Source organism: Acinetobacter sp. SA01 (genome assembly GCF_011319235.1).
Taxonomy (GTDB): domain Bacteria; phylum Pseudomonadota; class Gammaproteobacteria; order Pseudomonadales; family Moraxellaceae; genus Acinetobacter.
On sequence record NZ_WXXM01000003.1, the window covers coordinates 173,014 to 224,614 of the forward strand.

Annotated in this window: 62 protein-coding genes, 4 tRNA genes and 1 pseudogene (1 of these 67 cut by a window edge); 50 read left to right on the plus strand and 17 right to left on the minus strand. The window is 42.6% G+C overall.

Going from position 1 to position 51,601, the window contains the following annotated elements; genetic code table 11:
- From rplB to GTU69_RS05140, 25 genes and pseudogenes are all read left to right on the plus strand, one after another.
- Positions 1–570 carry the 3' portion of a 50S ribosomal protein L2 gene (rplB, locus tag GTU69_RS05020; RefSeq protein ID WP_086195772.1) on the plus strand. The gene continues 255 nt to the left of window position 1, outside the view, so 570 of the gene's 825 nt are visible here — the last part of the coding sequence; its start codon lies beyond the left edge, outside the window; it ends in the stop codon at positions 568–570.
- Between the two features lie 19 nt (positions 571–589).
- Positions 590–865 (plus strand): 30S ribosomal protein S19, encoded by a 276-nt coding sequence (gene rpsS, locus GTU69_RS05025; RefSeq protein WP_004869548.1) that lies wholly within the window; start codon positions 590–592, stop codon positions 863–865.
- 9 nt (positions 866–874) lie between these two features.
- The gene (rplV, locus tag GTU69_RS05030) at positions 875–1,204 is read left to right on the plus strand and encodes a 50S ribosomal protein L22 (protein ID WP_086195771.1); all 330 of its coding nucleotides are present in this window, start codon (positions 875–877) and stop codon (positions 1,202–1,204) included.
- A gap of 1 nt (position 1,205) precedes the next feature.
- Positions 1,206–2,022: pseudogene (gene rpsC, locus GTU69_RS05035) on the plus strand (30S ribosomal protein S3).
- On the plus strand, positions 1,962–2,375 hold the full coding sequence (gene rplP, locus GTU69_RS05040) for a 50S ribosomal protein L16 (protein ID WP_067669331.1): 414 nt from the start codon (positions 1,962–1,964) through the stop codon (positions 2,373–2,375). Before rpsC ends, rplP begins: the two are co-directional and overlap by 61 nt.
- A complete protein-coding gene (rpmC, locus tag GTU69_RS05045) occupies positions 2,375–2,572 on the plus strand; it encodes a 50S ribosomal protein L29 (RefSeq protein WP_004650482.1) in 198 nt (65 codons plus the stop codon). The genes rplP and rpmC overlap by 1 nt, the downstream gene beginning before the upstream one ends.
- Positions 2,569–2,826 carry a 30S ribosomal protein S17 gene (gene rpsQ, locus GTU69_RS05050; protein WP_086195769.1) on the plus strand — a complete coding sequence of 86 codons (258 nt, stop codon included), beginning with the start codon at positions 2,569–2,571 and terminating at the stop codon, positions 2,824–2,826. Before rpmC ends, rpsQ begins: the two co-directional genes overlap by 4 nt.
- A gap of 91 nt (positions 2,827–2,917) precedes the next feature.
- On the plus strand, positions 2,918–3,286 hold the full coding sequence (rplN, locus tag GTU69_RS05055; RefSeq protein ID WP_004657680.1) for a 50S ribosomal protein L14: 369 nt from the start codon (positions 2,918–2,920) through the stop codon (positions 3,284–3,286).
- A gap of 9 nt (positions 3,287–3,295) precedes the next feature.
- Positions 3,296–3,613, plus strand: a complete 318-nt coding sequence (gene rplX, locus GTU69_RS05060; protein ID WP_086195768.1) for a 50S ribosomal protein L24 — start codon at positions 3,296–3,298, stop codon at positions 3,611–3,613.
- A gap of 16 nt (positions 3,614–3,629) precedes the next feature.
- Entirely contained in the window at positions 3,630–4,166 is a 537-nt protein-coding gene (gene rplE, locus GTU69_RS05065; protein ID WP_086195767.1) for a 50S ribosomal protein L5, read from the plus strand.
- Between the two features lie 9 nt (positions 4,167–4,175).
- Positions 4,176–4,481 carry a 30S ribosomal protein S14 gene (gene rpsN / locus GTU69_RS05070; RefSeq protein WP_086174452.1) on the plus strand — a complete coding sequence of 102 codons (306 nt, stop codon included), beginning with the start codon at positions 4,176–4,178 and terminating at the stop codon, positions 4,479–4,481.
- A gap of 12 nt (positions 4,482–4,493) precedes the next feature.
- Complete coding sequence (gene rpsH, locus GTU69_RS05075; RefSeq protein ID WP_086195766.1) at positions 4,494–4,889, plus strand: 30S ribosomal protein S8; 396 nt, start codon at positions 4,494–4,496, stop codon at positions 4,887–4,889.
- 13 nt (positions 4,890–4,902) lie between these two features.
- Positions 4,903–5,436 carry a 50S ribosomal protein L6 gene (gene rplF, locus GTU69_RS05080; RefSeq protein ID WP_086195765.1) on the plus strand — a complete coding sequence of 178 codons (534 nt, stop codon included), beginning with the start codon at positions 4,903–4,905 and terminating at the stop codon, positions 5,434–5,436.
- A gap of 14 nt (positions 5,437–5,450) precedes the next feature.
- Positions 5,451–5,801, plus strand: a complete 351-nt coding sequence (gene rplR, locus GTU69_RS05085; protein WP_086195764.1) for a 50S ribosomal protein L18 — start codon at positions 5,451–5,453, stop codon at positions 5,799–5,801.
- A 2-nt stretch (positions 5,802–5,803) separates the two neighbouring features.
- Entirely contained in the window at positions 5,804–6,301 is a 498-nt protein-coding gene (rpsE, locus tag GTU69_RS05090) for a 30S ribosomal protein S5 (RefSeq protein WP_086195763.1), read from the plus strand.
- A 6-nt stretch (positions 6,302–6,307) separates the two neighbouring features.
- Entirely contained in the window at positions 6,308–6,484 is a 177-nt protein-coding gene (gene rpmD, locus GTU69_RS05095) for a 50S ribosomal protein L30 (protein ID WP_067762901.1), read from the plus strand.
- 3 nt (positions 6,485–6,487) lie between these two features.
- Complete coding sequence (gene rplO, locus GTU69_RS05100; RefSeq protein WP_086195762.1) at positions 6,488–6,928, plus strand: 50S ribosomal protein L15; 441 nt, start codon at positions 6,488–6,490, stop codon at positions 6,926–6,928.
- 45 nt (positions 6,929–6,973) lie between these two features.
- Positions 6,974–8,293, plus strand: a complete 1,320-nt coding sequence (gene secY, locus GTU69_RS05105; protein ID WP_171263179.1) for a preprotein translocase subunit SecY — start codon at positions 6,974–6,976, stop codon at positions 8,291–8,293.
- 19 nt (positions 8,294–8,312) lie between these two features.
- Positions 8,313–8,429 (plus strand): 50S ribosomal protein L36, encoded by a 117-nt coding sequence (gene rpmJ, locus GTU69_RS05110; protein WP_000867907.1) that lies wholly within the window; start codon positions 8,313–8,315, stop codon positions 8,427–8,429.
- Positions 8,430–8,535: 106 nt separating this feature from the next.
- Entirely contained in the window at positions 8,536–8,892 is a 357-nt protein-coding gene (gene rpsM, locus GTU69_RS05115) for a 30S ribosomal protein S13 (RefSeq protein WP_086174447.1), read from the plus strand.
- 19 nt (positions 8,893–8,911) lie between these two features.
- Positions 8,912–9,298, plus strand: a complete 387-nt coding sequence (gene rpsK / locus GTU69_RS05120) for a 30S ribosomal protein S11 (protein WP_001040166.1) — start codon at positions 8,912–8,914, stop codon at positions 9,296–9,298.
- Positions 9,299–9,310: 12 nt separating this feature from the next.
- A complete protein-coding gene (rpsD, locus tag GTU69_RS05125; protein WP_086195760.1) occupies positions 9,311–9,937 on the plus strand; it encodes a 30S ribosomal protein S4 in 627 nt (208 codons plus the stop codon).
- Positions 9,938–9,954: 17 nt separating this feature from the next.
- On the plus strand, positions 9,955–10,962 hold the full coding sequence (gene rpoA / locus GTU69_RS05130; RefSeq protein WP_166168721.1) for a DNA-directed RNA polymerase subunit alpha: 1,008 nt from the start codon (positions 9,955–9,957) through the stop codon (positions 10,960–10,962).
- A gap of 18 nt (positions 10,963–10,980) precedes the next feature.
- A complete protein-coding gene (gene rplQ / locus GTU69_RS05135) occupies positions 10,981–11,346 on the plus strand; it encodes a 50S ribosomal protein L17 (RefSeq protein ID WP_004281488.1) in 366 nt (121 codons plus the stop codon).
- Positions 11,347–11,549: 203 nt separating this feature from the next.
- The gene (locus GTU69_RS05140) at positions 11,550–13,046 is read left to right on the plus strand and encodes an NAD(P)/FAD-dependent oxidoreductase (protein ID WP_166168723.1); all 1,497 of its coding nucleotides are present in this window, start codon (positions 11,550–11,552) and stop codon (positions 13,044–13,046) included.
- 149 nt (positions 13,047–13,195) lie between these two features.
- Here GTU69_RS05140 and GTU69_RS05145 read toward each other — a convergent pair whose 3' ends face one another.
- Complete coding sequence (locus tag GTU69_RS05145) at positions 13,196–14,368, minus strand: acyl-CoA dehydrogenase family protein (RefSeq protein ID WP_166168725.1); 1,173 nt, start codon at positions 14,366–14,368, stop codon at positions 13,196–13,198.
- A 189-nt stretch (positions 14,369–14,557) separates the two neighbouring features.
- On the opposite strand from GTU69_RS05145, the gene GTU69_RS05150 reads away from it, so the two are divergent.
- The 5 genes from GTU69_RS05150 (at position 14,558) to GTU69_RS05170 (ending at position 19,809) form a co-directional block, all read left to right on the plus strand.
- Positions 14,558–14,815: a succinate dehydrogenase assembly factor 2 gene (locus tag GTU69_RS05150; RefSeq protein ID WP_166168727.1), complete on the plus strand. Its 258-nt coding sequence runs from the start codon at positions 14,558–14,560 to the stop codon at positions 14,813–14,815.
- The gene (locus tag GTU69_RS05155) at positions 14,808–15,194 is read left to right on the plus strand and encodes a hypothetical protein (protein ID WP_166168729.1); all 387 of its coding nucleotides are present in this window, start codon (positions 14,808–14,810) and stop codon (positions 15,192–15,194) included. Before GTU69_RS05150 ends, GTU69_RS05155 begins: the two co-directional genes overlap by 8 nt.
- Positions 15,195–15,710: 516 nt before the next feature.
- On the plus strand, positions 15,711–16,766 hold the full coding sequence (locus tag GTU69_RS05160; protein ID WP_166168730.1) for a hypothetical protein: 1,056 nt from the start codon (positions 15,711–15,713) through the stop codon (positions 16,764–16,766).
- A 90-nt stretch (positions 16,767–16,856) separates the two neighbouring features.
- Positions 16,857–17,426: a rhombosortase gene (gene rrtA / locus GTU69_RS05165; protein WP_086195754.1), complete on the plus strand. Its 570-nt coding sequence runs from the start codon at positions 16,857–16,859 to the stop codon at positions 17,424–17,426.
- Positions 17,427–17,610: 184 nt separating this feature from the next.
- Positions 17,611–19,809, plus strand: a complete 2,199-nt coding sequence (locus GTU69_RS05170) for a TRAP transporter large permease subunit (protein ID WP_166168731.1) — start codon at positions 17,611–17,613, stop codon at positions 19,807–19,809.
- A gap of 64 nt (positions 19,810–19,873) precedes the next feature.
- On the opposite strand, the gene GTU69_RS05175 is transcribed toward GTU69_RS05170, so the two are convergent.
- The 5 genes from GTU69_RS05175 to rnr all read right to left on the minus strand — a co-directional run bounded on the left by GTU69_RS05175 (position 19,874) and on the right by rnr (position 26,104).
- Positions 19,874–20,746 carry a DMT family transporter gene (locus tag GTU69_RS05175; RefSeq protein WP_166168733.1) on the minus strand — a complete coding sequence of 291 codons (873 nt, stop codon included), beginning with the start codon at positions 20,744–20,746 and terminating at the stop codon, positions 19,874–19,876.
- 56 nt (positions 20,747–20,802) lie between these two features.
- Positions 20,803–21,231, minus strand: a complete 429-nt coding sequence (locus tag GTU69_RS05180) for a hypothetical protein (RefSeq protein WP_166168734.1) — start codon at positions 21,229–21,231, stop codon at positions 20,803–20,805.
- Between the two features lie 13 nt (positions 21,232–21,244).
- On the minus strand, positions 21,245–21,454 hold the full coding sequence (locus GTU69_RS05185) for a YheV family putative zinc ribbon protein (RefSeq protein WP_171522002.1): 210 nt from the start codon (positions 21,452–21,454) through the stop codon (positions 21,245–21,247).
- Positions 21,455–21,495: 41 nt separating this feature from the next.
- A complete protein-coding gene (locus GTU69_RS05190; protein ID WP_166168737.1) occupies positions 21,496–23,535 on the minus strand; it encodes a M3 family metallopeptidase in 2,040 nt (679 codons plus the stop codon).
- 148 nt (positions 23,536–23,683) lie between these two features.
- On the minus strand, positions 23,684–26,104 hold the full coding sequence (gene rnr, locus GTU69_RS05195) for a ribonuclease R (RefSeq protein WP_346764448.1): 2,421 nt from the start codon (positions 26,102–26,104) through the stop codon (positions 23,684–23,686).
- 264 nt (positions 26,105–26,368) lie between these two features.
- Here rnr and GTU69_RS05200 point away from each other — a divergent pair.
- The 6 genes from GTU69_RS05200 (at position 26,369) to GTU69_RS05225 (ending at position 28,688) form a co-directional block, all read left to right on the plus strand.
- Positions 26,369–26,460: transfer RNA gene (locus GTU69_RS05200), tRNA-Ser, on the plus strand.
- 15 nt (positions 26,461–26,475) lie between these two features.
- A tRNA-Arg gene (locus tag GTU69_RS05205) sits at positions 26,476–26,552 on the plus strand.
- 57 nt (positions 26,553–26,609) lie between these two features.
- A tRNA-Arg gene (locus GTU69_RS05210) sits at positions 26,610–26,686 on the plus strand.
- Between the two features lie 360 nt (positions 26,687–27,046).
- Positions 27,047–27,123: transfer RNA gene (locus GTU69_RS05215), tRNA-Arg, on the plus strand.
- A 390-nt stretch (positions 27,124–27,513) separates the two neighbouring features.
- Positions 27,514–28,011 carry a YcxB family protein gene (locus tag GTU69_RS05220; protein ID WP_166168740.1) on the plus strand — a complete coding sequence of 166 codons (498 nt, stop codon included), beginning with the start codon at positions 27,514–27,516 and terminating at the stop codon, positions 28,009–28,011.
- 38 nt (positions 28,012–28,049) lie between these two features.
- Positions 28,050–28,688 carry a fumarylacetoacetate hydrolase family protein gene (locus tag GTU69_RS05225; protein WP_166168742.1) on the plus strand — a complete coding sequence of 213 codons (639 nt, stop codon included), beginning with the start codon at positions 28,050–28,052 and terminating at the stop codon, positions 28,686–28,688.
- Between the two features lie 179 nt (positions 28,689–28,867).
- On the opposite strand, the gene GTU69_RS05230 is transcribed toward GTU69_RS05225, so the two are convergent.
- A complete protein-coding gene (locus tag GTU69_RS05230) occupies positions 28,868–30,115 on the minus strand; it encodes a YhjD/YihY/BrkB family envelope integrity protein (protein ID WP_166168743.1) in 1,248 nt (415 codons plus the stop codon).
- 114 nt (positions 30,116–30,229) lie between these two features.
- On the opposite strand from GTU69_RS05230, the gene wrbA reads away from it, so the two are divergent.
- The gene (gene wrbA / locus GTU69_RS05235) at positions 30,230–30,826 is read left to right on the plus strand and encodes an NAD(P)H:quinone oxidoreductase (protein ID WP_166168745.1); all 597 of its coding nucleotides are present in this window, start codon (positions 30,230–30,232) and stop codon (positions 30,824–30,826) included.
- A gap of 109 nt (positions 30,827–30,935) precedes the next feature.
- On the opposite strand, the gene GTU69_RS05240 is transcribed toward wrbA, so the two are convergent.
- A complete protein-coding gene (locus GTU69_RS05240) occupies positions 30,936–31,295 on the minus strand; it encodes a hypothetical protein (RefSeq protein WP_166168746.1) in 360 nt (119 codons plus the stop codon).
- A 444-nt stretch (positions 31,296–31,739) separates the two neighbouring features.
- Here GTU69_RS05240 and GTU69_RS05245 point away from each other — a divergent pair, with 444 nt between their 5' ends.
- The 4 genes from GTU69_RS05245 (at position 31,740) to GTU69_RS05260 (ending at position 34,610) form a co-directional block, all read left to right on the plus strand.
- A complete protein-coding gene (locus GTU69_RS05245; protein WP_166168480.1) occupies positions 31,740–31,877 on the plus strand; it encodes a hypothetical protein in 138 nt (45 codons plus the stop codon).
- A 485-nt stretch (positions 31,878–32,362) separates the two neighbouring features.
- Positions 32,363–32,743 carry a hypothetical protein gene (locus GTU69_RS05250; protein ID WP_086195913.1) on the plus strand — a complete coding sequence of 127 codons (381 nt, stop codon included), beginning with the start codon at positions 32,363–32,365 and terminating at the stop codon, positions 32,741–32,743.
- A complete protein-coding gene (locus tag GTU69_RS05255; protein ID WP_166168748.1) occupies positions 32,737–33,912 on the plus strand; it encodes a CsgG/HfaB family protein in 1,176 nt (391 codons plus the stop codon). The genes GTU69_RS05250 and GTU69_RS05255 overlap by 7 nt, the downstream gene beginning before the upstream one ends.
- A gap of 86 nt (positions 33,913–33,998) precedes the next feature.
- The gene (locus tag GTU69_RS05260) at positions 33,999–34,610 is read left to right on the plus strand and encodes a hypothetical protein (RefSeq protein WP_166168749.1); all 612 of its coding nucleotides are present in this window, start codon (positions 33,999–34,001) and stop codon (positions 34,608–34,610) included.
- Between the two features lie 397 nt (positions 34,611–35,007).
- On the opposite strand, the gene GTU69_RS05265 is transcribed toward GTU69_RS05260, so the two are convergent.
- From GTU69_RS05265 to GTU69_RS05275, 3 genes are all read right to left on the minus strand, one after another.
- On the minus strand, positions 35,008–35,583 hold the full coding sequence (locus tag GTU69_RS05265) for a xanthine phosphoribosyltransferase (RefSeq protein WP_086195739.1): 576 nt from the start codon (positions 35,581–35,583) through the stop codon (positions 35,008–35,010).
- Positions 35,584–35,674: 91 nt separating this feature from the next.
- On the minus strand, positions 35,675–36,388 hold the full coding sequence (locus GTU69_RS05270; protein ID WP_166168751.1) for a DUF3108 domain-containing protein: 714 nt from the start codon (positions 36,386–36,388) through the stop codon (positions 35,675–35,677).
- 163 nt (positions 36,389–36,551) lie between these two features.
- Complete coding sequence (locus tag GTU69_RS05275; RefSeq protein ID WP_166168753.1) at positions 36,552–37,232, minus strand: hypothetical protein; 681 nt, start codon at positions 37,230–37,232, stop codon at positions 36,552–36,554.
- A gap of 239 nt (positions 37,233–37,471) precedes the next feature.
- Between GTU69_RS05275 and GTU69_RS05280 the strand changes: the two genes are divergently transcribed.
- A complete protein-coding gene (locus GTU69_RS05280) occupies positions 37,472–38,350 on the plus strand; it encodes a TonB family protein (RefSeq protein ID WP_166168754.1) in 879 nt (292 codons plus the stop codon).
- A gap of 57 nt (positions 38,351–38,407) precedes the next feature.
- Here the strand turns inward: GTU69_RS05280 and GTU69_RS05285 are convergent, their stop codons facing one another.
- The 4 genes from GTU69_RS05285 to miaB form a co-directional block, all read right to left on the minus strand.
- Complete coding sequence (locus tag GTU69_RS05285; protein WP_166168756.1) at positions 38,408–38,806, minus strand: hypothetical protein; 399 nt, start codon at positions 38,804–38,806, stop codon at positions 38,408–38,410.
- A gap of 114 nt (positions 38,807–38,920) precedes the next feature.
- On the minus strand, positions 38,921–39,403 hold the full coding sequence (ybeY, locus tag GTU69_RS05290) for an rRNA maturation RNase YbeY (RefSeq protein ID WP_166168757.1): 483 nt from the start codon (positions 39,401–39,403) through the stop codon (positions 38,921–38,923).
- A 19-nt stretch (positions 39,404–39,422) separates the two neighbouring features.
- Positions 39,423–40,499, minus strand: a complete 1,077-nt coding sequence (locus GTU69_RS05295) for a PhoH family protein (RefSeq protein WP_166168759.1) — start codon at positions 40,497–40,499, stop codon at positions 39,423–39,425.
- 39 nt (positions 40,500–40,538) lie between these two features.
- The gene (gene miaB / locus GTU69_RS05300) at positions 40,539–41,993 is read right to left on the minus strand and encodes a tRNA (N6-isopentenyl adenosine(37)-C2)-methylthiotransferase MiaB (protein ID WP_166168761.1); all 1,455 of its coding nucleotides are present in this window, start codon (positions 41,991–41,993) and stop codon (positions 40,539–40,541) included.
- A gap of 354 nt (positions 41,994–42,347) precedes the next feature.
- Between miaB and GTU69_RS05305 the strand changes: the two genes are divergently transcribed.
- The 5 genes from GTU69_RS05305 (at position 42,348) to GTU69_RS05325 (ending at position 46,961) form a co-directional block, all read left to right on the plus strand.
- Positions 42,348–44,321, plus strand: coding sequence for a lytic transglycosylase domain-containing protein (locus GTU69_RS05305; protein WP_171521997.1), 1,974 nt, complete (start codon positions 42,348–42,350; stop codon positions 44,319–44,321).
- Between the two features lie 32 nt (positions 44,322–44,353).
- On the plus strand, positions 44,354–45,010 hold the full coding sequence (locus GTU69_RS05310) for a ribonuclease I (RefSeq protein WP_166168763.1): 657 nt from the start codon (positions 44,354–44,356) through the stop codon (positions 45,008–45,010).
- 172 nt (positions 45,011–45,182) lie between these two features.
- The gene (locus tag GTU69_RS05315; protein WP_092821112.1) at positions 45,183–46,169 is read left to right on the plus strand and encodes a malate dehydrogenase; all 987 of its coding nucleotides are present in this window, start codon (positions 45,183–45,185) and stop codon (positions 46,167–46,169) included.
- Between the two features lie 165 nt (positions 46,170–46,334).
- On the plus strand, positions 46,335–46,595 hold the full coding sequence (locus GTU69_RS05320; protein WP_086195730.1) for a DUF2789 family protein: 261 nt from the start codon (positions 46,335–46,337) through the stop codon (positions 46,593–46,595).
- A 105-nt stretch (positions 46,596–46,700) separates the two neighbouring features.
- A complete protein-coding gene (locus tag GTU69_RS05325) occupies positions 46,701–46,961 on the plus strand; it encodes a DUF2789 family protein (RefSeq protein ID WP_166168765.1) in 261 nt (86 codons plus the stop codon).
- A gap of 112 nt (positions 46,962–47,073) precedes the next feature.
- Here the strand turns inward: GTU69_RS05325 and GTU69_RS05330 are convergent, their stop codons facing one another.
- Positions 47,074–47,601 carry a hypothetical protein gene (locus GTU69_RS05330; RefSeq protein ID WP_166168767.1) on the minus strand — a complete coding sequence of 176 codons (528 nt, stop codon included), beginning with the start codon at positions 47,599–47,601 and terminating at the stop codon, positions 47,074–47,076.
- A 74-nt stretch (positions 47,602–47,675) separates the two neighbouring features.
- Positions 47,676–48,278 (minus strand): 2OG-Fe(II) oxygenase, encoded by a 603-nt coding sequence (locus tag GTU69_RS05335; RefSeq protein WP_166168769.1) that lies wholly within the window; start codon positions 48,276–48,278, stop codon positions 47,676–47,678.
- A gap of 116 nt (positions 48,279–48,394) precedes the next feature.
- Between GTU69_RS05335 and rlmJ the strand changes: the two genes are divergently transcribed.
- Genes rlmJ through GTU69_RS05350 form a run of 3 tightly spaced genes read left to right on the plus strand, consistent with a single transcriptional unit; the run spans position 48,395 to position 51,238 of the window.
- Positions 48,395–49,252, plus strand: a complete 858-nt coding sequence (gene rlmJ / locus GTU69_RS05340) for a 23S rRNA (adenine(2030)-N(6))-methyltransferase RlmJ (protein ID WP_166168771.1) — start codon at positions 48,395–48,397, stop codon at positions 49,250–49,252.
- Positions 49,253–49,297: 45 nt separating this feature from the next.
- Positions 49,298–50,125 carry a CDP-diacylglycerol--serine O-phosphatidyltransferase gene (pssA, locus tag GTU69_RS05345; RefSeq protein WP_166168773.1) on the plus strand — a complete coding sequence of 276 codons (828 nt, stop codon included), beginning with the start codon at positions 49,298–49,300 and terminating at the stop codon, positions 50,123–50,125.
- Positions 50,126–50,164: 39 nt separating this feature from the next.
- Positions 50,165–51,238 carry a DUF6670 family protein gene (locus GTU69_RS05350; RefSeq protein ID WP_166168775.1) on the plus strand — a complete coding sequence of 358 codons (1,074 nt, stop codon included), beginning with the start codon at positions 50,165–50,167 and terminating at the stop codon, positions 51,236–51,238.
- Positions 51,239–51,601: the final 363 nt, after the last annotated feature.

The window sequence follows — 51,601 nt, forward strand, 5'->3', positions numbered from 1 at the left end:
AACCGTACAGCTCATATTGCTTTATTGAAATATGCTGACGGTGAACGTCGTTACATCATTGCGCCTAAAGGTTTGCGTGCTGGTGATAAAGTACAATCTGGTAACGATGCTCCAATTCGTCCAGGTAACTGCTTGCCACTTCGCAACATGCCTATCGGTTCTACTCTTCACAACATCGAACTTAAAATCGGCAAAGGCGCGCAATTAGCTCGTTCAGCTGGTACTTCTGTTCAGTTGTTGGGTCGTGACGGTTCTTACGCTATCGTTCGTTTACGTTCTGGTGAAATGCGTAAAATTCACGTTGAATGCCGTGCTGTTTTGGGTGAAGTTTCTAACTCAGAAAGCAACCTTCGTTCACTAGGTAAAGCTGGTGCATCACGCTGGCGTGGTGTTCGTCCTACCGTTCGTGGTATGGCGATGAACCCAGTTGACCATCCACACGGTGGTGGTGAAGGGCGTAACAAAGGTATTCAACCTGTAAGCCCATGGGGTCAAAAAGCTAAAGGGTACAAGACACGTACCAACAAGCGTACGACTAAGATGATTATTCGCGACCGTCGCGTTAAGTAACAAGTAAAGGAATCTGACAATGCCTCGTTCTCTGAAAAAAGGCCCATTCGTCGATGCGCACTTGTTCGCTAAGGTTGAAGCGGCTGTAGCGAGTAACTCTCGCAAGCCGATCAAAACTTGGTCGCGTCGTTCGATGATTCTCCCAGATTTTGTTGGTCTAACAATTTCTGTTCATAATGGTCGTAACCATGTTCCAGTGATTGTATCTGAACACATGGTTGGTCATAAACTCGGTGAATTCGCGCCAACTCGTACCTATCGTGGTCACGGTGTTGACAAGAAATCTAAACGTTAAGGTGCGATGATGGAAGTTACTGCTAAATTACGCGGTGCCGCTATCTCGGCACAAAAAGCACGTTTGGTTGCAGATCTGATCCGTGGCAAATCTGTTGCTCACGCTTTAAATATCTTGAACTTCAGCAACAAAAAAGCTGCAGTTTTAGTGAAAAAAGCGTTGGAATCTGCGATTGCAAACGCTGAACATAATAACAGTTTAGATGTAGACGACCTTACAGTATCTACGATTTACGTTGACGAAGGCATTAGCCTTAAACGTATTATGCCACGTGCTAAAGGCCGTGCAGATCGTATTACTAAGCGTACTTGTCACATCACCGTTAAGGTAGGGGTTTGATATGGGTCAGAAGGTTCATCCAATCGGTATCCGCCTAGGTGTTGTGAAACGTCATAACGCTAACTGGTATGCGAATCCGAAACAATACGCTGAATACTTGCTTAAAGATTTGCAAGTTCGTGAGTTTTTAATTAAAAAACTTAAGAATGCAATGATCAGCAATATTCTTATCGAACGTCCTACAGGCGCTGCTAAAATTACTATTAGCACTGCTCGTCCTGGTATCGTTATCGGTAAAAAAGGCGAAGACATTGAAAAATTACAACGCGAATTAACATCTATTATGGGTGTTCCTGCGCAAGTAAGCATCAACGAAATCGATCGCCCAGACTTAGACGCTCGTTTAGTTGCTGAAGCGATCGCTTCTCAATTAGAGAAACGTGTAATGTTCCGTCGTGCTATGAAGCGTGCGGTTCAGAACACGATGCGTGCTGGTGCTAAAGGTATCAAAGTTGAAGTTTCTGGTCGTTTAGGTGGTGCTGAGATTGCACGTACTGAATGGTATCGTGAAGGTCGTGTACCTTTGCATACACTTCGTGCAGACATCGACTACGCTACTATGCGTGCTGAAACTACTTACGGTACGATTGGTGTTAAAGTTTGGATTTTCCGTGGTGAGATCTTAGGTGGCATGAAACAAGTCATGAACCCTGCTCCTGCTGAAGAACGTCCAGCTAAACGCGGTCGCGGTCGTGGTGAAGGTCAAGAGCGTCGTGGTCGTCGCAATGATCGTTCTGCTGAAAAAGGAGAATAATCCATGTTGCAACCTAAACGTACTAAATTCCGCAAAGTGCAAAAAGGCCGTAACACTGGTCTAGCACACCGTGGTAGCACAGTATCTTTCGGTACTATCGCACTTAAATCTATTGAACGTGGTCAAATGACTGCGCGTCAAATTGAAGCTGCGCGTCGTACAATTAGCCGTCGTATTAAACGTGGTGGTAAGATCTTTATCCGTGTTTTCCCGGACAAGCCAATTACTGAAAAACCATTAGAAGTTCGTATGGGTAAAGGTAAAGGTTCTGTGGAATACTGGGTTTGCCAAATCAAACCAGGTAAAGTCTTGTACGAAATTGATGGTGTTAACGAAGAATTGGCTCGTGAAGCATTTACGCTTGCAGCTGCTAAACTTCCGTTTAAAACCACTATCGTGACTCGGACGGTAATGTAATGAAAACTAAAGATCTACGTGAAAAATCGGTAGAAGAGTTGACAGCTTTGCTTGATGAGCAACAGCTTAACCAATTCCGTCTTCGTATGGCTAAGGCAACTGGTCAATTGGGTAAATCGCATGAAGTTGCGCTTACTCGTAAGACTATTGCTCGTATCAAGACACTCCTTACCGAAAAACAGGGGAACGGACAATGAGTGAACAAACAGTTCGCACGTTAACCGGTAAAGTTGTAAGCGACAAAATGGACAAGTCTATTGTTGTGCTTATTGAACGCCGCGTTCAACACCCGTTGTATGGCAAATCAATCCGCCGTTCAACTAAATTACACGCTCATGATGAGAACAATGTTGCTAAAACTGGCGACGTAGTGACCATTAAAGAAAGCCGCCCAATTTCTAAAACTAAGTCTTGGACTTTAGTTGAAGTGATTGAAGCAGCTGCTGAGTAATTAGACGTTCTTGTTGCATCATCGGTTAATTTCGAGTACTCTTTGAGCCTTTCGAAATGTGACCGGTGATGCTCGGTTTTGGAGTAGGGCAATGATTCAAACCGAAAGTATGCTCGACGTAGCAGACAACAGTGGTGCTCGCCGCGTACAATGTATTAAAGTACTTGGTGGTTCACATCGTCGTTATGCTTCTGTTGGCGACATTATTAAAGTTACTGTAAAAGAAGCTATTCCACGCGCACGTGTTAAAAAAGGTGACGTGATGAATGCTGTAGTTGTACGTACAAAATTTGGTATCCGTCGTCCAGACGGTTCAGTGATTCGTTTCGACGATAACGCTGCTGTAATTTTGAACAACAACAAAGCGCCGATTGCAACTCGTATTTTCGGACCAGTGACTCGTGAACTTCGTACTGAACAGTTCATGAAAATCATTTCATTGGCTCCTGAAGTTCTATAAGAGGCACTCATGGCTAAGATTAAAAAAGGCGATCAAGTAATTGTGATCGCAGGTAAAGAAAAAGGCAAACAGGGTACTGTGTTGTCAGTTTCTAATGACCGCGTTAAGGTTGAAGGCCTTAACTTGGTGAAGAAGCATCAAAAGCCTAACCGAGCTACTGGCGCTGAAGGCGGCATCGTAACTCAAGAAGCTGAGCTTCATATCTCAAACGTGGCAATTTTTAATGCTACAACCCAAAAGGCTGACCGTGTTGGTTACCAAACGATTGAAGGCGTGAAAACTCGCGTTTATAAATCTAACGGTGAATCAGTGGCGGTAGCGAAGTAATAGGTTGAAATAGGCAATGGCCAGACTTAAAACACGTTACAACGACGTACTTAAAGCTCAGTTACAAGAGCAATTGGGCGTTAAAAATGTGATGGAGATTCCTCGCATCACTAAAATCACCATTAACATGGGTGTTGGTGCGGCATCAGCTGACAAGAAATTGTTAGATGGCGCTCTTTCTGATATGCAAGCGATTGCTGGTCAAAAACCAGTTCTTACTCTAGCTCGCAAATCAATCGCTGGTTTCAAAATCCGTGATGGTTGGCCGATTGGTTGTAAAGTTACTTTACGCGGCGAACAAATGTACGAATTCTTAGACCGTTTGATCTCTATCGCGATCCCTCGTATTCGTGACTTCCGCGGTTTTTCTGCGAAATCATTTGATGGTCGTGGTAACTATTCGATGGGTTTGAAGGAACAAATCATGTTCCCTGAAATCGATTTCGATAAGATTGATCGTATTCGTGGTATGGACATTACCATTACTACGACTGCTCGCACCGATGACGAAGGCCGTGCGCTTATGCGTGCATTCGGCTTCCCGTTCAAATAAGAGGTCGATATGGCTAAGAAAGGTATGATTAATCGCGAATTGAAACGCGAAAAAACAGTTGCTAAATTTGCTGCAAAACGTGCTGAATTAAAAGCTACGATTGCAAATGTAAATGCGAGCGACGAAGAACGTTTCGATGCGATGATGAAGTTACAGGCATTACCACGTAATGCGTCTCCAGTACGTCTACGTAACCGTTGTGGTTTAACTGGTCGTCCTCATGGTTACTTCCGTAAGTTCGGTTTAAGCCGTAACAAATTACGCGATACAGTAATGCAAGGTGATGTACCGGGCGTTGTTAAGGCAAGCTGGTAAGGAGCACTATAAATGAGTATGCAAGATACCGTTGCCGACATGTTAACCCGTGTTCGTAACGCACAAATGGCAAAGAAACAAACTGTTTCTATGCCAAATTCTAAGTTGAAGGTTGCAATTGCAAACGTACTTCAACAAGAAGGTTATATTTCAAACGTAGAAGTTGCAGATGCTGAAGGCAAACCAACTTTAACACTTACGTTAAAATATTTTGAAGGCAAACCAGTTATCGAAACTGTGAAACGTGTAAGCCGTCCAGGTCTACGTCAGTATCGCGGTAAAGATGCACTTCCTAGCGTTAAGCAAGGTTTGGGTATTGCAATTGTTTCTACAAGCAAAGGCATCATGACTGATCGCGCTGCACGTGCTGCGGGCATCGGTGGTGAAGTTATTGCTTTTGTTTCTTAATAGGTGATTCCTCATGTCTCGTGTGGCTAAAGCCCCAGTAACTGTACCTAACGGTGTAACAGTTACTCAGAACGGCCGGCAGGTCGAAGTGAAAGGCAGCAAAGGTACATTGTCTTTCAACCTGCATGCGCTGGTCGAGCTAAAACAGGAAGAAGGTCAACTTCAAATTGCTCCTAAAGCTGAGTCGAAAGACGCTTGGATGCAAGCTGGTACTGCTCGCGCTGTGTTAAACAACCTTGTAAAAGGTGTTAGCGAAGGTTTCGAACGCAAGTTACAACTTATCGGTGTTGGTTATAAAGCTGCGGTTAAAGGTAACGTTGTTAACCTTAACCTTGGTTTCTCTCACCCGATTGATTACAACCTTCCAGAAGGTGTAACTGCTGAAACTCCTACAGCGACTGAAATCATTCTTAAATCTGCTGATAAAGCAGCTTTAGGTCAAGTTGCTGCAGATATCCGTGGTTACCGTCCACCAGAGCCTTATAAAGGTAAAGGTGTTCGTTATTCTGACGAAGTTGTACTTCGTAAAGAAGCTAAGAAGAAATAAGGCGCGAGGTTCTTATGAACGAAAAGAAACAATCCCGTTTGCGTCGTGCGAAAAGCACACGCTTGCACATTCGTGCATTGGGTGCGACTCGCTTGTGTGTAAACCGCACACCGCGTCACATCTATGCTCAAGTTATCTCAGCAGATGGTGGCAAAGTTTTAGCTCAAGCTTCAACTTTAGATGCTACTTTACGTGCTGGTACAACTGGTAACGTTGATGCGGCTCAAAAAGTGGGTGCTTTAATTGCAGAACGTGCGAAAGCAGCTGGCGTAACTAAAGTTGCATTTGACCGTTCTGGTTTCAAATATCATGGTCGTATCAAAGCCTTGGCTGATGCTGCTCGTGAAAACGGCTTGGAGTTCTAATCATGGCTAAAGTTGAACAAAACGAAGGTCTTGTTGAAAAGCTGGTTGCCGTTGATCGTGTAGCCAAAGTTGTTAAGGGTGGTCGTATCTTCTCTTTCACAGCACTAACTGTTGTGGGTGATGGTAATGGTCGCGTAGGTTTTGGTCGTGGTAAAGCACGTGAAGTTCCAGCTGCTATTTCTAAAGCACTTGAAGCTGCACGTCGTAACATGATTACTGTTGAGCTTGTTAACGGTACTGTACAACACCCTATTAATGCTCGTCATGGTGCAAGCCGCGTTTACATGCAACCTGCTTCTGAAGGTACTGGTGTAATTGCTGGTGGTGCTATGCGTGCAGTTCTAGAAGCTGTTGGCGTACATAACGTATTGACAAAATGCTATGGTTCTACAAACGCTGCTAACGTAGTGAACGCAACTTTTAAAGGTTTGCGTGACATGACTTCTCCTGAGAAAGTCGCTGCGAAACGTGGTCTTTCAGTAGAACAAATTCAAGGGTAATCAATCATGAAAACGATTAAAGTTACCCAGACTAAATCTTCTGCGCACCGCTTGAAAAATCACAAGCTTAGCCTTAAAGGTTTAGGTCTGCGTCGTATTGGTCATACTGTAGAAGTGCAAGATACGCCTTCTAACCGCGGTATGATCAACCAAGTCTACTATATGGTTAGTGTAGAGGAATAAGCCATGACTCTGCGTTTAAATACTATTGCACCTGCAGAAGGTGCTAAACGTGAAAACCTTCGTTTAGGCCGTGGTATCGGTTCTGGCGTTGGTAAGACTGGTGGCCGTGGTGTCAAAGGTCAAAAATCACGTAAGAGCGGTGGCGTACGTCCAGGTTTCGAAGGTGGTCAAACTGCGTTATATCGTCGTTTACCTAAATTCGGCTTCACTAGCCAACTTGCTTTAAAAACTGCTGAAGTACGTTTATCAGAGCTTGCTAAAGTTGAAGGTGATATCATTTCACTTGAAACTTTAAAAGCTGCCAATGTTGTACGTAAAGATATGACTCGTGCTCGTATCGTACTTTCTGGTGATATTACTCGTGCATTCACTGTACAAGGTGTTGCTTTGACTAAAGGCGCTAAAGCTGCTGTTGAAGCTGCTGGCGGTAAAGTCGAGGAGTAATCGCTAGTGTCTATGTCTCCTAGTTCTTCAGGTCATGTCAACATGATGAAAGGCCAGCCATTTCATGTGAAATATCGTGAAATTATTCGTCGATTAATGTTTTTGATTGGCGCATTACTGGTCTTTCGACTAGGAGCACATATTCCGCTGCCGGGTATTGATAATGTCGCTTTAGAACGTTTTTTCAAAGCTAATGAAGGTACTTTCTTAGGTTTGTTTAATATGTTCTCTGGCGGAGCATTAGAGCGAATGTCAATTCTTGCGTTGGGAATCATGCCATATATCTCTGCATCGATTATCGTGCAGTTGATGTCAACAGTCGTTCCTTCGCTGGAAGCGTTAAAGAAAGAAGGCGAGCAGGGTAAGCGTAAGATTAATCAATATACGCGTTACGGCACGTTATTACTTGCATTGGTACAAGGTGTGGGTATGTGTGCTGGTCTGATTAGCCAAGGAATTACCTTGACCTCAGGACTGGCTTTTTACATTCCTGCTGTAACTTCATTGGTTGCAGGCACTATGTTCTTAATGTGGTTGGGAGAGCAAATTACCGAACGTGGTGTTGGTAATGGGATCTCTATGATCATTTTTGCAGGTATCGTTGCTGGTTTGCCAAATATTGTAATTCAAGCATTCACTTCGGTGGATAATGGTCAATCGAGCTTAATTGGTCTGGCTGTATTTGCATTACTTTCAGTTGCGGTTCTTGCTGCGATTGTATTTATTGAAAAGGCACAACGTCGTATACCGGTTAACTATGCTCAAAAGCAACAAGGGCGTCGCGTATTTACTGCACAGCAGACACATTTGCCATTGAAATTGAATATGGCGGGGGTTATTCCAGCAATTTTTGCGAGTTCATTATTGCTGTTCCCTGCAAGTTTAGGTCAATGGTTGGGTAGTTCTGATCCAAATGCAGGAATCGTAAAGCGTAGCCTACAAGATTTGGCATTGGTATTATCGCCTGGACAACCTTTGTATTTGGTGCTCTTCGGTGCGTTAATTATCTTTTTCTGTTATTTCTATACTGCACTTGTGTTCAGTCCTAAAGAAGTATCAGAGAACTTGAAACGCAGCGGAGCTTATGTACCTGGTATTCGCCCAGGTGAGCAAACTGCTCGTTACTTAGATCATATTCTTAATCGTTTGACATTCATTGGTGCAATTTATATTACGGTCATCTGTTTGATGCCAATGATTCTGCAAAGTTCCTTTGGTATTCCATTCCATTTGGGTGGTACATCTTTGCTGATCGTAGTGGTTGTTGTGATGGACTTTATGGCTCAGCTACAAGCCCATCTCACTTCGCACCAATATGACAATCAAACGTTAATGAGAAAAACGACTGCTCATCCTAAAGGATAAGCGCACTTGAGGTTTCATCATGAAAGTACAAGCTTCTGTTAAAAAAATTTGTGGTAGCTGTAAAGTTATCCGTCGTAATGGGGTTATCCGCGTGATTTGTAGCGCTGAACCTCGTCATAAGCAGCGTCAAGGTTAATCTGATCAAGACCTGTTGATTTCAGTAGGCTAATTAGGTTATTATCCGCCCCTCAAGATATTTGTGGGGCGGTTGATTATCTCTACTGCCTTTTTGGAGAAAGTGAATGGCTCGTATTGCCGGTGTAAACATTCCGGATAACAAGCATGCTGTTATCTCCCTCACGTATATTTTTGGTATCGGTCGCCACACTGCTAAGAACATCTTAGCTGCTGCTGGTATTGCACCAACTACTAAGATCCGTGAATTGGATGATGCTCAGCTTGATGCGATTCGTGCAGAAATTACCAAGGTTCCAACCGAAGGTGATTTACGTCGCGAAATTTCCATGAACATTAAACGTTTAATGGATTTAGGCTGCTACCGCGGTCTTCGTCATCGTCGCAGCTTGCCTGTCCGTGGACAACGCACCAAAACTAACGCACGTACCCGTAAAGGTCCGCGCAAACCTATTAAGAAATAAGATTTCTGGAAGCTAAAAGATGGCTAAAGATACTCGCACACGCAAGAAGGTCACTCGTACCGTCTCTGAAGGTGTTGCACACATTCACGCTTCTTTTAATAACACCATTGTGACTATTACCGATCGTCAAGGTAATGCACTGGCTTGGGCCACTTCAGGTGGACAAGGCTTCCGTGGATCACGTAAATCAACTCCGTTTGCTGCTCAGGTAGCTGCTGAAGTTGCTGGTAAAGCAGCTTTGGATTACGGTTTGAAAAACTTGGATGTCCTTGTAAAAGGTCCTGGTCCTGGTCGTGAGTCTGCGGTTCGTGCTTTAGGTGCAGTGGGTTATAAAATTAACAGCATTACCGATGTGACGCCAATCCCGCACAACGGTTGTCGTCCACCTAAAAAACGTCGTGTGTAAGGAGAATCATTCATGGCTCGTTATATTGGTCCAAAATGCAAACTCTCTCGCCGCGAAGGGACAGACCTGCAATTAAAATCTGGCGTTAAACCATTTGACGTTAAGACAAAAAAACATGCTAAAGCACCTGGCCAACATGGCGGGGCTCGTGGCAGCAAACAATCTGAGTACTCACTACAATTACGTGAAAAACAAAAAGTACGTCGTATGTACGGTGTGTTAGAACGTCAATTTAGTAACTACTATAAAGAAGCTGCTCGTGTTAAAGGCGCAACAGGTGAAAACTTGTTGAAACTGCTTGAAAGCCGCCTTGATAACGTAGTTTATCGCATGGGTTTTGGTTCTACACGTGCAGAAGCTCGTCAGCTTGTATCTCACCGTAGCATTACTTTGAATGGTCGTCGTGTTAACATCGCGTCTATCCAAGTTAAAGCTGGCGATGTAATCGCAGTTCACGAAGGTGCTAAACAACAATTGCGTATTAAAGGCGCAATTGAATTGGCTGCTCAACGTGGTATTCCTTCTTGGATGGAAGTTGACCATTCAAAATTAGAAGGTACGTTTAAAGCTGCACCGGATCGTTCTGATTTACCTGCTGAAATCAACGAAAGCTTGATTGTAGAATTGTATTCTAAATAATCCTTGAGGTAGCAATAATGACGCGTACTGCAAATGAGTTTCTAACTCCGCAAGCGATCAAGGTCGAAGCGGCTAGCGGGACCTCGGCAAAAGTGATTCTGGAACCATTAGAGCGTGGCTTTGGTCATACTCTTGGTAATGCTTTACGTCGTATCCTTCTTTCTTCTTTATCTGGCGCTGCTGTGGTTGAAGTTGAAATAGAAGGGGTTGAGCACGAGTACAGTACCTTGGAAGGCTTGCAGCAGGACATCGTCGAGCTCTTGCTGAACCTAAAAGGATTGTCGATTAAGCTGTTCGATCAAAACGAAGCATATTTGACATTAGAAAAACAAGGTCCAGGCGATGTAACAGCCGTTGATCTTCGTTTACCTCATAATGTTGAAGTGGTAAACCCTGAGCATTTGATCGGCACTTTAAGTGCTTCAGGCAATTTAAAAATGCGCCTGAAAGTTTCTCAAGGTCGTGGTTATGAAACTTCTGACTCACGTTTCCCAGAAGGCGAGACTCGCCCTGTGGGTCGCTTACAGTTAGATGCTTCTTATAGCCCAATCAAACGTGTGTCTTATACAGTAGAAAATGCTCGTGTAGAACAACGTACTGACCTTGATAAACTGATCATTGATCTTGAAACAAACGGTACAGTTGATCCTGAAGAAGCAATCCGTAAAGCGGCAACAATCTTGCAACAACAAATTGCAATTTTTGTTGATCTTCAGAAAGATCAAGCTCCTGTTGCTCAAGAGCCTCGCGAAGAAGTGGATCCAATCTTGCTTCGTCCAGTAGATGATCTAGAGCTTACTGTTCGTTCTGCTAACTGTTTGAAAGCAGAAAATATTTACTACATCGGTGATTTGGTTCAACGTACTGAAGTGGAGTTGTTAAAAACTCCTAACCTCGGTAAAAAATCGTTAACTGAAATCAAAGATGTTCTGGCTTCTAAAGGCTTACAACTCGGCATGCGTTTAGAGAACTGGCCACCAGCTAGTCTCCGTATGGACGACCGTTTTGCCTATCGTAGCCGTTAATTAAGTAGGACTATCACCATGCGTCATCGTAATAGTGGTGTGAAATTAGGCCGTACAAGCAGTCATCGTAAAGCGATGTTCCAAAACATGGCTAACTCTTTGTTCGAGCACGAGTTGATTAAAACAACTGTGCCTAAAGCTAAAGAGTTACGTCGTGTAGCTGAGCCTTTAATCACTTTAGCTAAAAACGATACTGTTGCAAACCGTCGTTTGGCGTTTGCTCGTACTCGTTCAGCAGCAACTGTTGGTAAATTATTTACCGTTCTTGGCCCTCGTTACAAAGAACGTAACGGCGGTTATCTACGTGTTCTTAAAGCGGGCTTCCGTGCAGGTGATGCTGCACCGATGGCTTACGTTGAGCTAGTAGATCGCGAAGTTAACTAATTTCGCAAGAAGAGCTTCAGTTGTTTTAAAAAAGACCGGTGTTTCACCGGTCTTTTTTATGCCTGATGATTTTTAATTCTCTGATAATTTAAACTTTTGTCCTGAACTGACATATTTTTTATGACTTTCATACAAACTTGACATTGAGTATTGTCAATTTTATGGTTTAATAAAATAAAGCTTAAACAGGTTATAAAAAGAACATGGAAAAACATATTGATGTGTTGATTGTCGGTGCCGGTATTTCGGGTATTGGTCTAGCTGTTCATCTTTCGAAAAATTGCCCACAACGCCAGTTTGAAATTATTGAGCGTCGTGAAAGTTTTGGCGGAACTTGGGATTTATTCAAATATCCGGGAATCCGCTCCGATTCAGATATGTCGACCTTTGGTTTTAATTTTAAGCCGTGGCAAAAAGACAGCGTCTTGGCGGATGGTCCATCCATCAAAAATTATTTATCTGAAGTGATTGACGAGTATCAGCTTAAAAATAAAATCCATTTTCAGCATCGGGTTTTGGCGGCGAATTATAATTCGGCTAATAAAAAGTGGGTGGTTGAAATTGAAGATGCAGCTCAAAAAAAGCAAACCTGGGTGACCAATTTTGTTTTAGGTTGCACAGGTTATTATAATTACGATCAGGGGTTCCAACCTGAATTTCCAAATCAGTCTGCATTTAAAGGCGAGTTTATTCATCCGCAACATTGGCCTGAGCAGCTAGATTATTCTGGTAAAAAGGTCGTAATTATTGGTAGTGGAGCCACAGCGATTACCTTAGTGCCAGCCATGGCGAAAGGTGGTGCAGCGCATGTCACCATGCTGCAACGCTCCCCAACCTATATTGCCTCTGTGCCGTCAATTGATCTGGTCTATGACAAAATGCGTAAGATCTTACCGGAAGATCTGGCCTATAAATTAACGCGTGCACGTAATATTGGTATGCAACGCGGTATTTATGCTCTGGCACAGAAACAGCCGAAACTGCTGAAAACACTGTTGCTGAAGTCAGTGCAGTTTCAGCTTAAAGGTAAGGTGGATATGAAACACTTTACCCCGAACTATGAACCTTGGGATCAGCGTTTATGTGTGGTACCGGATGGTGATCTGTTTAAAATTCTGCGTGAAGGCCGTGCTTCAGTTGAAACGGATCAAATTGAAAAATTTACTGAAACGGGTATTCAGTTAAAGTCAGGTAAACATTTGGATGCGGATATTGTCGTTTCTGCAACCGGATTGAATATTCAGATTTTAGGCGGTATTCAGGCCACGATTGATGGCAAGCTGATGAATACCTCTCAACATATGCTGTATCAGGGCATCATGGTCAGTGATGTGCCAAATATGGCGATGATTATTGGCTATATCAATGCTTCCTGGACACTGAAAGTCGATATTGCAGCAGATTATATCTGTCGTATGATCAATTATATGGACAAAAATGGCTATGATGAAGTGATCCCAAAAGGCGATGCGACCGAACTGATGGAAGATACGGTGATGGGCAGTCTGAGTTCAGGTTATATTGCCCGTGCTGCTGATGTCATGCCGAAACAGGGCAAGCATGCACCTTGGAGTGTCTCCAATAATTATCTGGCTGACCGTAAACAATTAAAGCATGCACGCTTTGATGATGGTGTGCTTAAATTTCATAAACGTGAGCAACAAGATAAGAAAAGTGCGACGCCGCGTTTAGTCTCATAATTGAATTTCATTATTTTTTGAAGAGAGAGCAGTAATGCTCCCTCTTTTATACCTATTGAATTATGAGTTCAAGTTGTCAGCTTTTATTCTGCTGCAAGCTGCTACAGATAGAGCACCAAGCATTGAACCGGCATAGAAATAAATGTTGATTATAGCGAACGTGAAATCAGTTCTTTCATAATTTCATTGGTACCAGCATAAATGCGATTGGCACGGTTATCGATATAGGCACGTGCAATCGGGTATTCCATCATGTAGCCATAACCGCCATGCAGCTGTAGGCATTCATCCACGACTTTAGAAAACATCTCGGAAATTTTATATTTCGCAGCAGCAGCTGCATCAATACCCAATTTTTCTTCAAGCTGTAATTCCATACAGCGGTCTAAATAAGCCCGACAGAAATCGATTTCGGTTCTTAATTCAGCCAGTTTAAAGCGGGTATTTTGAAAAGCACTGATCGGCTTGCCAAAAGCTTGCCGCTGTTTAGTGTATTGTACAGTATGCGCGAATGCCGCTTCGGCTCCCGCCTGACAAATGATCGCGACCAGCATGCGTTCCCAGGCCAGTTCTTTCATCAACATCATAAAACCCATGCCTTCCATACCGAGTAAGTTTTCTTTAGGCACACGGACATTGTCAAAGAACAACTCGCAGGTATCTTGTCCTTTCATACCAATTTTATTTAAAGGTTTGCCTTTACTGAAACCGGCATGGTCAGCTTCGACCATAATTAAAGAAAGATTAGCTGAACCTTTATAACCGCTGCCCGTTTTGCAGACCACAATCGCCATGTCACACAGGTAGCCATTGGTGATAAAAATTTTGGAACCATTGATGACATAATCACTGCCATCCAAAACAGCAGAGGTACGTACTGCTTGCAAGTCAGATCCTGTTCCCGGTTCGGTCATGGCAATGGCAGTAACGACTTCACCTGTAGCCATTTTTGGTAGCCAGTACTGCTTTTGTTGCTCATTGCCAAAATTGCAGATGTAGTTGGCCACAATATCCGAATGTAACGAAAATCCAGTTGCTGAATCCATGGCATAAGCTTGTTCTTCAATCAGGATCATGCTGTAAAGACGGTCTACACCCGAACCCCCGTATTGCTCTGGCATGGTCGCACAGAGTAAGCCCATGGCACCGGCCTTGTTCCATAAATTCCGGTCCACATGCTGTTGCTGTTCATATTTAGCAATATTGGGAACCACTTCCTTTTCATAAAATTTACGTACGGTTTCACGGAAGGCTTCATGCTCGGCATTAAATAAATGACGTGGTAACATATTGGCTAAAGGTCGAATCGCAGCTGCTTGCATTGTTATTCTGTCCATCTACAAAGTTATTATGAGATCAAAATTAGAAGATTGAACCGCAAGCGACAATGAGATGAATGCTCAAATGTAGCAATAAAATGATGAATTTGGTCAATTCGGGCAAATGGCTCGAAATAGGGGGGATGGATAGGGTAAACTAGCAAAAAATTTCACACTGTTGGGGAGCTAGCTATGAGCGAAGAAATCAGCTTGGAAGAACGCAAAGTCATTTATCGTGCTCGTCGCGGTTTAAAAGAGATTGATGTTTATTTTGACCCTTATGTAAAAAATCATTATCTACAGGCAGATGCAGCAGAGAAAGAAACTTTTGCTGAGTTGGTCGCGCAAGAGGACCCAGATCTGTTAGATTGGTTTATGGAAGTGTCTGAACCGCCACGTCCGGAAATGAGAGCTTTGATTGCCAAGTTGAAATATTACGTTCATGGCTAACCGTTGTTTTCAGCTGAAACGCAGCCGTCTTGCCTGCATATTTCAGCTGAGCATTTTTACTCTGTTGATTGTGCTTTTGCAGCAACTCTTGCCCGTATGGCTATGGTTGCTGTGTATTGTGCTAGGTGTAATGACCTATGCCTATGGATTGAAAGTCCCTCAACCGATCTGTTTGGAACATTTGCATGCACGTGAATGGTCACTGTCACATTTAAAATCGCAACAGGTTAAACGTGTGTCGGTTAGTCATTTGATTGATCATCAGCTTTATATTGTGGTGTATTTCCAGCATTTTCAGGAGAAGCCACTCTTGATTTGGGTTGATCAATTGCCTTTTAAGCAATGGAAAGCACTGAAAAAACTGGCTAAATTAAGCTAATTGTTAGACAGTTGTATAAAATTTATTTTAATTAAATTATTTATAATCAAATATATAGTTATATTTTTTGTTCTTTGTAAGACAGTTTGATGAGAAAAATCACAAATGTTGCAATTGTCAGACAATTTTTCCAGTGAATTATTTCAGCTAAATGTAAATTAAAACCACCAACAGCAACTGAGGAAATCATCATGGTGATTCCAACTTGGATGTTTCTGGTGATAGCAATTGTTTTGGCGATTGTTATTGGGCGACTAGGAACAGTGCTGAAGGATCGATTTGCACAACCTGAAAGCCGTTAGGCTTTGACCCCTTGATAAGTAGCATGTGCCGAACCGTCGCAATGCTACTTTTTTTTGCCCAAAATTTTTAACTTGATGGAATACAGTCAATTTTCCGTACGTCATTTCGTGGCACAGTAGCAAACTAAATTAGAGTGAATACTCTTTTATTCAAATTTTGCATCTGCTATGTTTAGGTGCTATGGACATAAACACAATTATAGAGGACAGGAAAATGTCGCAAGTCCAAAAAATATGCCAGGGTATGGCAGTCATTATCGTTACAGGTTCTTTATTATCAGGTTGTTCTCAAGTGGTTAAATCAGGGGCAAATATTGCCCTGGGTTTTAGTGAGAAACATATTGTACCGCCTATCTTGGCCATGGATGATGCCGATATGGCATGCAATTCAGGCAATGCCTTAACGCCTGCTATTATGTCCACCAAAGATATGGGGGCAGACCCAACCCGTATTGCGGTTCTTTTATATGCTTCATCAGGAATTTGTGCTGAAAATCAGGCCTTGGAAGCAGAATTGCATTATTTACGCGCTTCTAAAGCGGGGCAAGTTTCAGAAGCACAAGATGCCCGTATCCAGCAAAAACGCTGGGCTGCCATTGCCGCACAGCGTCAGTATGCAGGCTACCAGCTATTAGAAAAGCGTTGGGCGACAAAATATAACAAGGCCCTAGGTGATGGGTGCCCAAGAATGAAAAGTGACCTCGATCAAACGGTATATTTAATGGGAATGATCAGTGGCTTACAGGCCATGACCAATGACATTAATTCTGGCGGTGCCGTCAATGTACCGAAAGATATTGCGGCAGTGGTGGAACGCGGCATGGTGTGCCTGGATAACGCCAAATTCTGGGGTGCGCCAGAAGCTGCACGTGCAGTCATTTGGACCTTGTTGCCGGGTGCGGGAGATGGTAAGCCCGACCCTTATCAGACTTTAAAACAGTCGGTGCAACTGGGTGAACAAAAAGGTGTACGCTTGTCACATGCCCTGTATGCGGTCGCAGCTCAAGCTAGTGGCGATGATGCCAAGATTCGTGATGCACTGAAAGCATTTGCCACAGCCCGCTCTGAAGAAAAACCGGTTAATCCACAGTTCAGACTGGTAGACAGTATGGCGCAAAATATGGTGCAGGGGATTTCAGACCGTTACTGGACTGAACATACTGGAATCCGCTCCAGTGATGATGGCATGCAACGTTTCTGGGATGATCAGGATCATTCTGCAGAACTGGATGATTTATTTACTGAAAATGAGACTGCTGCATCCTCTTAAATTGGACGGGATGAAAGAGAATATAAGACAAGATGGGTTGGAATGATATTTTATTTTTAATCCGTTATTTCTAAACTGGGGGGCATGCCAATGAAAAACCCGTTTCTGATGCAAAAGATTATTTTTATTGCATTTGTAATGTCTTTTTCGGCCTGCCTTCAAGTTTTTGCAGACTCATTTATTTATTGGCAAGCTGATTTATTTAAAGAATTCTGGCGTTTATGGACTGCCCATTGGGTACATGTGGGATGGATTCATTATCTGCTTAATATGCTGGCTTTTGCCTGTTTACCTTTCATCTTTCCACGCGTCAAAATCTGGCATTTCGTTGCTTTACTTTTATTACTTCCGCCATTTATCAGTCTGTGTTTTTATTATTTTTTTCCGGATATAGAAGCTTATGCCGGCCTGTCTGGAGTCTTACATGGCGCTTATGTCACCGTTGCCTGTGTGCATCTGTTGTATAGAAAAGAGCGCAATTTTGCTGCCTTGGTGTTGTGCCTGATTCTGGGAAAATTGCTTTGGGAAAATACGGTGGGCAGTGTCGGTACAGCGGAACTGATTGGCAGTCCAGTCCTGGTTGAAGCACATTTATTAGGTGTTATTGGAGGAGTCGTCATCGCTTTGGCTTATGTTTTATGGGAATATTTTGTTGAATAGTGGCAAGATTGACATTTAAAACAGAAAAGAAAATACATATTGTCATTTTCATTGATATCGAGTTAATGCAAATTTGTTGATAAGAATAAATAGATTGAATAGAGAAAGGATGTTTTCTATTCAGAAAAGGAAAGTAGCATTGCTGAAGTTGTAGCAATGATTAAAAGAAAAAATAGGAATGCACATGCAAAATGATGAAAACAGCAGATCAGGATTAGGTCTGTTACGTTATATATGGACAGAGTGGATCTCGACTTTTGTCATTCTATTACTACTTTTACTCACACTCATCATCGGTACTGGTGAGATGATTCATGGTCAGCTATTACGTGTGGGTGAACGTTTGTATGGCAATGAAGACATTGGCATGCAATATTCTTTTTTACGTGCAGAACCCGCCAAGCCAAGCTGTGACTTACATCCGGATATTGATGCGCAAGTACAAAAACAAATGAAAGCCAATGCCAATGATGAGTTCGCTGATATTTTCGGGACTACATCGGAAGCAGATGTACGGGCTTCGGTTCTGGCAGGGCAGCAACAGTGCCAGGAAAAGTATCAATTCTATGACAAAGCCATTCAATATATGGATGATCATCCAACGATAAGAACTTACCGTACCCTGGAAACCTCATTCTTTGGTGTTTTTAAATTTGGTACTGAAAACCGTGTCATTATTTTATTGTTGATGGTTGTGGTTGCTGCAATCACCGCTTCAGTCAAGTTTCATCATATTGGCTTACGTGCTCCAACCACCAAGCTGGATTATCGTGTTTATGCCCTGTTTATGGCATTGGGTAATGGTCTGCTGACAGCATCGGTACTCAGCCAATACCATTCCATTATCAACTCAGGCGTGACTTCCACGTATGAAACACTGACGGTTTACTGGTTGTGGATTTTCCTGTTTATTAGCTTAACCCTGATCAGTCTGTTACAACTCTTTAAACCACCTATGGCTAAACAGGAAGCTAAGGGTAATCTGGGACTGGCTTTACTGAGTGTACCTTTATATGCCTACATGGCATTAGTGACCGGGATTGTTTTTACCTTTGTCATGGATTATCCAATGGGGCAAGGGATTTACCTCGGAATTCTGGTGGAATTCTCTGGCATTTTCTTAAACCTGGCACTGTTTATCTGGGCGGGTATGCTATTGACCCAAACCCGGGTGATGGATTTATTCCTCGGTATTTTACGTCCCTGGAATTTGGCCCCTGAAACCTTGACCTGGCTGATTTTGATTGCCGCTGCGATTCCAACGGCCTATACCGGTGCTTCCGGCATTTTCGTTGTGGCAGCAGGTGCGATCATTTATAAGGAAGTATGGAATTCAGGTTCACGCCGTCAATATGCCCTGGCTGTTTCCGCCATGTCCGGTTCCTTAGGTGTGGTGATTCGTCCATGTCTATTGGTGATTTTGATCTCGATGCTGGATAGTCGTCATGTGACTTCTGACGAACTGTTTAATCATGGTATCTATGTTTTCTGGCTGACCGCATTTATTTTCCTTGGTGTATCGTTATATCTGGCTGAAACGCGTTTCCGTGTCAATTCACCGAAAATTGCGGTTCCAGGCATGTTAAAAGCCATTGTGCCAGTGATTCCTTATATCGTGATTACTGTTGTTGTCATTTTAATGTATACGATGGGTCTAGATACCCAAATGGATGAATTCACTGCTCCGGTGATTCTGCCGATTATCCTGATTGCTTATATTATGTTTGATAAATGGTGGGGTGACCGTTTTGTGACACCACCAGACCGTCATGCAGCTTTAACCCTGGAACATGAAAAACAGTCGACCTTTATGCGCGAACATACACCGCATGGGGGAGAAAAATCACACGGCTTTGCCCATTCCATGTGGTTTGCTTCAGCAGAAACCGTTGGACATATTGGTGCACTGATTATCTTGATGGCTTTGTCTGCAAGTGTAGGCGGTTTGATTGAACGTAGTGAAGTGGTTGAATTATTGCCAACGCATCTGGGCAATATCTATATTTCACTGGCCTTTATTGCACTGTTGCTGGCAATTGTCGGTATGACGACAGATCCGTTTGGTGCGGTCATTCTGGTGGCTGCCACCATTGCACCTGTAGCTTATGAAAATGGTATTCATCCCATCCATTTCTGGATGATTGTGCTGGTTGCCTTTGAATTAGGGTATGTCTCTCCGCCTGTGGCGCTGAATCATCTGCTGACTCGAATGTCGGTAGGTGATGATGAGGTTCGTGCTGCCGATGCGGAAGCAAAGGTCAAATACACCAAGTTTTATTACCGTTATGAACGTTGGTTGCTACCGATTATGGTGCTGTTCCCGTCTTTACTGATTGTGACCTATACGCCGTATATTTTTAAACTGTTCGGTTGGTATCATTAATTGATCATGCTAAAAAAAGCACCTTCGGGTGCTTTTTTTATGATTGGAAAAACTGGCTGAATGATTAGATTGAACGTTTTTTCACCAAGGGACTACACAGGATAATGGCAGTTAAAATGAGTCCGAAACCGATTAAACTGTAATAATCTGGTGTTTCCTGCCAAAAGATAAAGCCCCAGATCCCGGCAAAAATAATGGCAATATAATTTACCGGGCCAATTTGTCCGGCAGGTGCTAGTTTATAGGCATTGGACATGAAAATCTGGCTGATATTGGCCAGCAGTCCCGCGCCAATTAAGAAACCTAGTTCAGTCCAGGTATAATGACGCCATAACCAGAACATCGGAATCATGGAAATGAGGGTGCCGATAAAACAGAAATAAAAAACGATTTTTTCTGGCGATTCGGTACTGGTAAGCGCACGAACCGTCACAAATGCCATGGCCGCCAGCAAGCTTGCCCCTAGTCCAATGATCGACATCTGGTTAAACATGCCGGCATCCGGCTTGGCGACAAAGATCACACCGATTAAACCAATCGCTGCAGCAAGAAACATGGCGTTGGTGATTTTTTCTTTCAGAAATAGCCAGGCAATCAGGGGAATAAAAATCGGGGAAGAATAGGTAAACACCATGGCATTGGACAGCTTTAAATGGGCAATCGCATAAAAGAAGCCATACATGGCGACCAGCCCGATCACGGCCCGCCAGCTATGCATCCAGATTTTTTCGGTTTTAAAAAATCCAATTCCTTTACGGTAAATAAACGGCAGAAAAATAAACAAGCCGACAAAGTTGCGAAAAAATACAATAGTGGGATTATCTACCGTGTGTGAGGCATAGCGAATACAGACGCCCATCAGAGAAAATAAAAAGGCAGAGCAGGTCAGTAAGGCAAGTGCTGTAAACAGGTTCCGATTGCTGGTCGGTAGGGACATGAAAGAAATCAGCTAAAACATGTGCTGATATTTTAGCTGAATATTCAACTATAAAATTATTGTTTTTGAGCCAATTGAGCTTCGAGTAATTTAATCTGTTCTTCTTTCAGTGCAATCAGCTCATCTGCGTCGGCGTGTTGGGCTTTTAGCATGGCTTTCTGTTCATTTAACTGGCTTTGAATATCATCCAGTTTGGCCACTTCTTCTTTGGCGAGTGATTCATTTTCTGGAACAGCTTCTTTCAGAATTTTTTCATCCACCAGCTGAATGGTTTTCTGCTCGGCTTGAGCAAGCGGTTCAGCTGGTTTTTCAGCTTTAGCCGCAGGTTTTGCAGGAGCCGTTAAACTGGCTCCTTCATGTTCAGGTAATGTTTCGTTTGAAGTTGCAAAAAACCATTGATAGGCCAAAAAAAGCGCAATGATTGCAACTAATCCCCCCATAATGCCCAATAAAAGTTTTGGGCCATTTCTTTGATCTAATGTCATATTGAACCTGTTTTTATTTAGGCTGACGTGGTTTGAACTGAATGACACCAATCTCATCCGGCAGTTCCGGCATTTGTGGTTCTTCGACATGTGTTGGCCGGTTTTCGCTATAGCCACACTCGATACATTCAATCCATTCATCGTCGCCAGAAGTTAGCATGACAACCCGATCCAGTGCTTCACATTTTGGACATTTAGCACCTGCAATGAAACGACGTTTGATAGTCATCATCCTAACCTTCCGAACAATCTTAGACAGTTAGTTTAAGCGTTTTTAGAGGGCTTCGTCCAACCTTGATGACGTAATAACGCATCTATTTTTGGCTCGCGTCCGCGGAAATTGATAAACGCGTCAAGTGCTGTATCTTTTCCGCCAACTGCTAGAATAAATTGACGAAATTCTTTTCCGGTCTGCACATTAAAGATTCCTTCTTTTTCGAAACGGTCGAAGGCATCACTGGCCAAAACTTCGGCCCACTTATAAGAGTAATAACCCGCAGCATAGCCTCCGGCAAAAATATGGCTAAAGCTATGCTGGAAACGGTTATAACTGGCTGTCGGTGCGACCGCATATTTTTGGCGAATTTCGTCCAGTGTCGCTTGTACCTGTTCGGCATTTAAAGCAGAACTGTGTTTGTGAATCGACAGGTCAAACAGGGCAAATTCTATTTGACGCAAGGTTTGCATACCAGACTGGAAGAAACGGGCATCCAGCAAGGATTTAAGCAAATCTTCTGGCAAATGCTGCCGGGTTTCGATGTGTTCACTCAGCAGATCGAGGCTGTCAGTATCCCAGGTCCAGAACTCCATAAACTGGCTTGGTAGCTCGACTGCATCCCAATCTACGCCGTGTGTACCTGCCACGGCAATATGGTCGACTTCTGTCAGCATATGATGCAGCCCATGGCCAAATTCGTGGAACAGGGTATTCACTTCATCGTGGGTAAGTAACGCAGGTTGATCGCCGACTGCAGGGGTGAAGTTGCAGACCATGTAGCAAATCGGTTTTTGCAGGCCTTGTCGGGTTTGCATGCGCGAGCGGAAACCGCTCATCCAGGCACCACCACGTTTGCCGCTACGCGCATACAGATCGAAATAAAAACCGCCGACTACCTTGCCTTGATCTTCCAGTTCAAAATAGCGTGCATCTGGATGCCAGACGGGCGCTTCACGTTCCACAATGTTGATGCCGTAAAGACGATTTACAATACTGAACAAGCCTTGCAAAATCTTGGGTGCAGGGAAATACGGTTTCAGTGATTCCTGCGATAAATTGAACTGTTGCTGTTTCAGTTTTTCCGAATAATAACCTGTATCCCACGGCTGTAATTCGAGAATGCCATCCTGAATGGCGATGGTTTTTAATTCGGCAATTTCTTTACTTGCAGGTGTTCGGGCATGTTCAGCCAGGTCGACCAGGAACTTATCTACGGTTTCGACATCCGGCGCCATTTTGCTGGCCAGCGATAACTCGGCATAGTTGTTGAAACCTAATAACTGTGCCATTTCATGACGTAGACTCAGGATTTCTTCCATCACCTGGGTATTGTCAAATTCAGGATGCTCAGATAGGTCGGAAGCACGTGTGGTATAGGCTTTGTATAACTCTTCACGTAAGCCACGGTCATCGGCATAGGTCATGATGGCCAGATAAGCCGGAATATCTAAAGTTGCGACTGACTGATCCAGTTCACGTTGCTGACCATATTGTTTAAGTAAATCTACGCTGCTTTGTGGTAAACCTTTGAGTTGTTCTTCAGTTAGAGGCTTGAAGTAGATTTGTGTGGCATCGAGGACATGGTTAGAAAAGTCAGATGACAGCTGTGACAAACGTGCAGAAATTTCTGCATAGCGTTTTTTCGCTTCACCTTCTAAAGCCACGCCTGACAGTTTGAAATCGCGTAGTGCCAGTTTAATTGCACTTTGATGGGCTGCAGGGAGGGTGCTGAATATGGACGAGTCATGTACATGTTGATAGCTTTGATACAGCACCGTATGTTGACCCAGCTGGGTGTAGTATTCACTTAATGCTGGAAGCAGGGATTGATAAAGTTCACGCGTTTCTGTGTTATTCATCACGGCATTGAGATGTGACAATACACCCCAAGCTTCACTCATGTTGTTTTCCAGCGTATCAACTTGCTCTAACACATTAAGCTGTGCCTGAGCGTTCTCTGGAACTGCAGTTAAATCTTTTAAAAAACTTTGTCCTTGTTGAATGGCTTGTTCAATCTGTTGTTTTAAATCAGCCAGTTGAATCTGGTCAAATTGTGGAACGGGCAAGGTCGCCTTTTCTAAAGTCATTTCTAATACGCCATATCATTTATAAAGTTAATAGTAGATGTAAGGCTTAGAGAAGGTTAAATCAAGGGCTATTATTTTTCAGTCGGTAAATACTTTCTAGATTAGACTCAATAAAAAGCCCTACCGAAGTAGGGCTTTTATCAGAAAATTAGTCTAGCTTAGCTTTCGCATTCGACTTTTTCTTTTTCGGTTTGGATTTTTTCTTCAGCTTGTCTTTGGCTTTTGCATCCGATTTGGCTGAAGATTTTTTATCTGACTTTTTAGCTGGTGCAGCAGATTTGGTTTTAGGCTTTTTCTTGCGAATCGGTTGTTCACCATCTTCACTGACCACGGCTTTCGCACGCGGGCTAAATACTTCTTCTGTTGTTGTCTTGGCCACACGTGGCGCGCGGCTACGAATAGCACGGCCGGCATGGGTTATTTGTTGCAACAGTTCAAAGTCAATTTTGCGATCGTCCAGATTTACCGCAGCCACCTTAATTTTGACTTCATCGCCCAGACTAAAGGTTTGACCACGTGCCTGACCGATTAAGCTTTGGCTTGGCTGGTCATAGACAAAATAGTCATCGCCCAGTTGGCTGACGTGGATCATACCATCAACATAGAGATCTTTTAAGGTTACAAACAGGCCAAATTCAGCCACTGCACTGATCACACCGACAAATTCTTCAGCTAAATGCTGCTTCATATAATGACATTTCAACCAGGTGGTGACGGAACGGGAAGCTTCATCGGCACGGCGTTCGGTTTGAGAGAAATGTTCTCCGGCATCATCCAGAGCGGCACCGGAAAGCAGGAAAGGCTTTTGTTTTAAATGGGCTTTGATGGCACGGTGCAATAACAAGTCCGGGTAACGGCGGATCGGAGAGGTGAAATGGGTATAGGCCTCATACGCCAAACCAAAATGCCCGGCATTATTTGCACCGTAATAGGCTTGCATCATCGAGCGTAACAGCACCGCATGAATGCTTGGAGCATCAATACGGTCTTTGGTGGCTTCAATCACCGCCTGATAATCTTTTTGCGTTGGTTGTTCCGGGAAAGGCAGGCCGAGCAATTTCACATATTCACGCACTTTCTGGATACGTGAAAATTCAGGTGGCTCATGCACACGGTATAACATCGGAATGTCATTTTCCAAGGCATATTCTGCGGCTGCCACGTTGGCCAATAACATACATTCTTCAATCAGCTTATGTGCTTCGTTACGTGTACGTGGCAGAATTTCATTAATGCCACCTAACTCATCAAAGGTCATGTAGGTTTCGACTGTTTCGAATTCCATGGCATGACGCTCTGCACGTAAACCTTTCAGGATCTGATACAGCTGGAACAAGGTATTCAGCGATTTGCGTACATCCCGATCTTCAGGAACAGCTTTGCTGTCGCCATCAAAATACTGTGCCACCTGAGTATAGGTGAGACGCGCTTTGGAATGCATGACTGATGGGTAGAATTCAAAACCAGTGACGCGACCGGCACGTGACAGTTTTAAATCGCAAACCATACAGAGACGATCGACATGCGGATTCAGCGAGCACAGACCATTGGAGAGGGCTTCCGGCAACATCGGCAGCACAAAATGCGGGAAATAGACTGAAGTGCCACGTTCTTTGGCTTCGTCATCCAGCGGTTTGTCGTTGCGGACATAATGGCTTACGTCAGCGATGGCTACGACCACACGGTAGCCGCCACCTGGACGTTTTTCGGCATATACGGCATCGTCAAAGTCGCGGGCGTCTTCGCCGTCAATCGTCACCAGCGCTAAATCACGTAAATCGATTCGACCTTCACGGTCTTGTGCAGAAGGTTCCTTAAAGTGTTCGGCATCGCGAAGCACTTCTTCCGGGAACTCATAAGGCAAGCCAAATTCCAGAATGGTTTGCGGAATAATGATTTCGGTATCGGCCTTGTCTGCCATTGATTGCACGATATGACCGGTCGCAAGTTCTTCACGCGTTGGATAGTCATCAATCGCCACACGAACCGAATCACCCACTTTCACTTGGGCATGCTCAATCAGTTCTTTTTCCAGGGTAATTGGCTGATGGGCATTCGGATTGGCCGGCTGAATAAAGTATTCGCCATCGTGAATGGCCACTTTACCAATAATCTGTTTTACCCGATGTTGCACCACTTCGGTAATAAAGCCCCAAGCCTTGCCTTTGCGGTCGACCGAGGTTTGACGAACCTTGACGCGGTCGCCATTAAAGACCAGACGCAGCTCGCGTTCAGGCAGTAAAAGGTCTTCATGATCGGCAATCGAGGCACTGCCCAGACCTTTGGAATTGATATAGACCGTGGCTTCATGCGTCGGCTGGCTGGCGGCAAGCTGGAACTTGTAGCCATCTTTCATCAACTGGCCATCCCGAACCATGGCGATCAGGCGATGACTGAGTGCATCAATACTTTTTTGATCTGCAATTTCAAAATGTTCTACTAAATCTGCATGAGATTGTGGTGCTTGTAATTTTTCAATCGTTTCAGAAATCAGAATACGGCTAGGAATAGGATTTTCATAGCGTTCAGCTTCAGCTTTAGCTTCAGGATCGACCCAATTTTTCATAATGTCTTTGGCTTCATGTCAGAAGATAGGATTAGCATAAGTCATGCTGCAACAGACTGCACGTAAATGATTGCAATAATGTGTTTTTCAGTTCAAATTTTGGGGTGAAGCTGAATATTTCACGGTCACCAGCCATAAAACAGACAGAAAAGGGCAGAGCAAAGTCGTAAATTGTTTAAAAAATAGATGATTGATTAAAAATATCAGAATTTTTTGAAATCTGACTTGAAGAAATGAAGTTTAATTTGTATTATGGCGGCTCGTTACGGTGAGGTGGCCGAGTGGCTGAAGGTACTCCCCTGCTAAGGGAGCGTGGGTCTTAAAGCCCACCGAGGGTTCGAATCCCTCTCTCACCGCCACGAATAACTTGAAATGCGCTCATAGCTCAGCTGGATAGAGCACTTGGCTACGAACTAAGGGGTCGGGAGTTCGAATCTCTCTGAGCGCACCAATCAAGTTAAATGTGGTAATTTTTATAGTAACGAATGCTGCAAAGCAACTCAAGTACGCGCTCATAGCTCAGCTGGATAGAGCACTTGGCTACGAACTAAGGGGTCGGGAGTTCGAATCTCTCTGAGCGCACCAACTTGAACATCGACAGATGTAAAACTGGAAAAAACCGCACATGTTGCGGTTTTTTTGTGTCTGAAATTTAGTGCAACTTAATCTTGTCAATTCTTTCGCTGATTTGAGATATTTTCAGAAAGTATAGGCTCTTAAAAATTCGTTCTGCGTATCTGAAGTAAACCTGAAATAAAAATACGCTTATAAAATTGATGATTTCTTATTTCAAATCAATCTGTGCAATCATCAAAAAACAAATTTTGTTTAAAAAATAGATGAAAAATCCAATTTCGCCCAATAACTGTCCATTTGATTGCAGATTTGTGAAAAAGCACTTAACAGAATGTTAAAAACGCGTATAATGCACCACATCAAGACGTCGCGCTCATAGCTCAGCTGGATAGAGCACTTGGCTACGAACTAAGGGGTCGGGAGTTCGAATCTCTCTGAGCGCACCAACTTGATCACATCGACAGATGTGAAATTGAAAGAAACCGCTTAATTGCGGTTTTTTTGTGCCTAGAATAAATTAAATGTATTAAAAAATTATTTCATCTGCTGTTTAATCTTTAATACCATTACGGTATTGCCATCTATTGTTCTAACATGTCGTGATAAGGCACATTTCGCGTCGCTCTGCACTAACAGCATCAAACAGATTTCCCAGGCTGTTGAGATGATCGGAACGCAGCTTAAAATAGAATGGAAGATTGATCACTCCCAATCCGGCTAAAACTTTATATTCTGCATTGCTGCCTGATGTAATTTAGGTGGGTAAAAACAATAAGGAAATGACGGAATCTGGTGTAATATCTAGCACAATTGTTCGAATAATTTGATGATGAATTATGTCAGAGACCAAGCCTGCTGTATCGGTACGTTATTTCCTAAACCTGGAAGAATCGCAAGACGGTTTTGCCCTGGCGACTTTTGGTAAAAAGCAGATTACCCGTTTTATTACCCCATTGGTCAGTATCGGGATTATTATCTGGGGATTTTATCTCGGCTTTAATGGCGTTGGTCGTTATTATGTTGCGCTTGGCGCTTTCTTTTTGATTTTGCAGCTGATTATGCGTTACTGGTTTTTACCGATGATGTTTAAGCGTCAATTTGTAAAATACCAGTTTGGTAAAAGTGAACAAGGCATCGAGTTGTTTCAGGATCATGCCGAAATTTATGCCAATGGTCGTAAACAGATTTTTAACTATAGTGAAGTGCAAAACTTTGCTATGGGCAAGCTGACCTATATGATTGAGTTGAAGAATCGTACCGTGGTGATTGTACCGAAATGTGCCTTCGAGCAACCGGCCGATCAAACCGTATTTGAAAACACATTTAAAAAGTAAGCTTGAAATAAAGTAAAAGTGCAATAAAAGGGAAGATCATGAGTACACGTCCATCTAAAATTGTCTGTGTCGGTCGTAGCTATGCAGATCATGCCAAAGAATTAGGCAATGCCATTCCTGATCGTCCGGTTTTATTTATCAAGCCGCCAAGCAGTTTGATAACTTTAGAGCAGGGTATTTCATGGAACCCGGCTTGGGGAAATTGTCACTATGAATGTGAACTCAGCCTGCGGATTGACCGTACTTTGAAAGCAGAAACTGATCCTGCCAAAGCCTTGCAAGCTGTCGGTGCAGTGACTTTAGGTCTGGATTTAACCTTGCGTGACTTGCAGGATGACTTGAAAAAGAAAGGTCAGCCTTGGGAGCGTGCTAAGGCTTTTGACGGTTCATGTGTCCTGGCAGACTGGGTAGACGTTGCTGAAATTACAGACTGGAAAGAGGTACATTATACTTTTCAGGTTAATGATGAGCTGCGTCAAAAAGGCGATACGTCTTTGCTGATTTTTGATATTGCAACCTTGCTGGCTGATATCAGTCAGGTGTTTACTTTAGAGCCGGGTGATGTGGTGATGACCGGAACACCCGCCGGGGTGGCTGCATTACAATCAGGCGATCAACTGAAAATGACGTTGCAAGGTCAAAGCCAGGATTTTGTCTGGAAAACCTTTGTTCAATAAGTGGAAAAGCTGAGTAAAAAGGCTGTTTGATACAGCCTTTTTTAAGCTCTGAATTTTTACATGACGGTCAGTTTGCATGGTTGGATCAGATATTTTTGTCTGCTAATACCTCCGCGTAGTCATTAAAAAAGCCTTCATGTGTGAAGGCTTTTTTATGGCATCGTCAAAGTCAGTTAAGGTTATTTCTTTTCAAAAATAGCCGACAGCGGAATGGAGAGTTTTGCCGCCAGATAATCATCAGATTCAACCAGAGCTGGACCAAGTCTTTGTATCCATTCATCATCCGGACGAATATTGGCGACATCTTTGCTACGCGGAAGCGGGTAGGGCAACTGTTTATAAAAACTCCAAAAATCGACCTGAACCAGATTGCGCGTGAGCACATATTCATCATCATCGGTACGTTTCACCAGATTTTGCTTTTCCAGCATCACTACGTACGTCGGCCAGCGTCCAATTTCATCACGGCCTAAGACTTCCAGTGCTTCTTCATCAGAAACGCTTTCACCACTTTGCTGTTTTTTATAAAACAGCTCCATCAAATCCAGCAGCATAATCACGGGATGGCGCTTGGGTTCTTTGCCTGAATTAAACGCAGTGAGGGCATAACTGATTTCGACCCCCAGCAAAACAATGTTCCAGGACAGGAAAATCCATAACAGGAAAATCGGAATGGCAGCAAAAGCGCCATAGACAATTTCATAACTGGTAAAATTTGACATGATGATGCCAAACAAATTTTTCAGTAATTCAAAGACGACGGTACTAAATGTACCGGCAATCAAGGCAGCTTTAATCGGAACACTACGGTTGGGAATGGTCCAGTTTAAAATAAAAAAACCTAAAATGGTGAGGACAAAGGAAATGCCCCACAGGATAAATTCGCCGTCGACCTCATAACCGGCAAAATTATTACTGAGTACATTTAATGAAGCCACAGTTGATGAAATAGCAAAAGCGCTACCTAGCAGAATAGGGCCGAGTGAAATAATGGTCCAGTAACGCATAAAGCCGATAATCCCGCCTCGCGTTTCCTTGACTCGCCAAATCCGGTTAAATACGGTCTCGATACTAGAAAGCATCATGACTGTAGTCACGAACAGAAATAAAATACCAATCACCGTCAGGTTGCTGGATTTATCGGTAAAGGCAGTAAAGGCCTTGTCAAAGGCGATGGTGGTTCGGGGTAAAAAATGGCTATAAATCAGTTGTTGTAATTGTTGCCTTGCAGGTTCCAGCGCTTTAATTGAAGAAATGATTACCAGAAAAACCGTCAGCATGGGGACCACTGCAAACAGCGTGGTATAGGTCAGAGATGCCGCTTGATCACGACAACGATCGGCTTCAAAACGTCTTATGACAAATAAAGAAAACTGAAACCAGGTCTCATTATAAAAAGGAAGTTTTTTTAAATACTTTTCTAACATAGTGATGAAGTCTCAATTTTTTTAGTCATCTTTATGAATTTTCAATATCAAGCTTAACCAAAAAATGGGAAAAATACCGTATAGTTTTCTCTTTTGGCTTCGTTTATAAAAATTATGCAGTCTTATATCCTTGTTTTATATTACAGCAAATATGGTTCAACCAAAGAAATGGCGCATTTAATTGCTAATGGTGTTGAATCTGCAGGTATGGCGGTAAAAATTCGTACGGTGCCCAATCTATCGACTGTGGTGAAGCAGGCTGAGCCAAGTATTCCTGACGAAGGAGATATTTATTGTACCCTGGATGATCTGGCCAATTGTTCTGGTCTGGCTTTGGGTTCACCTACACGCTTTGGCAATATGGCCTCCGAGATGAAGTATTTCTGGGATCAGACCACCAGTCTTTGGCTGAATGGTGCTTTACACCAAAAACCGGCCTGTGTCTTTACTTCATCGGGTTCGATGCACGGCGGACAGGAAAGCACATTGCTGACTATGCTTCCCCCTCTGTTTCATCATGGCATGATGATTATGGGCCTGCCGAATGCCAACCCGGCATTATCCAATACCAAGTCGGGTGGCACGCCGTATGGAGCAAGCCATGTCAGCGGTCCGCGCCATGATCTGGGTTTAAGTCAGGATGAAAAAGTCTTGTGTGAAGAGCAGGGTAAGCGCCTAGGCGAAGTGGTTAAAAAAATGCAGGTAAACTGATTTTTATTAAGAAGTTGAGTTCCACTCACTCTATTTGTAAGGTATGTATCTATAAAAAGACCCTTCTAAAAATGAAGAGTCTTTTTATTGCAATTTAAAGTTTAAGTGCTTATTCAGGTTGTTTAAATCTATGATTGCATTGCAAACATTTATAATCCAGAAACACATTCTTATCGATAATGACACCGGCTTTTTTACCGAAAATATTCCCTAAAACCCCGCCTGTCATACCTACGGCAATGGCACCTACAAATGTTCCTACTGTGCCCCCGAAAATCACGCCTAATGGTCCGGCGACTGCCCCAATCGCTGCGCCTGTCGATGCACCTGTTGCAGCACCACCGACTGTTCCTGCCGTTGCCCCGGCAGAGGTCATTAAAATTCCACCAATGGTTTTTAAGTTCTTTTCGTGATCGCGTTTTTCAACTTCGGTCGATCCACATTTAGGACATTGCATAAGTTTTTCCATCAACAATTTATATTGACCGATCTTGAACTATAGGAAATAGAGAAGGTTTCAAGGTCAGCTGATATTTATGACATGTTGCTACAGTATGTCGCTTCTGCAACTGGATGTCAGGAGCATTTCATACGAACTTGATTCTAGTTGAAATAAAGTCGAAACAGTTTATCTGAGTTGTAAACACATTCATTCTTTATCGAATCTGGTGATGGCTGATTTTTTAATAATCATCAGTCATACAGCCATGAAAATGATTGTATTTTGCATATACTGCAACTTAAAACAGGCTAGGCTGAGGCTGCACGGCTTCTCTCTTCAAGTCCAACTCTGGGTGTCTTTGATTTAATTCTACGATTCTGCGATGGAGAATAATGTCTATTAGGTGGTCTACGGCCAAAAGTTGTCTTTATCTCGGGGGTATTTATCAATGCAGTAAAAGGAAGAATAATTATGAAAAAGACTGTTAAAACAATCTTCTTATCCGTTGCCTTCCTGACCGGTGCTGGTATAGCTAATGCTCAAGACACTGAAGTGGTCGTAGATATAGGGCTGCAAACAGCCTTATCGCTACATTTGGATGTTTTTTGAACTAATACTCATCCTGTTAAAAAAATTCACTTCACTGTGGGAATTACTTTATAAATACTCTTAACTGTGATTGGTTAATTGTATTTTCATAAAAAATAGATGTTCATCACATTTGAATGAGCATTCTAATAAAGTCAAATTTTACAACTCCCTAAAGCTGAACTGCTTTAATAAGGTGAATATTAGCTTATGAAATCAGGATGATTTTTTATATAAAAAAAATATTAATTTTATTAAATTTTTGATGTAAATTTTAATTTTAAAGATTTATTACATAATGATTTCTTACAATTCAAAAATAAACAATAATTAACAAATCAATAATTATAACAAAAAGATAGTTTGTTATCTTAAACCTAAGATATGTAAAACCTGATAAATTTTGCCTTTTGTTTTATTTATGTGATTTAATATTTTTAATATAAATTAAACCTTAATAAATAGAAAATAAATAAACATCCTGGAACGAAGGACGGGTAATGATTATGAAAATATCAGTGATCAATGTGAGTTTATTTTGTTGCTGTATTTTGGGCAATGCTTATGCCACATCGGATGAATGGAGCCAGCGCTGGAAATCGTCAAGTACTCGTTCCAGTGAAAATCTGGTGCAGGCCAATCTGATCGAGCTCAAGGATTCCGATTATTATTCTGGCTTGGGAAAGACCACTATAAATAGCACCTCGACCAGCTCTATCGGTACGGTGAATTCAGCTACGAGCAATGTGAATATCAATGGTTCCAATAACGGCGTGGACATTTCGAATGATACTTCGAATGAAGGCACCTTAAATTCCACGACCACTCAAAACAATCAGCAATGCCCCAACTTAAGCACCCAACCGGGGGGGGACTCACTATGCTGAATTTCCCGTTAAATAGAAGAAAAATATCTTCTGTGACTGTGTTGATCCTTTTTAGCCAGCTGATGAGCGGGTGCACGGGTATGGCGGTCTCAAACAAGAAACCGGTCAGTCTGGTACAGGGTCCCCCAATTACCGATATTTTCACCCCTTTTGATATGGCTTTATCCTGCCTGAAAGGGCAACTGCGCAGTGATGTCAGCTTTTCCGTTGGAGCGATTCTGGACCAGACCGGCAAAGATGTAGTGACCAATGGCGGCAGTGGCAAAATGGTGACTCAAGGTGCGGGAGATATGGTGCAGTCCGCCCTGTTTCAGGCTGGGGTCAGTTTATTGAACCGGCGTGATCCGAGGATTATCGAAAGCGAAGCCAAGTGGGGCATTCGCGACCCACGGCAAATCCAGGCATCCGATTATTATGTCACTGGCAGCATCAACAGTCTGGATTTTATTCCAGGGGGCGGTGTGGATATGCAGATTGGTGGAGTCGGGCCGAATTATAGTCAAACCCGCATTATGGTCGGGCTGGATTTATCCCTGACTGATACCCGCAGCAGTAAGGTGGTGGCTAATGTTTCGCTGCAAAAACAGATTGCTGCGCAGGATTATGGTCTGAGTGCAGGCAGGTTTGCCGGGCATACTTTATTGAATATTCAGTTGGGCAAAGGGGAGCGTGAGGCAACCAACTTTGCCTTGCGTCAAATGTTGAATCTGGGCACTTTTGAATTGCTCAGTCAGGTGATTCCGCCTGCAACCTTTGAAAGTTGCCGTGCGCAAATACCACCTGAATTTGGCCAATTGAGTTTAACTCGAAGTTCGGTTGCGCTGTATAAATATAAGCAGAGTCAGCAGCAAAGTAGCGCAAATTTACCGAGTACTGTTCTGGAATCATCCTCACATAAAACCAGTTCACCGAATGAGAAAAATAAATCGACCAACTCACCCAACAAGGATACACAGCCACCTAAGAAAAAAGAGTCTGAGTTGATTGAAAATCCTGAAGGTGAGTCTGAACCGAGCAAACAGGATTTGATTAAATATATTAGTATGAAAAAGCCTTCATCTTTTTTAAAAAAAATGAATGAAGAAAAAGACAATGACAAGACTTCGATGCTGTGGGATGTTAATCCGGAAGTGGTTGAAAACTACTGGTCAAGCACGCAGCGTGATTAAAAATATATAAAAATGGGCTCGCTCCCATTATAAAAAAGAAGTGCTTAGCGAGAAGTACTTCAAAATTAGAAAAAAGGAAAATAACCATGAATAAGACTATCAAAACAATCGCCTTATCTGTTGCCTTCTTGTCCGGTGCAGGCATGGCTAATGCTCAAGAGGTCACTGTAGATACTGGGTTAAATGGTGCCTTAAATCTTTTATCTCAACATACCCAGCCAAATGGTACTGCGCTTAACCTTGCCATTAATACCGCTACTGTTGATGCAACGGTCAATGTAGATGGGCGGTATAACTCACTGAATAATGTGGGAGACAAAATTGCAGTAGAAACTTCAGCAATTGGTGCGGTAAACACCGGTAGTATCAATTTGCAGCAAGGCAATCTGACTGCTGTGAATACGGGAACATTGGAATCAACTCTGGATGCTGAAAGAAGTGCGGCGCGTAATTTGGAAGAATGGCGTTCTGAACGGTCATCAGAGTTTGAAAGTTCCATTAGTACATCGTTAAATACGGATACTTATGACCAATTCTCTGAAACTCTGAGTAATTACACTGCAGCGAATTTAGCTTTTAATTCCGCAGCTATTGATGCATCTGTAAATGTAGATGGAAAAGTGAATCATATTGATGGTATCAAAACTTCAGCTATTGGTGCTGTGAACACCGGTAGCATTACTGTGACCGTAAAGTAAATCCACCGTTCAATATGATCCAGGGTCTAACTATTTGCGGATAGTTAGACTTTTTTATTTTAGAGCAAAAAATGTTCAGTGAATATTGCTTTGTAGTTAAATTAATCTTTAACAAGTCCTATTTGGTGTGAAAGTTCGGTTGTTATGAGATGTAAAACCACGCTATTGACTAGAGTTGATTCGAATTATTGGACAAAAAAAGTGCAACGAATTTATTTTTTTCTTGTATCTCATTTTGCAGCAGGGGCCAGCAAGCTGAATTCACATGGAGCAGGTGAGTAAGCACCGATTTTGTTAACATTATTCTGGATAGTTGTTTCACATAAAATATGCATTCTAAAAACAAACACCTATAAAAAAGAACGCCTGAGCGTTCTTTTTAAATTAAGTTGAAATTCTAGTCACGGACAAATTCAACAGTACCATTTTCTAAAGATTTAACACGTGCCAAAGATTCAACACGGTAACCTTTATCAAGTAACAATTGGCGCCCTGGCTGGAAAGATTTTTCAATTACAATGCCAATACCCACAACTTCTGCATTTGCTTGATGAATTAAATCGGCAAGACCTAAAGCAGCCTGACCATTTGCCAGGAAGTCATCAATCACTAAAGCTTTATCGCTAGAGTTGATGTGCTTGTTGGAAATGGCAATGGTACTTTCAATTTGTTTAGTGAACGAGAACACTTTGGAACGGTATAAATCATCTTTTAAGGTTAAAGACTGATATTTACGTGCAAAGATCACAGGCACACCAAGTTCTAAACCGGCCATGACTGCTGGAGCAATACCAGAAGCTTCAATGGTGATAATTTTCGTGATCCCTGCATCTTTAAACCGTGCAGCAAATTCTTTGCCAATTTGCTGCATTAATACAGGGTCGATTTGATGATTTAAGAAAGCATCAACTTTCAGAACTTGATCAGATAGAACGATACCTTCACTTAAGATTTTCTGTTCTAGTGCGTGCACGGGAGAATTCCTCTAAGGGCAGATGCTTTTTCAAGCAAAAGCGTATTTTAAAAAGGCTCTCGAAAAATGCAAGCGAAATTGCTCAAATCAATTAACTCGTTGGGCCTTTATAACCTGTTAATAATAAACCATAGGAAGTTTTGCCATCTTGATGGGTTACTTTCACGGGTGTGTAGTCCAGTTTAGGTGCTAACCAAAAAATGGTATCGCGATTTGGCTTGCTGTGTTTGAGCACTACTTTAATGGTGTCGAAAGTGCCATAAGACGTTTTTACCTTTTCCATACCCTGTTTGACAAAACGACGTGATTCCACTTCTTTGGCATCGACAATCGCATAACTTGATCTCAGCCCGGATGATTTTAAGTCTTCACGCAGTTGTAATTCAGCATTCAGTTCATCCAGCGTACCAGCTTTCCAGGCAAATGAACGTGCTGTGTCATCCTTCTTGGTATTAATGGTTTTAGCTGTGGGATTAAACTTGATACTCATTGTATTATTGTGAATGAGTACTTTACTGCTACGGCTGAAAGTATGGGAAATAATTTGGCCATTATTAAAGCCAAAATAACTGGTTTCTGTTGCAGAAGCCAAGCCAGCAGCTTTTGCAGCAAAAACATAAGTCCAGTTATTTCCCGACTTGTTTAATGTGCGGGTAGCAGAACCCAGATTTTTGCCATTATAGCTAAATTGATAGCTTGCCTGGAATGGACTCATGGCGAAGGTTTGGCTTGAGAAACCAGCAAACAACAGAGTAGTGCTTAATCCAGATGTCAACGCAATTGTTTTCAATACAGGGTGAGCCATCAGTAAATTGTTCCTCTGAATTTGGAATAAAATGTAAAACTTGTCTTTAAGCGGTATTATGCGCTTTGATTATGAAGATAAAATCTGAAATTTTGTTCGATCTGTATCTTTATGTAGTTTTTCCCTAAAAAATATAGATTTTAATCAGTAATCATCATCTAATTTATTTTTGCTTAACCGGACTGACTTTGCTGTCCTGGTATTCTTCCGCAATCTCCCAGACCTCCATCGGCTCTTCGGACATTTTTCTGAATAATGCAGTCAGGTTGACATTGCCTATGACCACCAGTTCAGCTTCACGCAAAACCGCATGGTTGACATGCACTTTTGCTAAGGTATCAATGATAGAACGCTTTTTGCCTAACCATCGGTTTAAATCCAGATGCAATAAGTCATCTTTTACTTTAATGACATTCAACTTTTCAAGAATCATGCCCAAAGGGTCTTGATTGAGTACTTTTTGATAGAAAAATAAAGCAAATTTTACAGCAAGCTTTTGGAAGATATTTTTGAATTTAGCTTCAATCACTTGGGTGTCACTAATCTGTTCAAACACAATCAGTTGGGTGTCTTTATTCAGTTCCATCTGTACCAGTTTCAAATCGACTGAAAGGGTAATGTATAAACCCTTCACATCAAGCGTTGCATATAAGCGTAGCCAGTCTTCATGCAAGTCGGCATGCAGATCTTTCAGCATGGCAACATTGTCAGTAACAAAACGCTGAAAAGTTGCATTTAAAAAAACTTGAGAAAGGGGGAATTCACGCTCATCTTCAATAAACCCTTCAGCCTTTTCATACACCTGGCGTATACGTTTAGAGATATTGGATAGTAGCGTTTGCATATAAGGCATCCCAGCGAGTTAATCTTCTTAAACTTCGATAGATTCTGTCGAAAGTATTAAAAATACAGATATTCCACCTTGCAGTTTAACAAAATTAATTGCACCATTTTCATGATTTTAATTGTCTACAGCGTGCTTATTGACTGAGTTCTCGTTTCTTCACTCAAAACTAGACGCTGTGTTTATTTTATACTGCTTTTATGCAGTTTGGGGACCAGACATTTTGTCGGTTTAATGTGATGCTTAAGAAAATCAGTTTCGCACCTTTAATGCATGCATGGTGGAAAGATCCAATTTTCACAAGCGCAGTGATTGTAGCTGTTGCTTTGCATTTGATTATTTTGACTTTGCAGTTTGCCATGCCGCAAGAAAGTGATGCGGCAGTCAAAGAGATCGCCGTCACATTACGTCCGAGTGAGGACAAGGTGGAACATGCGGATTTTCTGGCACAGGCAGATCAGCAAGGTTCTGGAACTTTTCGTGAAGCACACCGTATGTCGAGCGATATGCCGGCAGCGATGACTGAGCAAACGACCGGTGAACAGCAACAGGAAACTCTGGAGCGTTTACAACAGAAACGCGAACTCAGCTTTGAAGAAAAAGTGCTGATGACCACCTTAAGCTGGAAGAAAGAAGCAGAACAGAACCAGCGCAAAAAAGCCATGCAGGAGCTGAATAGCCAGTTTCAGGCCAAGGCCGCGATGGTGGCAAGTCTGGAAGCACAATATTTGCAACGTCAGCAAAACTTTAGCCGTCAGCAAAAAATTAAAACCGTAGATGGTATACAGGCCAAGCAGGATATTTCTGCCGCTTATTTGGAAAAATTCCGTGAGAAAGTAGAATTTTACGGTAACCGCTATTATCCAGATGCAGCCAAAGTGCAACGTCTCGCAGGGGAGGTGCGTTTAATGGTGATCCTCAATAAAAGTGGCGGAATTCGTGCCATTCGCCTGATTGAAAGTTCAGGTCATGGTTTACTGGATGAAGCGGCCAAGACTTCAGTACGTAAAGCTGCTCCATTCGGTGGTTTTGATAAAGGGATGAAAGATATTTCAGAACTTCGCATTGTGCGTACCTGGCGGTTTGACCCGGCTGAAGCTGAGTTTGAGGTGCATTGATTGAATGGCATTGATCTGCTTTTTAAAGTTTGACAAGTATTTATTTTGATTATGTTTTTAAGGTGAGGCTAATACATAGTGTCCCTTTTGACGCCCATCCGGCCATGTCACGTTTAAGTCCTGTTCTGAAAGATCTAGGCGGGTCGGGAAAATTTGTAAATATTGGCGGTATTGTGGAGCCGCTTTCAAGCCAATACATGTCCCATTTTTCCACCAGGTTCCTTCTGCATATTGGTCTAAAGCACCGACTGCCAGATACCATTTAAACTTGCCGTCCGGTTGCAGTAAAAGCTCAGAGCCGACTTCCATCACGCCTTCCAGATAATAATGGCCTACCCAGGCATTATCTGCTAGCTGGAACCTTACTTCCTTACACACAGATTCAACATTGGCATACAGTTGGGATGCAGGAAATAACGCTAAAATCAGGCAAAGTCGGAAAATAATTCTGTTCATCATTTTTTCCAGCACTTATTGAGGAGTATTTTAAGATTTTATGCTTATTTGGCATAAATTAAACCCGACTAATCGAAATTAATCGGGTTTAATAAATGGGAAGGCTGCTAGAACTTACTGTTGCTCAGTATAGGGATTCTTAAAACCTAACTTCGCCAGAATCTCAATTTCCAATGCTTCCATTTCTTCTGCATCTTCATCTGAGGTTTCATGGTCATAGCCCATCAAGTGTAAGGTGCCGTGCACCAGCATATGAGTAAAATGCTCAATCGGGGTTTTATTCTGATCAATGGCCTCTTGTAAAACCACAGGAATACAAATCACCAGGTCACCAATGGGTAGGGCATCCAGCATTGCCAGCACTTCTTCTGGTACATCGCTCGGGAAAGACAGCACATTGGTCGGCTTGTCTTTTTGACGATACTCTAGATTCAGCTTATGGCTTTCGTCATTGTCTACACAAGCAATCCCGATTTCGCAGTCCTGATCGACATTGATAAAACGAAGTGTAGTTTCAATGACCTTTTTAATATAAGCGCGTTTTAATACCAGTTCAGGTGACTGGTAGTCTTGTTGCAATGATAGGTTAAGTTTCAAAATGAATCCTTAAAGTATCTTAGTCCTGAGCATCGGCAGCAGCATCATTTTCAGCAATCAATGCTTCCTGACGCGCTTTACGTTCTGCTCGTGCTTCAGCACTAAGACGGTGTTGTTCACTGTCCCATCCTTCATAGGCTTCGACAATTTTCTGTACCAGCCGGTGACGAACCACGTCACGGGAATGGAAACGGGTGATATGAATTTCGGTTACAGGTTCCAGTACACGTAAAGCATGGGCTAAACCAGATTGCTGACCGCGAGGTAAATCGACCTGAGTGATGTCGCCGGTAATGACCGCACGTGAACCAAAGCCTAAACGAGTCAGGAACATTTTCATCTGTTCTGGCGTCGTGTTTTGCGCTTCATCCAAAATCACGAAAGAATGGTTGAGGGTACGGCCACGCATATAGGCGAGGGGCGCAACTTCAATCACCTGACGTTCAATCAGTTTGGCGACTTTTTCAAAGCCCAGCATTTCATACAGGGCATCGTAAAGCGGGCGCAAATAAGGATCGATTTTCTGGCTTAAATCCCCCGGTAAGAAACCGAGTTTTTCCCCGGCTTCAACCGCAGGACGAACCAGCAGGATGCGCTGGATTTCATTACGTTCCAGCATATCTACCGCAGCAGCCACGGCAAGATAGGTTTTACCGGTACCAGCAGGGCCTATACCAAAGGAAATGTCGCTTTGCAAAATACGCTGTACATAACGCTTTTGATTTGCGCCGCGTGGATTAATCCGGCCTTTGCGGGTTTGCAACCAGACGGCATCGAGACCGGTATGTTCATTGTCAGAAAGATCTTCCTGCAATTCACGATCCGTCTGACTGCCCTGAATCATCAGATGCAAAGTATCCGCGCTGACTTGCTGGCTGGTTTCAGTTTCTTCATGTAGACGCATCAAGAGGCTTTCGGCTCTCTCTACTGCATCAATCTCACCATCGATGTAAAAAGCATCACCTCGATGGGAAATTTTGACCTCTAAACGCTGTTCGATTTGTTTCAAATGACCGTTATAAGCACCCAGCATGCCTTTTAAACGTTCCATTGAAATACCAGGAAAAGTTACTGTACGTCGGATCGCTGCAGTCAAGAGAATTCCTTATAAAATGATCTTACTGATCACCTTACATTACGCCACGTCAGGCTCAAGATTCAAGAGCTCACCGTAAACAAAATTTAAAGTTTTAATTTCGGTAATTTCAATCTCTGCAAAACGCCCAACCCAGGCCGGATCACCAATGAAAGACACCAGACGGGTATTGTCCGCTGTACCAATCAACAGGTTCGGATCTTTGTCAGAAACCTTTTCAATCAGCACACGCTGGATGGTGCCGAGCATGGCATCAGTTTTATCAATGCTTGAGCGTTTAATCCATTGCTGAACTTTGGCCAGCCGTTCTTTTTTGACATCTTCAGGGGTGTTGTCTTCAAGTTCTGAAGCGGGTGTACCTGGACGTTTTGAATAAATGAAGCTGTAAGAATGGTCAAAGTCCAAATCCTGGATGAATTGATAAGTTTCTTCAAAGTTCTCATCGGTTTCACCCGGGAAACCAATAATAAAGTCTGAAGATAAATGCATATCCGGACGGACGGTACGTAGCTTTTTAATTTTTTCGATATAGACATCGATGGTGTGGTTACGTTTCATCGCTTTCAGCACATCGTTGGAACCGCTTTGTACCGGCAAGTGCAGGTGCGAAACCATTTGTGGCAAGTCACGGTAGCACTGAATCAGGTCATCATTGAATTCAAGCGGATGTGAAGTGGTATAACGTAAACGGCCAATGCCCGGAATTTCGGCAACGAGACGCAGCAAGTCGGCAAAGGTGCAGATATTGCCTTCAAAAGTTTCGCCGCGATAACCATTCACGTTCTGACCTAATAGGCTGATTTCACGAACCCCTTTTTCCGCCAGACCGGCAATTTCCGCCAGTACGTCATCTAAAGGACGCGATACCTCTTCACCGCGGGTATAAGGGACTACGCAGAAAGAACAGTATTTGGAACAGCCTTCCATAATCGAAACAAAGGCTTTATAGCCTTCAACACGCGGTTCAGGTAAAAAGTCGAATTTTTCGATATCCGGGAAAGAAATATCCACCAGCTTGATTTTTTCTTTCTTCGGTTTTTCAATTTGTTCAGAATGCTGATCCAGCATTTGCGGTAAACGGTGTAAGGTTTGTGGACCAAAAACCATATCGACATATGGCGCACGTTTCTGAATATTGTCACCTTCCTGAGAAGCTACACAACCGCCGACCCCAATCACTAAGTCAGGATTTTTTTCTTTCAGCTTGCGCCAGCGACCCAGTTCGGAAAACACTTTTTCCTGGGCCTTTTCACGAATGGAACAGGTATTCATCAGCAGAATATCGGCATCATTTGGGTCAGTGGTCAATACATAACCGTGCGAGTCGCCTAAAAGATCTGCCATACGATGACTGTCATACTCATTCATCTGACACCCTTGCGTTTCGATATACAGTTTTTTCACTGAACCGTCGGCTGGGGTGTGCTGTGGCTGGGTAACAGTGTTTTCTGAAGCAGCTTGGGCACTATTTGGAATGAAGGTTTGAACCGTCATGTAGGCTCCTAAAGGATAAATCGGTGAAATCGCAATTCAAGACTGACTGTATCAAGCTCACTCAGCGAGCGATATTTCTTTTTCCTTTCAATGCCTAATAGTATTGAAGGGGAAGAAAGAGGCTGACTGCCATCTTGAAAAAATGCAATTTGAATACAAGAAAGGCGCATATTTTAGCAGGAATCGAAGCCAAACTTATAGCTCTAAATAAAGCTGCAAAAATATTGATTTGTGAAGTAAAAATGATTGAAAATTAATATTGTCTAATCATAAGGTTACATAACAGAACAGTAGAGTAGTGTAATAATAATTAAACTATTCAAAAATGATTAGGTGCGACCAAGGCAATATTAAATGACAGAAGGCGGGCATATGTTTAATCGGGTAATCAATAAAAATTATTATAAAGTGCTTGCTTTGGCTTTGGCATCTACCGGTTTTATTTCGATTTCTTATGCGGCTGATGAACAGTTTAATGATGCTTTGCGTGCTGCCAATTCTGCAAATTTAGATTTATTACAACAATATCAGGCATCGATGCAGAACGATGTGCTGGGTTATTATCCGGAATACTGGTTATTGAATAGTAATTTGGCTAATCAGCCTGCCAGCCAAATTATCAATTTTGCTCAGCGTTATCCGCAATCAGCGATGGCGGAAAAACTGGCTGCTGATTATGTCGAAGAAAAAGTCAAGCAGGCAGATTTTGCGACTGCGCAGCCTATTTTGCAGTATGTGACTAATCCGGATCAGGCGGAAAGCTGTGCGGTTGCCCAAGTTCGTGCCAAATCGGGTGATCCCCTGGTTTTTGCTGAATATAAAGATGTCTGGCTTGCCACCAACTCACAACCTGAATCCTGTACCGGTTTGGGACGTATGATGCTGTCGAGTCCCCTAATGACCGAGCAGGACAGGCAGCAACGTTTATGGGGACAGCTTCGTGCAGGGCAGTCGGGCTTGGCCTTGGCTACTGCACAAACGCTGGGGCTGAGCCTATCACTTGCACAGCTCAATCAAATTCAGGCCAATCCTTTAAATTATTTATGGTCTGCGCCTAAAGCCACCAGTGCAGATCAGGCTTATTTGATTTATGCCCTGGGACGTCTGGCCGATAGCGACTTAAATACTGCAATGGCTTCCGTTAAAAATGCAGCAGAGGGGACACCGCTACAAGTACAAAAAGCGCTCTATCGTACTGTGGGCTATATTGGCGGAACCACGGTGATGAAAAACAATTTTAACCGTGAAGTACTGAATTATCTGGATGCCAGTTACGGTTTGCCCTTTAGTGCAGAAGAAGCGGAAATTTATGCTCGTCAAGCCATTCGTTTTAGTGCATGGGAAAGCCTGATTCAGGCCATTGATGCGATGGGCGTAACCCAAAAGCAGGAAGATCGTTGGCAGTACTGGTTGGCACGGGCTTCAGAGCAACGTGGCGATGCTCACTCTAAACGTGTGGCACAAGAAATTTTCAAAAAATTGGCACAGGGGGATGATTACCATAATCTGCTGGCCAGAGATAAGTTAGGCCAAAGTTACAATAATATTCCCAATAATGTTCAACCTTCAAATAGTGATGTGCAGCGTTTAAGCCAAAATATTCATTTCAACCGTGCTTTTGCTTTACGCCGTGTCAACGCACCGGATAGTTATGTGAATCGTGAATGGAACTGGGCAGTGCGTCAGGCCTATTTAAAACATGATGATGGCTTACTGCTGGCAGCTGCAAAACGTGCGACGGATATGGGCTGGTATGACCGTGCCATTTACGCGGCTGACCGTACTGAATCCAGACACAATTATTCCTATCGTTATGCCATGCCACATCAAAGTTATGTGGTCAGCCATAGTCGAAATGCCGGAATCGATCCTGCATGGGCCTATGCTCTGATGCGTCAGGAAAGCCGTTTTGTTTCACAGGCACGTTCACATGTGGGTGCAGGAGGGTTGATGCAAATTATGCCGGATACGGCGAAACTGGTGGCCCGGCAAATGGGCGAAACTTATAATCCGGCAGCTTTAACCGACATGAATACCAATATTCGTTATGGCACTTTTTATTTGTCGATGATTCAGAGCCAGCTCAGCAATAATCCTGTGCTGGCAACGGCTGGCTATAATGCTGGTCCAAACCGTGCACGTCGTTGGCAACCGGATGCCCAGCAGATAGCCGCTGATCAATATACTGAAACCATTCCCTTAACCGAAACACGTGATTATGTAAAACATGTCATGACTAACGCCACCCATTATGGAGTATTGCTTGGACAAGGAGCGCAGTCGATTGAAAAACGGATGAATATAATTCCATTAAGAAATAATCCTTAATTTTTAGTTTTATTGATAGGTCTGACTTGTTGATGATATTTTCTGGGCGAACTTCAGTTTTACTAAGATGGGTGCTGTTCGCGGTGAGCAGTGCTGGACTAGGGCTGTTTGCACCTCAAACTTTTGCAGCCCCTTTGCAGGGTTATGTCATGGTGGTACAAATGACCCCCGCGGTATGCATGTTTGATGCCCAAAAATCAAAACAGCGAAAATGTCTGGAAGGCTATTCGCTGAATATTTCCGGTTTGTATCCGGAAACTTCGGAAACCGAGTGCAGGACCACATCCTCTGCGGCTTTATCTCCCTTGCAGGCGAAAGTCGTGGCACGAGTCATGCCCGATGAAAATGCCCGCATGCAACTTTGGCGGGGCATTGGCGGATGTGTACAAATGAACTCAAGTCAATATTTCCGTACCATCATCAATTATGCTGAACGTCTCAAAATTCCGAAGGAATTAACCAGTCCTGAAACGCGAGCCATGCATCAGACCAATCTTCGGCTGCAGTTTCTGCGTTTGAATCCAAGTTTACCTGCCAATGCCATTAGATTTAGCTGTTCGACTTTCCAGGGAAATGCCATTCTGACCGAAGTGAAACTTTGCTACAAAAATAATGGACAGTACAAGCGTTGTTCAGCAGAAGTAGAAAATACCTGTCCAAATTTATTTACCATAAAAGGTTCTTACTAAGCTTTTTTATATATTTTATTTATATTTCCTATCATACTTTTGTTGAAATCCATTCTCTTTTAAATGCATCTGTCAAAGTATTGGAGTACAATCTTTGCCGTTTATGATTATTAAGATTAAATAGAACAGCTATTTAATTATTATGACGATCCTCTCAATTGGAGATAATTACATGAAGCAACCTGTTCGCGTTGCCGTTACTGGCGCTGCTGGTCAAATTGGTTACAGCCTATTATTCCGTATCGCTAGCGGTGAGATGTTGGGTAAAGACCAACCAGTTATTCTTCAATTATTAGAAGTTCCTTTTGAGAAAGCTCAAGCTGCGCTTAAAGGCGTAATGATGGAACTTGACGACTGTGCTTTCCCATTATTGGCTGGCATGATCGGTACTGATGATCCTAAAGTTGCATTCAAAGATGCTGACTACGCTCTTCTAGTTGGTTCACGTCCACGTGGTCCAGGTATGGAACGTGCTGACCTTCTTAAAGTGAACGGTGAAATCTTCATCGGTCAAGGTCAAGCATTGAACGAAGTTGCTAGCCGTGACGTTAAAGTACTTGTTGTAGGTAACCCTGCGAACACCAACGCTTACATCGCAATGAAATCTGCTCCAGATCTTCCAGCGAAAAACTTCACAGCAATGTTGCGTCTTGACCACAACCGTGCGTTGACTCAACTTGCTCAAAAAGCTGGCGTTGCAGTTTCTGACATCAAAACTATGACTGTTTGGGGTAACCACTCTCCAACAATGTATGCTGACTACCGTTTTGCAACTGTAAACGGCGAAAGCTTAAAAGACAAAATCAACGATGCTGCTTGGAACAAAGACGTGTTCCTTCCAACTGTTGGTAAACGTGGTGCTGCAATCATCGAAGCGCGTGGTCTGTCTTCTGCTGCTTCTGCTGCAAACGCTGCAATTGACCATATGCGCGATTGGGCTCTTGGCACAAACGGCGAATGGGTAACTATGGGTATTCCTTCTGACGGTTCTTACGGTATCCCTGAAGGCGTAATGTTCGGTTTCCCTGTAACTTGTGAAAATGGCGAATACAAGATCGTTCAAGGTCTTGAAATCGACGAATTCAGCCGTGAGCGTATCAACTTCACTCTTAACGAGTTAGAAGAAGAACGTGCAGCAATTGCTGACATGGTTAAATAATTTAATCTTTTAGATTAAATTGAAAAGCACTCCACTTGGGGTGCTTTTTTATGCCTGAAATTTGGTTTTGAACAAAAAATAACAAGCTGTGATGCAGTGACAACTGAATGTGTCAGGGTTTGCGTCTAATTTAAAAGCTAACAATAAAGGTTTAAGGAGAATGAGATGTTTGATCAACAACCTACATTGGAGCTTTTATTTGAGCAGTTGGGACTAGACGCGAGCCAAGAGGCGATAGACCGGTTTATAGAAAGCCATCAATTGACGATGGATATTCCTTTGCATCACGCTCCATTCTGGACACAGGCACAGCATGATTTTTTGATCAGCCATTGGAAAAAGGATGATGAATGGGCCATGGTGGTGGATATCTTAAATGAACAATTGCATACCGAAGACCGGCTTTCAACCTCAACCCATCAGTGAACACAAATTGAAACAACAAACCTAGTTTTATGACTAGGTTTTTTTATGAATATTTTATAAGTTAATTAAATAATAAATGACAGTTTGGTTGATAAGGAGTGTGCCATGCTTATGAATAATAACCCATCCTTTAAAATGTTATTTGAACAACTTGGGCTGGCTTCTAGCCCTGCGGCTGTTGAGCTTTTTATACGGACTCATCAATTACCTGCACATCAAAATCTGCATGATGCTCCATTCTGGAATAAATCCCAGCGTGAGTTTTTAATTCGCTATTTAGTGGAAGATGCAGATGAGTGGGTCATGTTGATTGATGAACTGAACCAGCAATTACATATGAATGCCACCAAACTGCAACCTGCCTGATTTTTTGTAGACAGGTGATGTTTAAAACCTGCTGAGAAGAAGGAACTTTTAAGCAGGACAGATCATAAAAAAACGCCTCATTGCAGGCGTTTTTTTATCGTTAAATCTGCAATTAATGAGCTTTACTTTTGACTAAATGCACAAACCAGTCATGCTCACGGAATGGGTGAAAGGCTGGATGCTCTTGTACCAGAATCAAGTCAAAATCGGCAGTTTTACTGTATTTGGTGAGCCAATGTCGCGCTAAGGCGGTTTCACTCTTGGCCGCAGAAGCATAGGCCAGGAAAAAATAAACGTCCCCATACTGGTCGTGAGTGATAGGTTTTAAGATTTGCTGGGTAATCAAGGCAAATCTTTGTTCCTTGGTAATTTCAAAATACAACATATAGGCTTTGGCTAAATGCATGGATAAGTTCATATATAAACTTAACGGCATTTCTTCAAATTCAATACGGCCCTGTTCAAGCAGAACCACGGCTTCTTGCAAAAAATGAATCTGTTCCTGGCGTACGATGCTGAGTGTAACCAGTTGCATACGTAACTCAGCACGTTCTAAGGCAAGTTTTGGCGTATTCCCTTGTAAATACAACTGATCAGTTTCGCCAATACGTTGAATAATCTGTTTGGTGTTTTCCCGCATCGGTTACATCCTCATCTGTCAATGATTGCTATATGAGGATGTTTTTCCAGATTTAAAGCATCCTCTGCTGTGAATTACCAAATGGAGTTGCCGCTGCGTAACCATGCGGTAATGGACAGGCGTTGATGCTTGGCTTTGAGTACTTCGTGCAATAAATCACTTTGGAATAGAGCAATGCGGTTCGGTTTTGGCGGGATAATGTGCCACTGATCATTTTTATCCAGTAAACGTAATTCGCCCCCCCAGTCCGCTTGCCAGTCTTCATGCAGATAATACACAGCAGAAATCACACGGCCATTTTTACCTTGGGGGTTGTCACGGTGCAGGGCATAAAATTCACCGGCGTTATAACAGGCAAAATGGGCTTCGACTTCGCGAATGCCTAGGAAAAAGGCTCGGTTCAGTTCTTCCCCCAGATTTTGCAAGGTTTTGATGTGCTGTTGTGCTTTAGCTAAATCTTCATTTATCCATAAAATATGATCACTACGGATCTTGCTCATCACCCCATTTTGAATGGCGGCTTCTCTAAACTGGTTTAAATGAGAAGTGCATTCTTCAACCAAGGCATGAATATATTCTTCAGGATAAACATCATCAATAATGCTAAAGCCCTGCTGATCTAGATCTTTAATCATTTGATCAACATTGCATGACTTTGGAAGGTGAATTGCATCCATACAGCTATACTCACAACAGGATAGAAAAATGCTGTTGTATTCTAGAGCAAGATATCCTGCGGAACGAAACATTTTTTCATGCTAAAATAGCGGTTGATATCAGGAATTAAAGAAACATGAATTACCGTCACCATTTCCATGCAGGCAACTTTGCCGATGTCATGAAGCATGTGTTATTGCTGCAACTTTTAACACGTTTAAATGCCAAAGATAAACCTTATCGCTATATCGATACGCATGGTGGGGCAGGTAAATACGATTTATCGACGTCTGCAGCGCAAAAATCAGGCGAGTTTTTAAATGGTATTCACCGTTTAATCAAGCTGGATGATTCAATCACCCGCAATGCGCCTGAAGGCGTAAAGCAATATCTTAAAGTTGTTCAAGATATGCGTGAAGTTTCAGGTAAGGGTGCCTATCCGGGTTCACCCTGGTTTGCTCTGGAAGGCATGCGTGAAATAGATAAAGCCACTATTTTCGAAATGCAGCCTGAAGTCTTCCAGCAGCTGCGTTTTAATATTCGTGACCGCCGTGCCGGCCTGCATGAACGTGATGCCTATGAAGGCTTACTTGGGGTGATTCCGCCTAAAGAAAAGCGCGGTCTGGTCATGATTGATCCACCTTATGAATTGGAACGTAAAGATTTTCCACAATTGGTCGAATTGTTGGTTGCTGCGTATAAAAAATGGCCTACCGGCGTTTTTGCGGTGTGGTATCCGATTAAAGATCGCGCCATGATTGAACGTTTTGAAAAGAAAATGATCAAAACTGGTATTCGCCGTCAATTGGTATGTGAAGTTTGTGTATGGCCGGATGATACGCCAGTGGGGCTGAATGGTTGCGGTTTGCTGGTGATTAATCCGCCATGGAAATTTTCTGAAGATGCGGATGAAGCTTTACAATGGTTATTCCCGCATTTACGTATGAGTGAAAATGGTGGACATGCCGCGGTTCGCTGGTTGGTTGGCGAATAAGAGATACGTTGAAAAAGATACGGTTACATTTAGGATCGACAAAGAATGACAAGTATAAACAAACCTGAAAGTGAATCTTCTCCACGTGATGAGCATGGTTTTGATGGCATCACCTTTGAAGTGGAAGAAGAAGAGCATACCCACGAGGGACAAAAGGTGAAACGTCGTGGCATCTATCTGTGGCCGAATCTGATTACAACAGCCGCTTTGCTATCGGGCTTTTATTCCATTATTGCCAGCATGAATGGAGATTTCACTCAAGCCATTTATGCTATTTTTCTGGCGGCATTATTCGATGGATTGGACGGTCGGGTAGCACGTGCGATTGGTGCTCAAAGCCCGTTTGGTGAACAGTTCGACTCCTTGTCTGACTTGCTTGCTTTCGGCGTGGCACCGGCTATTTTAATGTATAGCTGGAGTCTGCATGATTTGGGGCGCATTGGACTTGCTGCCTGTTTTGTGTATACCGCTTGTGCAGCTTTCCGTCTGGCACGCTTCAACGTGCAAATTGGTGTGGTAGATAAACGCTATTTTATTGGTGTGGCAAGTCCGTTGGCTGCGGTGATCATTATTACCCTGGTCTGGGTCGCACAAGATTTTCCGCAAATTTTTGATATACGTGAATTGGGTATTCAGATCTTTAATGCGATTGCGATCATTGCTGTGGGATTACTGATGATTTCCAATATCAAATACTATTCATTTAAAACATTTGATCGCAAACGTGTACCATTTTTTGTGTTACCGATTGCAGTATTTATCTTTGCCGCGATTACTTATAATATCCCTGTAGGGATTTTGGTGATTTCCATTATCTATGCATTGTCGGGTTTTGTGACTACTTTCCTGGCAAGAAAAAATACCGCCATATAAAAATGAGAACGCTATACTGAAAATAAAAAGGAGCACGATATGCAGTTGTTTCAAGATTTATTTGATCGCTCCAAACAACTCAATCAGGCTCCATTTCAGTTGCGCTTGGCCTATCATGCGCAAAAAGGTCGCTATAAAATCATTCATCAAGGTTTGATGATTCCTGGTCTACCCGCACCCTTACATTACCTCAATTTTATTAGTCTGATCGGCCAGCCGAATGCAGCAATGCTACGCAATGAAAGTGCCATTCAAACTACAGCTTTAGATACTGCCACTACCATTGCCAGTATTAGTCCGCATATGGTGGGGCAATTAAATTATTACTCGGTGGGTGAGGATTGTCGTTTTAGCAAAGAACATTTTCAGTTTTTAGACAGGGAAATCATTAGTGGAAATTTTCCCCATTTCCATATACAGCGTAAAGATAAAGAACTAAGTTTTGATTTATCAATTTGCACCAGCAATATTGTTTCTTATTTTACTCAGTTGCGTATGGGACTGGCAGATCACTGGTCTTTACTGTGTCAATGTGAAGGGCAGGTAACATACAAGGAACAAAAATTTGAGATTCAGCAGATGGGCTGTTTTGAATATGCTCGTTCCATTAATTTCCCCTATTTGCCTTTGGCATTTTTTACCTACCAAGTCATTAATCTGGAAAATCAGCGTCAACTGCTTTTGGCTCAGATTCGAGATTCTTTCAACGGTATTTTACAGTCACGCTTATATTTACGAGATGGGAAAACAGGCATCTCGCAAATGTTTGACCAGAACGTACGTTTTAAAGTACATCGGGTTTATCCCAAAGTAAAAACACCGAATGGGCAAAGCATGTATTTACCACGTGAGTTTGAGTGGGGCTATGAAGGTAAAGATGGAACCTGCATTTCCGTACAGGCACAAAGCCGCGGAGATTTTAAATTTGGTTTGGCGGCAGGTTATGTGGGTAGTTTTAAATATCAAGTCAGAATTAATCATCATGAAGAAACAGGTGAAAGTGGCTATTGTGAATATATCGATTGCCGCTCACTGAGCTGGCAAGAAAAAAATAAACAGGAAAAAATGCGTGATGAACTAGCCAATCCTGTCCCGTTTGCGTGCAAAAAATAATAAAAAGCTTCTATTTTGTGCAATAAGTAAACAGTCGTGATATTTTTGTTGAGTTATTTAAAAAAAGGAGTTGCATTGGGTTTGGAATGGTGTAGAATGCACATCCATCGGCGGTGATGAAGATTAAAACTTCTGATAAAACAGTAACTTAGCACGAGGTGTTAAGATTAGGTTTTAGAAAGAAAGTTTAAAATAATTTGAATTACTGATTGACACTGAGAATATCTAGTGTAATATAGCCGACCTAGCTTGCTGGTGACGAATCAGTAAGAAGATCATTAAGAGATTATGAAGAACAACTTGTGTGGATTTTTACTGGTTGATTGATCGAAATTATTTTCATTGATTGATGGTAGAAATTAC

Excerpts from the sequence above, each read along its gene's own strand:
- GTU69_RS05240 (WP_166168746.1), bottom strand. The coding sequence starts at position 31,295 with ATGGAAAAACTTATGCAATGTCCTAAATGTGGATCGACCGAAGTTGAA.
- GTU69_RS05260 (WP_166168749.1), top strand. The coding sequence starts at position 33,999 with ATGAATAAGACTATCAAAACAATCGCCTTATCTGTTGCCTTCTTGTCC.
- GTU69_RS05335 (WP_166168769.1), bottom strand. The coding sequence starts at position 48,278 with ATGGATGCAATTCACCTTCCAAAGTCATGCAATGTTGATCAAATGATT.
- rplE (WP_086195767.1), top strand. The coding sequence starts at position 3,630 with ATGGCCAGACTTAAAACACGTTACAACGACGTACTTAAAGCTCAGTTA.
- rpsD (WP_086195760.1), top strand. The coding sequence starts at position 9,311 with ATGGCTCGTTATATTGGTCCAAAATGCAAACTCTCTCGCCGCGAAGGG.
- rpsQ (WP_086195769.1), top strand. The coding sequence starts at position 2,569 with ATGAGTGAACAAACAGTTCGCACGTTAACCGGTAAAGTTGTAAGCGAC.
- GTU69_RS05270 (WP_166168751.1), bottom strand. The coding sequence starts at position 36,388 with ATGGCTCACCCTGTATTGAAAACAATTGCGTTGACATCTGGATTAAGC.
- rplN (WP_004657680.1), top strand. The coding sequence starts at position 2,918 with ATGATTCAAACCGAAAGTATGCTCGACGTAGCAGACAACAGTGGTGCT.
- GTU69_RS05175 (WP_166168733.1), bottom strand. The coding sequence starts at position 20,746 with ATGTCCCTACCGACCAGCAATCGGAACCTGTTTACAGCACTTGCCTTA.
- rpmJ (WP_000867907.1), top strand. The coding sequence starts at position 8,313 with ATGAAAGTACAAGCTTCTGTTAAAAAAATTTGTGGTAGCTGTAAAGTT.
- GTU69_RS05280 (WP_166168754.1), top strand. The coding sequence starts at position 37,472 with ATGCTTAAGAAAATCAGTTTCGCACCTTTAATGCATGCATGGTGGAAA.
- GTU69_RS05140 (WP_166168723.1), top strand. The coding sequence starts at position 11,550 with ATGGAAAAACATATTGATGTGTTGATTGTCGGTGCCGGTATTTCGGGT.
- rplV (WP_086195771.1), top strand. The coding sequence starts at position 875 with ATGGAAGTTACTGCTAAATTACGCGGTGCCGCTATCTCGGCACAAAAA.
- rlmJ (WP_166168771.1), top strand. The coding sequence starts at position 48,395 with ATGAATTACCGTCACCATTTCCATGCAGGCAACTTTGCCGATGTCATG.
- rpsN (WP_086174452.1), top strand. The coding sequence starts at position 4,176 with ATGGCTAAGAAAGGTATGATTAATCGCGAATTGAAACGCGAAAAAACA.
- GTU69_RS05225 (WP_166168742.1), top strand. The coding sequence starts at position 28,050 with ATGAGTACACGTCCATCTAAAATTGTCTGTGTCGGTCGTAGCTATGCA.
- GTU69_RS05155 (WP_166168729.1), top strand. The coding sequence starts at position 14,808 with ATGGCTAACCGTTGTTTTCAGCTGAAACGCAGCCGTCTTGCCTGCATA.
- GTU69_RS05245 (WP_166168480.1), top strand. The coding sequence starts at position 31,740 with ATGAAAAAGACTGTTAAAACAATCTTCTTATCCGTTGCCTTCCTGACC.
- GTU69_RS05330 (WP_166168767.1), bottom strand. The coding sequence starts at position 47,601 with ATGCGGGAAAACACCAAACAGATTATTCAACGTATTGGCGAAACTGAT.
- GTU69_RS05250 (WP_086195913.1), top strand. The coding sequence starts at position 32,363 with ATGAAAATATCAGTGATCAATGTGAGTTTATTTTGTTGCTGTATTTTG.
- rpoA (WP_166168721.1), top strand. The coding sequence starts at position 9,955 with ATGACGCGTACTGCAAATGAGTTTCTAACTCCGCAAGCGATCAAGGTC.
- rplO (WP_086195762.1), top strand. The coding sequence starts at position 6,488 with ATGACTCTGCGTTTAAATACTATTGCACCTGCAGAAGGTGCTAAACGT.
- GTU69_RS05285 (WP_166168756.1), bottom strand. The coding sequence starts at position 38,806 with ATGAACAGAATTATTTTCCGACTTTGCCTGATTTTAGCGTTATTTCCT.
- rpmD (WP_067762901.1), top strand. The coding sequence starts at position 6,308 with ATGAAAACGATTAAAGTTACCCAGACTAAATCTTCTGCGCACCGCTTG.
- GTU69_RS05315 (WP_092821112.1), top strand. The coding sequence starts at position 45,183 with ATGAAGCAACCTGTTCGCGTTGCCGTTACTGGCGCTGCTGGTCAAATT.
- GTU69_RS05145 (WP_166168725.1), bottom strand. The coding sequence starts at position 14,368 with ATGCAAGCAGCTGCGATTCGACCTTTAGCCAATATGTTACCACGTCAT.
- GTU69_RS05305 (WP_171521997.1), top strand. The coding sequence starts at position 42,348 with ATGACAGAAGGCGGGCATATGTTTAATCGGGTAATCAATAAAAATTAT.
- rplQ (WP_004281488.1), top strand. The coding sequence starts at position 10,981 with ATGCGTCATCGTAATAGTGGTGTGAAATTAGGCCGTACAAGCAGTCAT.
- GTU69_RS05170 (WP_166168731.1), top strand. The coding sequence starts at position 17,611 with ATGCAAAATGATGAAAACAGCAGATCAGGATTAGGTCTGTTACGTTAT.
- GTU69_RS05255 (WP_166168748.1), top strand. The coding sequence starts at position 32,737 with ATGCTGAATTTCCCGTTAAATAGAAGAAAAATATCTTCTGTGACTGTG.
- GTU69_RS05325 (WP_166168765.1), top strand. The coding sequence starts at position 46,701 with ATGCTTATGAATAATAACCCATCCTTTAAAATGTTATTTGAACAACTT.
- rpsS (WP_004869548.1), top strand. The coding sequence starts at position 590 with ATGCCTCGTTCTCTGAAAAAAGGCCCATTCGTCGATGCGCACTTGTTC.
- GTU69_RS05180 (WP_166168734.1), bottom strand. The coding sequence starts at position 21,231 with ATGACATTAGATCAAAGAAATGGCCCAAAACTTTTATTGGGCATTATG.
- rpmC (WP_004650482.1), top strand. The coding sequence starts at position 2,375 with ATGAAAACTAAAGATCTACGTGAAAAATCGGTAGAAGAGTTGACAGCT.
- GTU69_RS05275 (WP_166168753.1), bottom strand. The coding sequence starts at position 37,232 with ATGCAAACGCTACTATCCAATATCTCTAAACGTATACGCCAGGTGTAT.
- pssA (WP_166168773.1), top strand. The coding sequence starts at position 49,298 with ATGACAAGTATAAACAAACCTGAAAGTGAATCTTCTCCACGTGATGAG.
- miaB (WP_166168761.1), bottom strand. The coding sequence starts at position 41,993 with ATGACGGTTCAAACCTTCATTCCAAATAGTGCCCAAGCTGCTTCAGAA.
- secY (WP_171263179.1), top strand. The coding sequence starts at position 6,974 with ATGAAAGGCCAGCCATTTCATGTGAAATATCGTGAAATTATTCGTCGA.
- rplP (WP_067669331.1), top strand. The coding sequence starts at position 1,962 with ATGTTGCAACCTAAACGTACTAAATTCCGCAAAGTGCAAAAAGGCCGT.
- rplR (WP_086195764.1), top strand. The coding sequence starts at position 5,451 with ATGAACGAAAAGAAACAATCCCGTTTGCGTCGTGCGAAAAGCACACGC.
- GTU69_RS05350 (WP_166168775.1), top strand. The coding sequence starts at position 50,165 with ATGCAGTTGTTTCAAGATTTATTTGATCGCTCCAAACAACTCAATCAG.
- wrbA (WP_166168745.1), top strand. The coding sequence starts at position 30,230 with ATGCAGTCTTATATCCTTGTTTTATATTACAGCAAATATGGTTCAACC.
- rplF (WP_086195765.1), top strand. The coding sequence starts at position 4,903 with ATGTCTCGTGTGGCTAAAGCCCCAGTAACTGTACCTAACGGTGTAACA.
- GTU69_RS05190 (WP_166168737.1), bottom strand. The coding sequence starts at position 23,535 with ATGACTTTAGAAAAGGCGACCTTGCCCGTTCCACAATTTGACCAGATT.
- rrtA (WP_086195754.1), top strand. The coding sequence starts at position 16,857 with ATGAAAAACCCGTTTCTGATGCAAAAGATTATTTTTATTGCATTTGTA.
- GTU69_RS05160 (WP_166168730.1), top strand. The coding sequence starts at position 15,711 with ATGTCGCAAGTCCAAAAAATATGCCAGGGTATGGCAGTCATTATCGTT.
- rplX (WP_086195768.1), top strand. The coding sequence starts at position 3,296 with ATGGCTAAGATTAAAAAAGGCGATCAAGTAATTGTGATCGCAGGTAAA.
- GTU69_RS05320 (WP_086195730.1), top strand. The coding sequence starts at position 46,335 with ATGTTTGATCAACAACCTACATTGGAGCTTTTATTTGAGCAGTTGGGA.
- GTU69_RS05230 (WP_166168743.1), bottom strand. The coding sequence starts at position 30,115 with ATGTTAGAAAAGTATTTAAAAAAACTTCCTTTTTATAATGAGACCTGG.
- GTU69_RS05150 (WP_166168727.1), top strand. The coding sequence starts at position 14,558 with ATGAGCGAAGAAATCAGCTTGGAAGAACGCAAAGTCATTTATCGTGCT.
- GTU69_RS05310 (WP_166168763.1), top strand. The coding sequence starts at position 44,354 with ATGATATTTTCTGGGCGAACTTCAGTTTTACTAAGATGGGTGCTGTTC.
- rpsM (WP_086174447.1), top strand. The coding sequence starts at position 8,536 with ATGGCTCGTATTGCCGGTGTAAACATTCCGGATAACAAGCATGCTGTT.
- rpsK (WP_001040166.1), top strand. The coding sequence starts at position 8,912 with ATGGCTAAAGATACTCGCACACGCAAGAAGGTCACTCGTACCGTCTCT.
- rpsE (WP_086195763.1), top strand. The coding sequence starts at position 5,804 with ATGGCTAAAGTTGAACAAAACGAAGGTCTTGTTGAAAAGCTGGTTGCC.
- rpsH (WP_086195766.1), top strand. The coding sequence starts at position 4,494 with ATGAGTATGCAAGATACCGTTGCCGACATGTTAACCCGTGTTCGTAAC.
- GTU69_RS05220 (WP_166168740.1), top strand. The coding sequence starts at position 27,514 with ATGTCAGAGACCAAGCCTGCTGTATCGGTACGTTATTTCCTAAACCTG.